This window comes from Pseudomonas sp. GG8 (genome assembly GCF_052976945.1).
Map to the genome: position 1 here is coordinate 3402501 of NZ_JBRIIP010000001.1, position 57671 is coordinate 3460171.

Consider the following 57671-nt stretch of genomic DNA (forward strand, 5'->3'; position numbering starts at 1 on the left):
CTACCATACTCTAGCTCGACAGTTTTGAATGCAGTTCCCAGGTTGAGCCCGGGGATTTCACATCCAACTTAACGAACCACCTACGCGCGCTTTACGCCCAGTAATTCCGATTAACGCTTGCACCCTCTGTATTACCGCGGCTGCTGGCACAGAGTTAGCCGGTGCTTATTCTGTCGGTAACGTCAAAACACTAACGTATTAGGTTAATGCCCTTCCTCCCAACTTAAAGTGCTTTACAATCCGAAGACCTTCTTCACACACGCGGCATGGCTGGATCAGGCTTTCGCCCATTGTCCAATATTCCCCACTGCTGCCTCCCGTAGGAGTCTGGACCGTGTCTCAGTTCCAGTGTGACTGATCATCCTCTCAGACCAGTTACGGATCGTAGCCTTGGTGAGCCATTACCTCACCAACTAGCTAATCCGACCTAGGCTCATCTGATAGCGCAAGGCCCGAAGGTCCCCTGCTTTCTCCCGTAGGACGTATGCGGTATTAGCGTCCGTTTCCGAACGTTATCCCCCACTACCAGGCAGATTCCTAGGTATTACTCACCCGTCCGCCGCTCGCCACCAGGTACAAGTACCCGTGCTGCCGCTCGACTTGCATGTGTTAGGCCTGCCGCCAGCGTTCAATCTGAGCCATGATCAAACTCTTCAGTTCAAACATCTTTGGGTTTTGACAAAACCCTAAACTTAGCTCAGCAATCGTTGGTTACATCTTTGATTTCTCGCGGAGTAACTTGTGATGCTGATAATCAGTTGACTTCAGTCTTACAACACAAGCACCCACACGAATTGCTTGATTCAGTTGTTAAAGAGCGGGTGGTTGAGATCTTTCGTCTCAGCCGAGGCGCGCATTCTACAGCAGCCCTTGTTGCTGTCAAGCGGTTATTTTAACAAGTTTCAAAGTTTCCTTTGCAACTTCAACCACTTGCGCTTCGATCAACTTCACGTCTCTCGTTAGCGGGAGGCGAATTCTACAGGATTAAAATCAGCGGTCAACCACCTTTCCCATTTTTTTCTACACAGATACAACATATTAGGATGACGCTATCAGAAGCCCTTCCCCACGCTATCAAGCACACCCAGCAGTACCTCCCTGACAAGCATCATTACGAAGCGCATACCTGCATCAAGGCAGTCTGCATGCCGCAGACAACATCCTGCGGTGATTGAACTGGCGGACGATGCGGCAGAACTGCATGACAAGGCCTTTCAACGATTACCGGGGGCGGCCTCCAGAACGTGTACATATAAAGAGTACCAGTGACTCTCGCTACAGATGACAGGCCTGAGCGTCCTCCCCGCTCCTCGCACCACACGAATGACTAGAGGACGCCCCGTTACTGAACGTCTTTCAAGTAGTCCTTGAGCGCAGCCAACGGGGCATCAAGCGCGCCCATCGTCTCGGCGCAACTAAAGCAAGCTGTCAGCTTTTGAAGCTCGCGCCCTAGCGGCGTGGCGGTGCCGCCTAAAGCTTTCAATGCCAACCCCAGACACTCATCGATTTTAAGCCGGATAGCTTCGATATCACCTTTGCACACAAGCAAGCCGAACTCGTCCCTCTGATACCCACTCATTATCGTGTCTTGACGCAAAATCGGACTATCCCCTTCCTTCTCGTAAGCCAGCTTGAGGGAGAAAAGGGCGACCGTTTCCAGTGACAACTCCATAACGCGAATCCTTGTAATGTCTTACCGGACCTGGGCAGGTTTGGGCAGGCAGTCTGCAGCCTGCTTGAGGGCAAGCTAATTCACGAGTTAATACATCGACAAAGAGGACGGGGCACCTCACTGACCGCAGACGCCTGCTCGGAAATCTCACGCACGTTGAGCGCGCTCCGAGCGATCTCATCGGAGACTGCACTACGGATCAGAGACCACGGATGAGCTAGCACTCACGCAGCGCGCGGGAAAAACACAAAACGCAGAATGCAAAAAGGCCCCGGAATACGGGGCCTTTAGGTACAAATATGGCGGAGGCGATGGGATTCGAACCCTTATCTAAGGTAGCCCCCCTATTTCTCGCTTGGGCGGCTCGTTCAACCCTTCCTCACTCCGCTTGAAGCATAACAAATTCGGGCCTTTTATCAAACTCTCGAACGCCTCCTAAGCATGCAACCAGTTGCACACTTGGGAGCGAATTGTAGTGGTCAACTAATCCCGGACACGACGTTAAGTTTTTCTTCGGCCCGCGCTGGCGCCAGCCCACCGTTGAATTGATGGGGTCGAATCCAGCTGTACCGATGCATCAAGAAAAGGCTGATATCACGCTGGGCTTCTTGGGCGGTTCTGTAACCCAGAGTCGGTATCCATTCGGTTTTCAAACTGCGGAACTGAGAGCCCCAGCAATTTCCCCGGCGACTCATGCTCTGGCGTATTCGATAGCCTCGTCGCAAGGAACCAGTGTTACTGCCTGATACGAATATCCGGTTGAGCTGGCGAGGATCTAGGCATTGAATACACGCACCATCATCAACCGGACATGCCCCATGACCAACCGCATAAAAGCTTTCGGGCACGCCCTGCACAATCCTAACTGTCGGGAGCAGGTGCTTATCGGGTATCTGCTCGTAGTAATGTGCATAGCCGCTGTCTGCCAAACGCCGCAAATCATCGAGCCTTTTGTCGCTTTAGGAATGCCTACAAACCTCGCTTTCATTTTGGTGATCGTACTCGGAGCCCCCCTACTGTCTTGGCCGTTTCGCAACCTGCGCAGATTACATCTCAAGCTGCGGGGCAAGACCCTGATGACCGATGAAGGTTACGAGGGTATGGAAAGGCTCGGCAGACGATTAGCTTTTGCAGCGGGTGTGGGGTGGACTTACTTGAAGCAGAATGGAGTGCATGTCTTAGGCCTGGTATCTATGCTGCTAGCTGCATGGCTTGCTAACTAAGAAATCACATAGGTACGGGCACTGGGGTGAGCTGTCAAGGCCTACTGCCATCGCCTGCGGTGACTGGCTCCTAGAGCAAGGGCCTGGAATTCCACTGAGTGATCATCATGGTCGTTGAGCAACGATCTCTGCACAGATGCAAGAGCAGCGACCGCCCCGAGGCCGGTTCAAAACACAGCGCCTAGGTTCCTCATCGAACAGCCACGGGCTTTCATCTGCATTTCCCCAATCGCCATGCTCATTCCGGCAATGGATGGTACTCAAACCGCGTATCACTGACTCGCCGAAGGGTGCCTTGTATACTGGGATTACGGGCCTGTAATTCCGCCAGCGAGTTTTCAATGTAACGTCGAACGCAGTCGAAGCTGTTATGCCCAAACTGGTCTTTATCAATCTTACGCAACCTCAGGTTGCTAGATCGAACCTGGTCGAAAGTCGCTGCGCCAGCCGAGAAAGCGTCCGTAACATCAGGTTGTGTGGCAGACGCCGGATGCACAGACAATGAGAACTGATGGCTACGAGATGGCTGCTGAATAAGCGCTCGGATTTGACGCACCACATCGGTGTACGAAGCGTTGCGCGTTTTACCCGTCGCGGGACGGTGCGTCACCAAACGCCGACAGACCTCCCTGTAATCACCCGATGAAATTACTGCCCCACGTCGGCACCAGCCTGCCCCACGCCCGAGCGCTGCTTCACTAGTGACTGAAGATTCATCCTAATGCCTTTGACGTCCATGAAATGCCCCTCAGCAAAACCAACGAAGTGAGCGCAGAGAAACTCAGTGAATCGCTGGTTGGGGCCACTTTTCAATGCCATATACATCATTGCCACCGCCAGTCTGGACTCAATAGTGCCTGGGTTACCGGAGTCCAGGTAAAGACTTATGCCATGATTGAAAGCGTGGGCGCTAAAGGGCGTCCAAGGGGTGTAGAGTGGCCGTAGTGCATCAGGGCTCCTCCCTGACTGAAACCAGCTTTTGAGATTTACAACGATGGTATCAAGCAAGAAGAGCTGTCTTTCGTCTCCCGCAAAAATATGGCGACCTTGATTCTGAATGATCTTGAACAGAATAAATCCTGCCAGCGCGTTTGGGGTGGCGGCCAGATAATGGATGTCACTGAAAGTGAGCGGTAACGGAAGAGCGCCGAGGGCGTAGAGCAAAAAACCATGCCGTTTGTGCTCAAAATCGAACGGTGAACTGGCCATCGCCCGCACTATGATAGCTTGGACATTTGCCGTCTCATGCCCGCTGGAGTGGTGAAGCGAAGCAAACGCCCCATCCATACAGAACCATGGCACCTTATTGGCCACTGACAGCTGCATTGCGTCGTAAACAGTAAGATCAACACCCTCTTTGACCGAATACAAATCAAGTAAGGCGTCATGCACAACCGGATGGACAACAACAGCAGTGCCTAGGATCAGGCGCAGCGCCTTGAGCGTATGTCCGTCACGAGCCCGGAGATCTGACGCAGTCGTCCGAGAGAGATTGCCACTGGACGTCAGGCCCAGCAGCATGAAGCTCTCGTCAGAAATTTCCGCAAGAAACAGGGTGAGCGCCTCCTTGGTAGCCGCTGGCAGGACAAAAGACATCCCTATATCCAGTAACCGCTGTGCAAGATCTGTGACTGCCAGATAGCCAATACCGTAGGCGTCGAGCACAACGGAACTCGGCTGCGCATCGCCCAGAGCGAAGAGCGGCGATTTGGGGAAGTTCACGTCAGTCCAGCAATTGAGTGCGCCCTTAAAGGCGCTGTCCGGATACAGAGCATGCCCCCGCATGGACAGCGGTATGGCGTAAACCATGCCTAGCTGCGCACGCGTCTCGGCGCTTTGATTTAGCTTTTTTTCCAAGTACGGTATCAATTGCGCTTTGTCGGATGGCATCTGCAACATCGCGAAGCAATCACTGCCGTCATTGTGGTCATGCCTAAGCCTAAGAGCGATTCGCACGCATGCGACATAGGGCGCCAAATGCTCCTTAACCTTATAGCTCGTCATACCCAAATCGGCGCTTTCATCAATAGGCAACCTCAGAAGCAACTTCGCCAATTGGCTGGAGGCCTTCAGGGTGCACTCGCTCGAACCATGCTGGTCATCGACAATCAGCCTGATCATCGTGCTTGCGTCCTGCTCGAATTGAATGGCCGCCGTGCATTGCTCCAAAGTGAGCGAAACGTCGAACTGATACTGGCGACCACTGCTCAGCCCAAAATGGAAGTTCACGAGCTCAATCGCATGTCCTCTCGGGTCTTGGATAAACCATTCCACCCACCGCGACTCTGCGCGCTTGAAATTTCCCGATCTGGTCAGGAAATAGAGAATGGCCACCACTTCCGACGAAGGGTTTTGCAGCAGTGAGTCTGGAATCCGCCGCTGAAACTCTCGCTGCTCTGCCTCACTTAGATAGCGGTCACGTAGAAAGCAGCCTCGGTACCAACAATGCGGTACCTCCGGTGCCTGTAAAATCATCTGATCACTGATCTTGATGGCCGCGTCAATCTCCCCCATTCGCTCTGCTTTCAGTGACTGGAAGCTCATCAGCGTGAGGGAAGTCTCTGCTCCCACGACCCGGCTAACGACCTCATCAAAGGTCTTGTACTGCTGGGTTTCCAAGAGGAACTTCAGGTGTTCCAGGACGAAGGGTGATGGCCACAGTGCGTGATCAGGTACCAGCCGCGTAGTGATGCTAAGCGCCTTGTGCGGCAGCTTTGCAGAGAACAGTTTCTCCGCCAATTCAAACGCCCGCTCAGCCGCAATATTTTGGATGTCGTCCGCCCACTCGATCACGAAGGCGTCGACCTCCTCAGCCAATTGATTTCGCTGAACGAGATCCTCGGGCTGCTCAGCACCCCGGAACGAAGAAGCAAAAAGCCTTATAAAGGCCACCTCCATCGCCGATGTATCGTCAATCAATGTCTCCAGGGATAACCACTCGCTGATCTCGCCGGGAGTCGCAAGGTGGATGAAAGGAATCACTTCTTCGAGCGAGCTTTTGCTCGATGTCAGAAAATTGCGGCACCAAGCAGTTCGCTTCTTCGGGCTTTCCTTGGCAGCGCAGAGGTCACGCTGCCGCTGGGTAAGATCCGTATCATCTCCTGCAATGGCTTTGAATCTGGCAGCCGTTTTGGAGTGATTGGGCCCTAGATACAACAGATATTTCTTCAGCGTCTCGTACAGAGCGGGCGGTGCCAAGCCCTGATAGGTCTCGAAAATAGGACATGCCATGTTATAGAGGCGTAGATCAGTACCATGCGAGAGCTCAAGAAGCCTAACAACCTGAGCGGCGAGTTCATCCAAGCGCTGTTTAACCTCCGGCAAGTTCAGCCAGAAGTGTGGCTGAGCCAGATCCGGATTGATTTCACAGGCATTTGCCATTACCTGAAGCACCTTGGCATTGTCGGACTCGAAATCCTCGTTCAGCCGCTTGGCCATAAGGACTGCTCGGCCCGTCAGCTCCAAGCGAAGAGCCCCTTCAACAACGCCAGTCAGTTCTCCTTCTGAAAGAATGAATTGCCTCCCAGCCGCCTCAATTTCGCCCTGATCTGCATAGGAACGCAGGAAAGTTTCTCTGGCATACAGTCCTGGGGCAGGCTCTGCGAGGTAATGCTCTTTCGCTGCTTCTTCGCGCTCGGTGTTGCGGGACAGGCGCAAGAGTGCAGCCAAACAAACGTCTTTGATGATGTCGTTCTGAGCGGACGCGGTGATCTTTGAAACCGTTCCCCAGGCGGCGCTGTGATCTTCAGCCTCGACGAGTCCGCCGTAGATGGAGATAACCTCAACCAATGCAGCAGCTTCAGGATCTCTCTGCGCTATCGATTTCAGCACGGCCATCTGGATCTTGGCCTTAGCACGATCATTTTTGCGCAGGCTCTCGAAAACCATCTCCATGGGGACAACGAGATCGGCCGGGGCCAACGACTTGATCTCGACGTAGATCTTGTCACGTCCGACGTTATCCCCGCTGCCGCTGTGATGCTGGTCGACAGAGCTCAAGCGCGCTACCTCGGATGGGTTACTGAATGATTTTGTTGCCAGCAACATTATCACCGCCGCCAGTATGGGTTTGCGTGACGTTGGTGATCGTGGATGGCGCAACCAAGACTGCCTGCGCATTGATGTCACGAATCAAGCGGGTGATTTCGGGCGATTGCTCAAGACGTCGAGTAATGGCCACCTCACTCATCTCGTCGCTGATCCCAAGCCTAGTCAGCTCTGAAGCTACCGCGTCAGCGACAATCTCGTCTTTGAGCCATTGACCCAAGCGCTCCTTAAGTCCTTGCGCGCTGATTTTGACTCCTGCTTTGAAGATGTCATAAGCCGAGCTCGCGATGATTCCAGCGGTGATGAAGTCCATGTTGGACACTCCTTCGAATGGGATAAGTACAGGCCTATCCGATTAACTAGACCAGGGTCAGCTATGGCCTGTTCGATATCAGGGCGTGGCAAGCCGGCAGTAGGTGCCTGGCCATCCTGCTGCGCTGAATCCAAAACTCCGGAGCGGCTGTCGGCTCAGCTTTACTGAAGGTGGCTAGAGAGACAAGCGCATACGGGAACTCTGGATGACGATCAAAAAACGTCTTGATAACGCTGCTCTTATCTGCGCCATATCCACCAGCGATTGCGATGTTGAGGATTTCCTCACTGCCGAGCATGTCCACCAGTTCGCGCTCGTAACGGGTGAACCGACCGTCCTCAAGCAACGCTGGGGTCAACTGTTCAAATGACCCTTCTTTCTCCCGCTGTGATCGCACGGCTTTGAAAGCCTTCCGAGCAGCAGAAAGCCCGACAGTGAGTGCGAGCCAATCCCGCCTAAAAGTCCCTTTAATGCCTTCAAACATCTATCTTGATCCTGACTTCTGGCCATCCATGCTGTCCGACTAGACAAGCATCCGCCATGCTAATACGTGCGAAGACACTATGAATCCAAGCGCGCCGCTGCGTAGCGGCTATATGCCACAGATTGCCTCAAACTGCTACTGTGAACGAAGAATAGAAGACCGCTCCAGCTGGGGCTGAATGAATATCATCGTCGCCTAGCATTAACTCCAGAGGAGCCTCGAAGCCCTCACAATGAATTGAAGCCTAACCACCGTTTTCGCAATACTGCCACGCACGACGGGCCTTACGATTTCAACTGTTCTCAAAAAACACTTCCAGAATCAGGTATCCCGAGGTTCCAGATGCAAAACAGCTATACCATCATCGAGCATCGTCATCGGTTCGCCCTTTGGGCTGCAGGCAGAGCTTATTCCAGGCAAGGGCCTGGTCACACGATGGACGTAGCCAAAAAACTTTTGCGCGAGTCGGGCGTAGACAGAATCTCGACCCCAGATGACCTGCCACCCAGTGAAGAAATGGATGCGTTTCTCGATGGAGATTTCAGAAAGTGATTACGCTAGCATCGGGGATGACATACACACACCTACGGGAGGACAAACCAACGGAAAAACCACTCTGAAGTCCGCAGCCTTCAATGCTCGTACGGCCGAGGGCAGAAACTTGTGAACGTATATTTGAAATCAAAGCTCGTGTGCGCGGGCAACGGTTATGAAGACGCCATCGAGGCCCTGCACCCGCCCCTTGATCGGCAACTTATCGAAGCGATTTGACCTTTTGTGCTAGTAAACAGGTAGTACCTGTTGATTGCTTGCCATGACCCCCAGCACGTATCATCGCGGCCCTACCAACCGGATGCTCTACACTAGGGCATGCAAGACAGTCCTGAATAGTCACCTCTATGAAAAACCCTCGCTCTGACCCGCATACCGTGATCTCAAAGGTCATCCGTGCCACATCGGATATCATTACAGAAAATGGGATAGGTTCGGCGACCGTACGCGCCATTTGCAAAAGAGCTGGAGTTCTGCCTCCGCAAATTTATCGGCAACTGGGAAACATCGCCGAAGTACTAGATATCGTAGTGATATACCAATGGCAAATGCATATTCTGACTCAGAGTGAAGCTAACAGCTCTGTATCTAACCTTCACAACGCGATCGACACTCTGATTGCCTTTGGGTTGGAGAACTCTGGGTTGTACCTGCATGCTAGCACGCCCCGAGACGGCGTCGTTTCAGAGCTTTGGGGCGTGCAGCAAGTGTATCTAATGGAGCGAGTACGGGCCGTAGCGCTGACTGGGCGCCTGCGAGTGAGCGAGGAGCAAGCAGTTGACCTTATCCAGCCTTTTTGTACCGGTATGATTTTTACTTGCCTTCATGAAACCAGTCGCTTTTCCGATGTCAGCTGGCTTTCCCTCCAGGTATTACGTCCTCTGCTTCGAGGTGAGGAACCTGACACGGATGCCAATCAAAACGCCCCGGCATTCGCATCGGGGTTGAAGGCCAACCTCGTAGGGGTATCTGTGCTCAGCCCCGGAGAGCAGGCTCTTCTAAGAGAGCTCTTGCAGCGGATCGCATCGTCCTGAGGGTGAGATGGCGTCCCGAGGACTTATAAGGACAACGCATTGGGAACTATGTGCTAACCCCAAAAGCATCCTGCCAGCCCACGGTAGGTCTAAGGGTGAGAATCACACGCCCCCCCCTGCTACACCCTCTAAATGAGAGTTAGCAACGTCCGGTGCCGAAGCGTTTAGGCAAAAAAATATTTATTTTTTACCATATTGACAAATCAGTTACTACCTGTCGCCACCCTGATTATTTGTTATTCAGCAGCGCTGAATCAATATACGTCATAATCGAGTTCCTAGTAAAAATCCGCCGCTCGCAACGAATAATGCGGCGCGCCACACAATTAACGCACAGCCGTCAACGATAACGCCGTTAATTAAAAACAATAACTACGATAACAGATATAGAAAGCAGACTTTAATTCACGACAAAGCATGCATTAGCACGCAGTTGCACACCTGCATTCTCTCGTGCAAGTATTTGGCTACCCCAGCAGTATCGGAAGCCGTTATGAAACTTCGCTCGCTCGAAAAAGAGATAGCCCTACCCTCACCACTCATACTTATTCCCATTGTTCGAAACGGGAGAGAGAGCTTTAGACTTGTCTCCAACGATAAAATCCAAGATGAGTTTTTTGACAGCTGGTCTCATCAGCTAAGCAAGAAAAAATCGAAAAGAACCACGAAAAGCTACTCCCAATACAACAAAGTATTCCTTGAGTATATCCAAGAGATCGCCTATCACGAGAAAGGGCTGACCCCCGTTGCTCTCATACAGGCCGTTGAGAACTACGAGAGCTTTTTGGTGTTCGGCACATCCAGCGACATTCCAATTGTGCGGAAAGTGGCGCGAGTATTGGGGGATCGAAATCTCTCAGGTAGTTCAGTAGGTGTAGCGTTGGCAGCACTTAACAGTTTCGTCGACGCAAGCGAACGCCTTCGCTTGGGTCTAATGGAGCTGGAAGGCCTAGGTTATATCGCGTCTAAATCGTTGTCTGGATTCTCCTTGGCCCAAACCGTGAGAGTCGAGTCGCCAAAAAGTGTCCGCGCAGCAATAAAGAGGAACAGCTGGCTTGCCGGATGCTTGGCCGGTGGTGCACGCAGGGTTAAGCGCAAAGGTCTTTCCGCCATATCCAAGACATCGTCACTGGCTCATACAGACATGTATGGGGGCGACGAATTCGCCTTCCCTATCGACAAATGCATGGAGCTTATCCACAGCGCAACCTGTAGCCGAGACAAAATGCTATGGAGTTTGCTCGCCGCTTCAGGAGCTCGCATTTCAGAAGTCATGACCATGCTTGACGTGGACATCAAGCCCGAAATGGAATCAGACTTTAATCGTGTTCTGATCATCGATCCGGACACTCGACGCACTGTGCTAATAAAATATCTAACTGAGAGCGAGATTAACTCACTCCCACATAAAGGCCGGGCGCATTCTGAAACCTTCCTGATCGAACCATTCGCGTCTATGTTCTGGATTGCACTTGAAGAATACAAAGCTGAGCTGCGCGGACAGCATTATCTCGCCCCCGTTACACATGGTTTCCTGCTGCGAAATTTGAAAAACGGCAATCCGATGCATAAAAGCTACCAGACGCTTTATGAGCGCTTCAATGAGGCTGCACGCCGTGTAAGCGGCAGAGCATACGGGTTCCATAGTCTGCGACACATGTATGGATATTATCTGCTTAACCATTGCCCGAATCCCAATCCGCACAGTACTCGGAAATTCGGATTGGACTTGGAGACCGTCCAGAAGCTGATGGGTCACAAGCTCAGTAAAACCACTAAACGCTATGCTCGCCAAGATGCCCATTTACTTCAGGCAACCTTGGCAGCCGCAAATCTTGCCCGCATTTCTGGCGGCCCAAAAACTGTGATTGAAGCGCGAATTGCGTTTCATCAACAAGAAATCAAACAGCTTCAGCAGCTCGCCCTGGAGGCCGCATGATAAATACATCCCATACCGATCCCATCTGGCTTATAAAGAAGAAAAAAGTAGGAGCAGCTTTCGACATGGCAATGATCGACGTGAGGCACCGTTTCTGGAAATCACACCAGAACACTAGCGGCGGCCGGCAGCGTGAAACCCTGGACGCTCTTAACAACCTCGGCCCTCGCCCCTTTTCCGCATTGCACAGACTGCAGATAGAACAACTACTCACTTGTTGCTTTTCCGCGAACGGCCAGAGAGAGGCCATCATCCAGGAAATCATTCCAAACTTCCCCGAAGCCCGCATTCCCCAATTTTGCTCGATGTTGAAACTCGCTTTTATGCGCCTATGGATAGAGAAGCAGGTGATTCTTCCGCTTGCATGGTCGTGCCCGATACACTGCGACGACATTCTAGACGAAGTTATCGAGGAACAAGCGAAGCTCTCAAAGTGCGACCTACTGTTTAAGGTCAGAGCTATAAACCCAGTCTCATCGCTTGGCTACACCGGTGCCATGACTGAGAAAAATCGAAGCCTGCGGGCGACCGGCTGGCTTAGGCTAGTGCTGGCATCAAACGTGACGAGCACCAATAACTTTACCATTGAAACTGCCAGAGACCTGAAGCTTAGAAGCTTTGGCTCGAAATCCGAGCTCGCTCGGTATTACACTGATGACTTCTCCCTTTTTATCGCAGACGCCTCTAATGACCCATCGCTTCGAGCTGACATTGACAAGGTTCTTGCAGAGAGTCGTGCGCAAATGGTGCAACTGCGCAAATTAAAAGAACCAGCTATCCAGAAGAAAAGAGTATCTAAATCCCGTGAAAAAATGATTACCATCACGCGTGAATTTTTAGATGGCAACTCCACCAGCATCGTAAGCTTCGCGAATATATTCAGCGAGTCACGGGACATGAATACCGCATTCAGGATCGACACTGATGATGAGTTACCCGGTGGACTTGAGCTTATGCCAGAAAAAGTTGTTAACTTCTGTAAGATGTTAACAATCACCTACCAGGGTTATTTAAAATCGAGACGCTTGGAGCGGGTGAAGAATCAACAGTCATCGCTCTACTTCCTGATCGCATATTGCGGGCCGTATCTATATAAGTTCTTCATGACCCGAGATGGGAACCTCGACCAATACCCCACCACGTTCAACGAATTTACCTGCGCACTCTATGTCACTGCAGACCACGACCTGTTGAAAGATTTGGCCGTTTTTGAACAGGATCCGCCGGAGACACTTCTTTATCTAATCGAAACCCTTGCCGACTTGAACCAGTGGACGCCTGATACGCACTATCAAAAAGTCTATCCTTTAGAAGCTTTTATTGATTTCGTTGTCTCCCAGGCGGACTTGATCCCTGACGCTGACAAAATGCGTAATAGCTTCTCCCCAGATTGTTATCCAAAGTTACGCAAACGATGGGGCACAATTAAAAAGCCTATTCCACGAGTCTACTTTTCAACCTTTGTGAGCATGCTTGATTCGCTTGAATATCTGACCATGCACCTGAACGAGATGGCTGACGGAACCATGAACGGCGTGGTTGCAGGTGTCTTGAAGTGTCCAAATATCAGCGAACTTATCCACAGTTCCGACTGGGCAGGCTTATGGGGTTATGAAGGCATGAGCTGTGCCTGCCTGGATTTCTCTGCCTTGAACTACACACCTATTTTCTACTATGGGGGTAAACCGAGGCCATTCGAATACATCCCGCGATTCTATCGAATCTCCGAAATGCACATTGGGGGCAACTTGGAGCCACGGATCATCATGAACGACATTCGGGTAACACAGCTTATGTGCGAAACCGGAATCCGGCAGCAGCACCTGCTCTGGTTAGACTTAGATCGCTATGCATCCTACATAGACCGCTCAGTCAGCAGGCCACTTGCCCCATTACTTGTCAGCAGCGATAAAGCCCATGGAGAATGGACAGCCATCGTGTCGAACAAGGTCATAGCACTACTGGATAGGCAAAGTGCGTGGTACCGCCGCTGCACCTTGCCTGACTATCGGCAAAAGATTTGGTATAACCTCACTAGTGGCTCGCAGTTTGGACAGTTCAAGCCCCTCTTCAGGCTCCCGCTTAGACCGAACGGTTGGTCAAACTACGACTCCTACAGGATGCTGTTGCTGTGCCTACAGTACTTCATCAAGGAGGAGTGCAACGACCATAAAGTGCCTGATATTGTCTGGAGAAAATCGCCAGCCGCTGAGCGAAATGACGAAACCCCTTTCTATATTACTGATCACACAATTACCGCGCTCGCTTCAATTCCTGCAAGTGCGCTGACTAGTGATTATACCCCTCATGGTTTGCGCGCAGGGTTTGTCTCGGAAGCCATCAAATTTCTTCCGCCTAGCATCGTCGGCCAGTGGTTGACCGGGCAGACTGAGCCGTTGGTCTCCTACTACTCTGTTTTCGACGAAAGTGATCTGGGCATGACCCACCAACAGATGCTGTGTATGGCGCTTGTGAGCAATCAGGACAGGCTAACCGCTGGTGACTTTCCTGACTTGGCAGAAGCCATATCAAGGATCAATCGTACGCTGCATGATGACATTGCTAAGGATCCGCATGCAGCGATTACCAAACATCGCCTCATGAGCCTGTCGAACAGTAAACGAGAGATGGACACCGGTCTGGATCGCATCATTGCCAAGGAGGTCAGCGAACTCGCCTTCAACCCCACGCACATTTGTCCGTTCGACAACATTTGTCCGCAAGAGGTGATTGATCTATTTGGTGAGTCGAATTGTTGCTCGGCTTGTCCATACGCGATTAGAGGGGTTGCTCATCTTCCCGCTGTTTCTGCCAGAAAGGATAAGTACAAGGAAATGATGGTAGGAAGCCTGAAACTGATTGATCAATACCTGAGCCGCAAACCCGGCGCGCAGGTCAGATCCGAGCTTGAGCATCTGGAACATGAAAATGACCGTTTTGCTCGTGAAGCCTGCCTTTTGGAAGCCATAGAGCATCAGCTCGTCCAGATGTACGAAAACGGCTTCGAGCAGGCGATGATGGCTAAGAATCGGGAAGAGATTATCAGGCACTATCAGAAGTTGGATTTACCCGAGGAGTCGCTACTATTGAAGCGGCTGATCGATGTTCAGAATTTTCCAGATACCAGCAGCGAAGACTTGAACATCCGGCTGTCTCACCTACGCCACGCACTGCTTATGAGGGAGGGAAATCTTTCAGCTCTTTTGGGCATCGGTGAGGACAACTCAGTGCCATTAGCGACGAAGCTTGCCCTTCAGGTTTCCACCATGGTGAAGTCAGGGGCGATTGATGTATTCGAGCTATACGCAGCCAGCACGGGTGACCACACTGCGATGAAGCGACTCGCAACCATTGCCAATGATGCGCCCAAATTGATCCATATGGTGGCCTGATGGTGGGCCGATAAATGAAAAATAAAATCGACGTGCCTCGATCAAGGAAACCTTCGACATTCGATCAGTATATTGCTGAGCGGTCTGCGCAAATCGAAAAGATCATCGAGCACACGTTACGTGTAGTCGATGCTAAGAATTACAGTAATCTTACAGATTACTGTAAGGCACTGGCGGCCATCATTTCCGAGATTCGTGCTGCGAAAGCAGGAGACCCCTCCACACCGTTTTACAACAAGGTCGTGCGCCCTTTCAGCTATGTCACACTGCTTCGTAATGAGGGCTATAGGCGTCTTGTCAGCGCAATGTTTGAGCACAGCCGAGGGACTCTTGAACAGCCTGAGGCCGTTTCCGAGAGCGCCATCCTCAAAATAGCCAGCCTCAATGCTCAGCTCAATCTCCTAAAAGACAGGCTTAGTGGCACCAAGACAGGGACAGGTTCCAATGCGCTGGCCGATGCTGGGGCGCATGAAAATATTGCCAAGCTCCGGGAATATCTGGCTATCACCCTTCAGGTCTACACCAAGTTGCGTGGAGACTTTAAAGACATAACTAAGGTTGTCACCACACCCACTGAAAAATACACGATCACGGGTTTATATAGCTCCTACGGACTTGTCACAGAAATTGAAACGCTACAGAAGATTGATGAGGGTCGAAAATTTCTGGAATACTTATCAAAGTCTGTGGCGCCGGTCGATTGACCAATAAGCAATTGACCTCCAACAACGCGGATTGCTAGGTCTTTCATGACGTCGAGCTCAACATGCCACCCTTCTCACGAATGCCTCACCTACTCACCTCCAAAAGGCTATATGAACGAGCATCCACCCCGCCAACCCTCTCGCCCCTGGCCCCGATCGCATGGACAGGAACCCGGGGATGAAGACTCTCAATGCTCGCAGCCAGGCGATTTTGAGGTCGAAGATGTAGAGCTGATATGGTGGACGCTCGCCTCGCGAATGAGCAAAAAGGAGATTAGGGCCTGGGCGAAAAGCATCGTGAGCGGGAGCCTTGCTCGATTCGACGGATTTTTATTTGTACCGCTGAGCGATAGCAGCGGACGAGGTCGCTATCCTCGCGGAGTGGTGAAGGTACTCAGGCAGGTATTGAGACCGCTACGACTCATGCCCGGTTTTTCTGGTGAGGGCGCGCAATACATCGAACAACAGGTCTGGCACCTTTTGACCTTGGCGGCCCTGCGACGCTGCCCTCCAGACTGGCTTCCTGAGTATCTATGGGAAAGCAAACTGGGAGGCGAACTCGGCTTGTAAGCGTGCCGTTTGGGGAGACGATGACATTCACTAATGGCATGAACGTCATTGCTCCAAGAATGATGCTGAATCAGTAACGTCGATCGAAAGATGAGCTGAACCCGTACCCGCCCACAACAAGAGCAATCAATATCGGCCACAACGTGTACCACTCTGCCCACCATGCGAGTCCAGCAAATTCACTGCCATGGAGAACAGGAATCTTCTCACCCCACTCCTTGATCGCTGGCCAGAAACCTCGAAAGATCATTCCAAGCGCAATTGGCCAAGTAAGCTCCAGAGGTATAACTCCAAAACCAGCGCTGAAATAGATCACTAATAAAAATACGGCAGCAGCAACCGTCCAACCGAAAATTGCTGACCCGGCGTCAAAGGACACATGCAATGCCTCTGAAAACTGCCAGACTTCATAAGTAATAAAGGCCGCAGCAGCAAAAATAATTACCAGCCCGATTGGAATTCCGTCATTTCTACTGCGCATTGATCACCGGTTTTTTGAATTTATCGAAGCTCGGGAATGTAACTCAGCAAATTCCCCAAGAGCATCGCTCAAGACTCTACGCAATCTGCTCCTGCCAGGCTCAATGGCTGACACCAAGAAAACTCTTTTGGACTCAATAACAGCCTCCGACTGATTTTTCGGATTGCTTTTGCGGAGGTGCCTCACATCTTGAGTGAGCTCATCCATGGGACAGCATCAAAAACACGCCCTTCCCCGCCCCACTCTATTCGACCGGGGATTCAGGACTACTTGAGTTCCTCATCCTCCATATCAACCACCTGCTCAACCAGCTCACCTCGGGTGATGAGGATTTCCTTGGGCATACCTGAACGACTGGCAGAAGGCTCGTCAGAGATCAATATCGGCAGGTAGTAGATGCAACGCCCCCCGATCATCACAAAATCGAGGCCGTCTCGCTGATCAAGCTCCAGTGCAATTCGATTGGACGTCGCAATGAAGGTGACCAGGAAGCCCGAGGGTTCCGAGAAATCGTTGCAATAACGTGCGACTTGATGTAATCCAGAGGCGATCTTGCGTACCACTGAGCTTCTGGTTGAGCTCGCCGCAATGTATTTGGCATCAATAACCAGCTTACGGCCGTCACTGTTAATCAACACCAGGTCAACCTCGCCGCTAGCAGAGGCCTGCTCTACGACAAAATCGACGCCTTGTCCAAGGATGTAGTCGTAGAGGTCAATGGCAAGCCCCCGCTCACCGGTCTTCCCTTCCAATCCGTTTTCCGCATAGTCCCTCAGACGCCGATTGTAGAACCACTCGCAGCGCTGCTTGTACTTGAGCAACACTGCGTATATTGCGGAGTCGGAGTCCAGTCGCTCATCCAGATACTCAAATAAACCGTCCAGTGCTACGTTCCGAATAGCCTCGATGGAATCGTCGATGTTGTGGACTTGCTCGCGGAGCATAAAACCTGCAAGGAGACCAAGTCCTCGCTGAATCGCCCGATAATCTAATTCAGCTAACGCTGCTACCGCCTGCACGATGTGAAGGCATATGGCGGCGTGCCCCTCGAACGTCGTGGCATCATAGCTACGCGTGACTTCCTCGACTTGTTCTCGGCGCAAGATTTTAAATATCTCATCGACCTCATCGCTGGCAGTTGTCTCGATGTCCCGCAACCTACTCAGGTGCATCGAGGTAAGAGTATGAGTTTGCAACCAGCCAAGCAGCTGATGACAAGCCTCAGGAATGAGGTTGGCCGGGCAGGTCTGAGGCCAACGAAATCGACTTTTGAGCACGTAGCGGGTTCTTTGAACGAGTAGAGGATCCATCTCAGCGCTCCAGGCTCTTAAGCATACGGATGATTTTCTTCTGAGCCCTATGAACGGAGCTCATGTGATCCAAAAGATGGATAGTGCAGTAGCACCCACGACAGACGACATAGTCCCTGCGACGGATTTCACCGAGCTTCACGGTGGTATGCAAGTGGCAACGCGGGCACGGAATGGACGTCCTGATTTGATCAAGATTGGGTATGTTCACCTTGATGGAAATCGTCATCATACTCAGCACATTCCATCATCGTTCATGAAAAGCAGCTCCGACGAACAGCCTCCTTTCCCGACGGGTAAGGCGGTCAAAACAGAGCGCACTGAACTCACTGAGAGGGCCTTAGCAAGGCAGGCTCGCCAACAGAGCCCTCGGGCTCTCTTGTCTCATATCTGATATGCAAATCCACCACCTCCCCGACAACCCGCTCGCCAGACAAAAAATTCTTTTCTTGGTAATCGGATGGCCCGTACTGCAGAAAATGTTTTTCCGGCAAAAGGAGTGGCGCATAAACGAAATCCTTTTTTTGCCCGCTCTCCTCACTCAAGGGGATGACGAGCTGATATTGAAAGTTTCCATACTGGAAGATCAATTGGTACTGGAATACGGCTTCCCGATAGCGCTCCTTTGCTCGCGCGAGTAAGCACATGATCCTGTTTGGGTTGACGGGCCCGCTGATCATCCACTCGATGACGGGTACAGCACCGCTAAACGCCGGAGCGTGGTCTTTGCTCAGCAACCATTCTTTCAGCCCTGCAAATTTGGCATGGTCGGCAGCAGGCATCACCGCCAAGGCTATTTTCACCAAGGACTTATGAATCGCGGTTGGGTAATACGGCTGTCGCGCCAAGGGTAATTTAAGCCGATTTTCTCCCTCTACCTTCAGGGCGTTCAAACCCTCCTTGCCCTGCGACCAGATTTTTAAGTTGGACTGGTCGGAAGCGGAAACCCGGAAATCTTTGTCTTTATAAACTGGAATCCCGCTCCTCCCCCTCGTTCTCTGGAATGAACGGTGAGGATGCGTGTAGTTTGCAAAGCTGTTTTCAAAATGGTCACCAAAATGGTGATTACAGCGATCGCATTCCAGCAAATCTATGACGGTTTTGTTCCCGAGAAATATCGGGATAGCATGCGACTGCTCCTTGAAGGTCGTTGAGGACGCGTCTTCCCCACAGTACCTGCAGATCCTAGGCTGCCCCTGCCCCAAGTAAATTTTGTCCTGTGTAGGCGAGACTATGCTGACCACCCGGAACTCATACCTTTGCGAAAACGCCTGTAATCTATTCCTGTTGAGGCCTAAAAACTTTTCTATCATCCGCCAACCCCACGCTTGCAATCGCTATTCAATATTTTAACCTCCCCGAGGCGCATCCCTCTGGAATTTAAAAGTCACGAACCTCGCTCTAGTACTGCGCTCGATTGGAGCTCGAACGGTCTCAACCAAGCCCTAGATCTCTCATACAGGTTTAGTAGGAGACGGTGACCAAGCGAATCGCCTGGAGCTCAAACGGCTTTCACTGCACGATCGACTTCGGCACCTGACGTAGGCTCGACCGCCCGTTGATTTGTGATACCGAAAGGGATGTGAACGGAGGGTGCAACTGCGCTCGCAGACTTGAGATGGCCTGACTGGTCATCAAAGAAAATGTGTGGCTTCAGCACACCAAGAATCTTGCCTTTGTCGATGCCTCCGAGGAAAAACGCATCGTTGGCCATGACACCCCAACTCTTCAAGGTGTTCAACGCGCGTTCGTGCGAGGGGGCATTGCGGGCAGTGACGATGGAGACACGGATCCGGTTCTTGTAATCGGGATTTAGTTTCTTATGCGCCTCCTCCACAGATTGAATTTTCGACATGCGCACCATGAACTCTTTCAGCGGCCCGGGGTTATGAGGCTCCATGACGTTCTTTACTTCGTAGGCGTGAAACTCCGTCAACCCGGAAGATTGCATGACGGTCTCAGCCTCATCGCCTGCGAGCACGCCGTCAAAGTCGAACGCGATCCGAAGTGTCTTGTCCGCTTCGTCATCGTTGAACTTCGAGTCCAACACCTGGCCGGCTGGATGTCCCGCTTTTATAGCGGCCTCAACATCGGATTTGTTACCCGACAAAAATAACGCGATGTTCAGAGCGGGGATGTACTCATGCGGCGATTTGCCCTGCATGAAAATGGCGCGCGTCATCCCAAGTCCATAGTGCTCGATGGTCTTCATCACCCGCATCCCGGTGTCGGGGTCATTTCTGGAAAGAAGCACCACCTCAACAAGTGGATCGGATGGGTCTGCGCTTAGATCATTGAGTGAGAGCAAGCGCTTAATGAATGGATAGGCGATTCCCTTGGCAAGCGGATTATCAAGGTTCTTCTCTTGAAATTTTCGGTATTCTTCTTCCCCTTGGCTCTTGAAAACAGCGTCCGATTCGAGCAGATCAAAAACGGCGCTGGAAGCGACGCCGATTACCAAGCGGTTGTCTAACTCATACGGCATTCAACATATCCTTTAATATCCGGCGGGCGTGAATGAGACCCCAAGCATCCTGCGCGAGGAAAGGCCTTTTCACAACTATGCGATAGTCGTCATTGCTACCCTGCCCCATGATGCCTTCTGACTGGCATGACGGTATGGTGCGGTATCTAATCAAGGATGAACCATGGCCACTCCCATCACCAATCACATTCAGAAACATCTGGCGGTACTGATCGATGCAGATAACGCGCCTGCAGCGATCGTCGAAGGCTTGTTCGAGGAGATTGCCAAATACGGTGTAGCCAGCGTCAAGAGAATCTATGGTGACTGGACTGTAGTGGTTTTTGGTGTATACGGTTGGGTAATTACGCTGTTCAACGACTGCGACTCTCTTGACTACTGCGCAGCGCCGGATGGACGCAGTGGGAGCTTTGAGAGCTGGAGTAGATTCGGCACAGATCCAGTCAGCTCTCTGAGTGTTTGAGAGTATCAGCAGCTACAAGGGTTAGTCGCGACGCTCTAAACACCACTAGGCAGGCAGCTAACCGCGTCTAAAGTACCAGCGCCCTATACTATGTCGGAAACACAATCATGGAGGATTAAAGCGCCGGAGGCTCCCAGCCATTGAAGTGCTTCAACGCGTCCAAGTCCCCGATCAACTCCTTCGCTTGAGTCAACCGCTCCATGACGACAATCCGCTCCTCACAGCCGAGCTTTTGCGCGGATCGCTCAATATCGTCAAAGAAGGCCCGAATGCTGTTCACCTTTGCCCAAGTCTGAATCACAGTCTCTAGCAGATCTCGGCTATCCTGGATCGTATGCGTCCGGGCATCCCGTCTTGCGTAACTAAACGGGTTGCCATTTATGCGGCAGCAACTCGGAAATCTCACTCGCCCGCTGCGTCGGCAGGCGCGTGAGAACGTCCTTCAAATAGGTATACGGATCATGCCCGTTTAGCCGTGCTGATTGGATCAAACTCATGATCGCCGCCGCACGTTTTCCGCTACGCAGGGAGCCTGCAAAGAGCCAGTTTTTTCGACCCAGAGCCCATGGTCGGATTTGGTTTTCGGCCCAATTATTGTCTATGGGTACGGCCCCGTCATCGAGGTAACGCGACAGCGCCGCCCAGCGTTTTAGGCTGTAATCTAAAGCTCTGGCGATAGCCGAACCATCGTGCACGATCTGACGCTGGGCGATCATCCAGGCATGCAGGGCATCCATCACCGGCACGGCTTTTTCTTGCCGTCTCAGGCGGCGAAAATCAGGCTCTAGATCACGGACTTCACGCTCGACTTCATACAGCAGCTGGATGTATCGCAAGGCTTGTTCTGCCAGTTGGCTTTTGTGCGTGGCGTGCAATTCGAAAAACTTGCGCCGCGCATGGGCCATACAGCCGATCTCGGTCACGCCGAGTTCAAAACTGGCCTTGTAGCCGCCAAAATCGTCGCAGACCAACTTGCCTTTCCAGCCTTCCAGGAAGTTGCGGGCGTGTTCGCCTGCGCGGCTGGGGCTGAAGTCGTAAACGACCGCCGCCAAGTCCGAAAACTGGCTGGTAGCGTAGGCCCAGACATAGGAGCGATGGGTTTTCTTTGCGCCGGGCGTGAGCATCTGTACCGGCGTTTCGTCGGCGTGGATCACGCCGTGTGCAAGAACGGCATCACGCAAGGCATCCACCAGCGGCTGCAACTGCACACCACAGTTGCCAACCCATTGCGCCAAGGTTGAGCGAGCGATGACCAGGCCAGCTCGACCAAAAATCGATTCCTGACGATAGAGCGGTAGATGGTCGGCGAACTTCGCAATCATGACATGGGCCAGCAGCCCTGCGGTCGGGATGCCCTTGTCGATAACGTGCGCCGGAACCGGTGCCTGGATCAGCGTTTCGCAGTCATCACAAACCCACTTGCCTCGGATGTGGCGTTCGACAGTGAACACGCCCGGCGTGTAGTCGAGTTTTTCGCTGACATCCTCGCCAATACGCTTGAGGGCGCAGCCACACTGGCAATGGCTATTGTCGGGTTCGTGATGGATCAGGGTGCGCTGGAACTCCGGCGGTAACGCTGTGCGCTTAGGCTTTTGCTTTGTTTCGGTAGGAACGGAAGGTGTTTGCAGTGCCTGAAGCTCAGCTTCAATCGCAGCGATATCGGTATCGATCAGATCGTCCAGCAAGCTGGCTTGTTGCGGATTTAACTGCTCGCTGCGCTTGGCAAACTTGAAACGTTTGAGCTGTGCAATCTCGTGGGTCAGCTTCTCGATCACCGTTTGGTTACGATGAATCTTTTTGCCCATTGCCTCGACTGCCTGATCGAGACTTTCGACACGCTGCATCAACTGCGCCGCCAAAGCACGCAGTTGTTCAGGGTTTAGTTGGTCGAGATTGGGGAGCGAATTCATACCGCCGATTTTGCCAGAACAGGCTAATACCGACGATAGATCCATCGGACAATTGCACGGCCCGACTGGCTATGGCGGGCGTTATAGGATGGAAATTGCGCCACTTGGCCCGACTCTTTGCCAAGGCAAACCCAGCACCAAAGCTTGCAACTGTTCCGCACCCAACTCCACCTGAGTACCGTGTCGAGAACCCGGCCAGACGAACTTGCCCTGGTGCAGACGGCGGGCCGCCAGCCAGATACCCAACCCGTCATGCACCAGCACTTTCATGCGATTGGCGCGGCGATTGGCAAACAAATAAGCACAGTGCGGCTGCGCCGCACCGAACACTGCCACCACTCGTGCCAGAGCAGTTTCGGTGCCGGCACGCATGTCCATGGGTTCGGTGGCGAGCCAGATTGAATCGATGCGGATCATCGCAACAGATCTCGAAGAAAAGTTGCACAGGCCGCTGCGTTTTCGGTTGGCCAGCTCACTTTGACGGTGCCACGCGGGTGTGGGATTTCGAGGCAAATAGTGGCTGGATTGATATCTGAGCGAGAGACGGGCGATTGTAGAGCCAGCGGAATGAAGGCTGGTTGCTTGGCAACACTTGTCTGCGATTGCAGTCGAATCCACTTATGGACGAGGTTTGCGTTGATGCCGTGGCTCAGTGCGACGCTGGCAATCGAAGCGCCGGGTTGCAGGCATTCCTGGATGACCTGGGCCTTGAAGGATTTGGAGTAAGAACGACGTGGTGGTTGCATGCGATACCCGCTTAAAAGGCTAGAACTGGTGTCCACTTCAATTTAGGTGGACACCATCGCCTTTGGCTCTGGGGTCAGGAAGATGTGTTGGCCGGACGCATACCCTGGATCAACTTGAGTCGACGTTTTTCCTCTTCTTGTCTCTGCCTCGCCTCCATTTCCAGCTTGTGCCTCTGCCACTCGAGCGCCCTCCTCTCCCGCTCAATTTCGACTTTATTGGCAAGTACGGGGGTCTCGGCAATCAAGAGCTTTACGATTCCGGGAATTTTGCTGACCAAATCGCCAGGCTGGTCTTCGCTCCAGCGGTGAATCCACTCCGCTCGGTAGTAAGGGGAATAAACCTGAAGGCAGAGGCGGCCGCTGGGCATGTCAGCACTCATTACCCACCCTTTGGGATAGGGAGAGCGACGTTGGCTGGCTGGAAGCGAACTCAGCCGAACGTACTCCTTGTCTGCATGCTTGACCTGCACGTACTCACTGATCTCGTAGATGGTCAATCCAAAAACTATGGTTCCAATGTAAACCACCGTGGGACGTTGCGGCTGCCAGAGTGCGGGGTGAATGTACCTCGTTGAAGCCTTTTCGCGATTATCAACTGACTCGCGATTCATATGTGTGGCAGGATCAGACAGCGCCACAGCAAGCCCTTCTTTCATCAGCGCCAAATACAACTGATTGGCAAAGTCGACGGCATGGTCGAGACCCGTGCGACTGACAATCACATCAGCCATGGCGCGCTTTGTCGGCCTTAGATAGCCGTTCTCACTTTCCCGTACTTTCCTAAAATGTTCCTCGACGCTCAGTAGCAGTGGGTGTCGGCGAGGCAGTGCCGCACTGGTCAAAGCCACCTTACGGCTCGTTTTCTGAGGTTCCTTTGGCAAAGACCGGAAACCCTTAATGGGCGCGCCATTGCGACTCCAGGCAATGAGCGCACCGGGTCGAGTTTCAGGCAACACCGGGGGAGTTTTACCCTTTCCTACCGCGACCTGAGCCCAGTACCCCACCGGCGGACGAGGGATATCCAAGTGAGTAAACACTCGAGCAAGGTAGCTCGAAGACACCCCATATCGCTCCGCAATTTTGGTCATGGGTTTCGACCAGGCTTGCTCGTACAGCGACTCTCTTGTCACGACGTCTTCGGACGAATCATCGGGGTGGGTGTCTGGTATATATTCCATGGGTTAGCGCTTAAAGAAAGGTGGCTTTGACTAAACATCCTAGCTCAAGCGGTATGACGATCCAGGGTTGAGACCGTGCTGGATCATCATGGATGACCGTACCCCACTGGCCATTTATCTCATCCAACACCGTCACGACCTTTTCCGTAGCTGGCAAAGGTTAAGCAGGAGCACCTCGGCCTTGCTGTATTTGAGTCCTAACCGGAAAACCCGACCCACCTCACCCACGCTGTTTTTGTCATCAAACCCATGTCATCCCTTGGGTGCAAGCAACTGGCGTTACATCGACGCTAGAATGCGAGCATCAAGCAAAGCGCGTACACCCACGCACCCCACGAGAGCCAGGCATGAATTACATAGAGCTGATACAGCATCAAGCCGAGCAGATCTTTGGCAACAAAAATAAAGCAAACGCATGGCTGAATCAGCCGAAAACAACTCTGGGTGGCCGAGCACCGTTGGAACTCGCTCACGATGGTAGTGATCTATAAGGTTGCAAGCATTTTGGAAGGAGCGAGGTCATTACCGACTACAGCGCCGGTGGCGTAAATCACTACAGAGTTTGCGCCGGCTAACGCGTGGGCTAATACCAACCGCCAGATGTTGCCGCGTTGAGTTTGCTCCTACAGCACGAGAGTCGCTTCGTTCATATGAGAGATCCTTTGGGTATCCGTGTGGAATGACCGAGTCCGCCGAGCGCGATCAGCTCTGTTTTTGGAGCATCAGGCGGACGCCTAATGCAGCTGCTTCGATGGCGCCTGCGATGTACCCCGGAAACTGCGGTGACCATTCACTGCCAATTCCAATCAACCGCCCCGCCCAAGGGGAGGAATCAACTGTTGCTTCCAGGCTGATTGAGTGTTGCCCTCCGTCGAGCAAATCTTGAGCAACAGAGGTGAGAGGATCCTGCGCCCAGTCTTTGAGGAATTCAGCCACAGGCTTACCCGCCTCCGGCCCGAAAAGCCGCACCAACTGAGCGCGACACATTGTCTGCAACTGTTCTTTAGGCATTACGTTGCGCATCTGAGCCGGGATGCCTATAAAGCCGAACAGCGCGGCATGTCCACCAGGCGACGACGCGTCATGAATCTCCACCATAGGGCCTACTGCGCTCCGTGCTTGTCCGGACAATCCGGTTTTGTTCCAGAATGCGGAGTCGAATACGGCGAGGTATTTGGCGTGAGGAGCCATCCAGGTTGGGGTACTTCGCCATAGCTGCGCAACCGAAGGGGGAAGTCCTGGTAAAAAGTCTATGTCTTGGGCCAGCAATCGCGGTGGAGCGGCTAACAGAATATGCTCGACCGCCCATGATTCTCGGCGGCCATCCCCGCTCTCACTCTCTATTTCCAAGTGCTGCTCGCAGGCATGGATACGACGTACTGCCCGTCCCATGCGCACTTTGTCGGGATTTACGTTGGCAGCAAGCGCATCGACTAAAGCCGCCATGCCTCCCAGTAAGCGTACCGAAGGCGCCGAAGTAGAGTAGCCCTGCGTGCGTATAGGCCTCGCTCCGGCAATGCGCTCGATCACGCTGTCGCCTTGTACGTTCTGCACAAACCGCTCTAGGCCGAGATCGGCTACCAGGCGGTCAAGCTGCGGCTGGAAATCGGGCCAAAACCAAGACGGGCCTAGGTCAAAGCGTTCGGAGGGATCTGATAGGCCTGCGACTGTGCCCTCAAGGGCAACGGATAGAGCTCGTCCTCCGAGTCTCTCGCGGGCTTCAAGTAAGACATAATCATAGATACCTTGGGATTCGAGTAAATAAGCCGCGTATAGCCCGCTGATGCCGCCGCCGATGATCGCGATGCGAATCCGGTTCATGGTAATGCCTTGCTTGAGAGCCCGATCAGGCGTCCACGCCTAAAATAGATCGTGCACCCCTCTATTGCGGTATACAGCTGCGGGTGTTCTCCCGATGGAAAACGTAGCCAGCTGCCAGACTCGTAATGCCGTTCGGCTTCCACCAAACTTCCAGCCAAGACCAAAAGCTCGGAGTTCTCGACGGGAGCATCGAATAACATTGCACCCGCAGGTAAGCGCACCAGACACACAGCCTCGGATTCACTGGCATGTAAGGGGCAGACCTCGCGGTCGCTTTCTTGTTGCCATGCATCTCGCCGTCGCGTGTCGATCCGTACCTTGACCTGCTCATCCGCAGACATCTGCCAAAGCTTCACGAAAATGACCGTGCCTTCAGGGCTGGAAGGCGCATGACTGGAACCCGGAGGGTTGCGCAGATACCAGCCTGCGGGATAGCTGTCGTCATCGTCTACAAACGTACCGGAAAGGACGAGGATTTCCTCTCCACCTGGGTGTTGATGAGGGGCAAAACTGGAACCGGCTGAGTAGCGAACAATACTCGTTGCACGAGCTCTTTCGCCGCCGACTCGATCAAGCATGACTCGCTCAACGCCTGACTGTGGCGATGCCACCCAGTTGTAGTCATTAGCAGCGACAGCAGCGCGCTGGGTAAAGTCAGCATTGATAAGCACGGCTGTTCTCCAGGGAATTAAATGCAGGTATTGGGCTACGGTGATCACCGCCGCCGCGTATCGATTCTCAAGCAGCAGGCAGTTGAGCGTGTGCTTCCAGGTCTCTTGCCGAATACACCAATGTAGCGCCTGCATTGAGCGCGATGGCAACACCTAGTGCCTCGGCAATCTCGCCCCGGGTTGCGCCATGTTCGACAACCTTCTTGGTGTGGATGCTGATACAGCCATCACAGCGGGTAGTCACCGCCACAGCCAATGCGATCAACTCATGCGTCTTGGCATCCAGATGGCGAGTCTTGGCAGCTGCGCCGTCCACCGTCGTCAAACCACGCACAACATCGGGACTTTGTTTCGCGTATTCGCCAACGCGATCAAGAAGAGCGTCGCGATAGGCATTCCAGTCTTACATCATTGCAGTGTCTCCAGGCGATTCAAGTGATAGCAATCGCGCATGCCTGCCTCTGAAGGCATGCTTGGATCTAAATTAATTACGCCCGGCCATTACACCGCCATCGACGTCCCAGATAGCACCTGTGACCCAACTGGCTTTTTCGGACAACAGGAAGGCAACCACCTCTGCTACCTCCTCAGGAGTCCCCACTCGTCCGATTGGGTGGAAGCTGTTGAAGCCCTGCAGCGCTGAATGAACCTCAGCCTTGGGAATGAAACCTTCGTAGATAGGGGTCTGCACCACCGCAGGCGATACGGCATTGACGCGGATATGCTTGGATGCGAGTTCCATCGCCAAGTGCTGAGTCAGCGAATGCAAGCCGGCTTTTGCCATTGAATAGGCGGAGGACGGAGTGGCGGCGATAGCCTGCTTGCCCCACATGGAACCAATATTGACGATTGCGCCGGGACGCCCCTTGGCGACGAGGTTGGCAGCGACTTTTTGGGTGATGAAGAAGGAGGCCTTGTTCAGCTGCATATACTGATCGTAGTCGGCGTCCTGGTGCTCCAGAAAAGGCTTAGGGAAAAATACGCCCGCCGCGTTGACCAGAAGGTCGAAGTCAGCGTGATGCTGATCAATTTCCTGGAGCAGCGCTGCCAGGCCCTGTGCGTCGGTCAGATTTGCAGTCAGCGCGCTCACCTGGCCGAATGCTGCCAGCTCCTGACGAGCCTGCTCGGTTTTCTCTGCACGGCTGCCCACGATGACTACGTTACCGCCTTGCTGTAATACGAGTCGCGCGGTTTCCAGGCCCATTCCACTGGTGCCGCCGACGACTAATAATTTCTTGCCGGTGAATTGATTGCTCATTTAAATACTCCAGATAGTGAGTGAGGCTATGCGGGAAACCGAGAACCGGTCATCAGCCTTTAAAACGTGGCCCTTAATCATCCGCCCCTACGATGTGCTGCTTAGGTACGAGCGAATTATTGAGCTCTATCGATGGCGGTACAAACGAGATAAAGTGTCAGGTCGATAAAGAAAAGGTTTACCGCTATGGCAGCGCCCGTCCATCTCAATGCACTGCGGGCTTTTGAAGCCAGTGCTCGTCATCAAAGCTTTTCTGTTGCTGCCGAAGAGTTGAACGTCACCCCGGCAGCCGTTGGGCAGCTAGTGCGCACCCTTGAGCAGTGGTTAGGCACGCCCCTGTTCCATCGAGGCTCCAGTGGCAAGGCACGGTTGGTCGCTACGGAGGCTGCTGAGCGTGCGCTCCCTGACATTCGGGCTGGATTCGAGCGGCTTACGTTGGGCATGGAACGGATGAGGGAGAATTCACCCAGCGGGGTTCTGACGGTCACGGTCAGTCCCGCATTTGCCGCCAAATGGTTATTGCCGCGAATTGAACGCTTCCACGCCGCTTGGCCAGATACTGACGTCCGGCTTGATACGCAGCTCAAAGCAGTAGACTTCCTGACTCAAAGAATCGATATCGGAGTGCGATATGGTGCCGGTCACTGGCCTGGACTGATCGCAGAAAAACTTATGGACGAGGAAATCTACCCTGTTTGCTCACCTCTACTGAAAAATACGCCGGACTGTTTGCAAACGCTGGCTGAATTGGCAAATGAAACCCTGATTCATGACCTGTCGATGGACGGACACGCCGGATTCACGACTTGGGCTACCTGGTTGCAAACGGTTGGGATGAAAGACCTATCGACGCAGCGGGGGATGAAGATCAACAACTCTGCAGCGGTGCTTCAAGCGGCAATAGATGGGCAAGGGATTGCGCTTGCGCGCAGCGTCATGGCCCAAGATGATCTGGCTGCTGGTAGGTTGATCCGCTTGTTTCCGGACATTCAGTTTGTCTCTCCATTGGCCTATTACGTTGTCTATCGCTCGGAATGTGTAAGCCTACCGAGATTAAAGGCCTTTCGAGACTGGTTGTTTGAGGAGGCTCGCACCCTATCAAAAGATCGCTGGCTCGCTTTTGGTGCGGCTATCGCCAAATAGTATTCGAGCGCTTTAGATACTTTGTTCCCTGAGCGCTATCAACATTGGAATGATTTGGCACGACGTCGCGTGAATGCATTGCACGGTTCAGTCAGGACAACCGCAGGGCTCGGGGAGGAGACAGTATGCGCCCCGGGCAACCCGCCTGGCGCGATCAAGCTGGCTGCCACTTGTGCGGCAGCAACTGATCGATTTCACTCGCCCGCTGCGTCGGCAGACGCATGAGAACGTCCTTCAAATAGGCATACGGATCATGCCCATTCAGCCGCGCCGACTGGATCAAACTCATGATCGCCGCCGCCCGTTTTCCACTGCGTAGCGATCCTGCAAAGAGCCAGTTCTTGCGTCCAAGAGCCCATGGCCGGATCTGGTTGTCGGGTAGTCAGACGCGGTTACCCGCGTCCAACCCCCTAAGAAGGGGCTCTCCTTTTTTTGCACTCCGCGCGTCAGGAACCTCTTTTACGACGGGAGGGGCGCTGAGTTATGCCTGAGACGAGTTTCGGTATACGGAGCAAACCGACATATTGTCAGATACCCCATTCCACAACGGCCCGCTTGATAAAGCTCGTTTATTGGCCCACCGCCCAGCCTGCAAACCACCTACGCACTTAATGGTCATGTCGGTGGTGCGCGTCGGGGAAGTGCGGATGATCATGGGCCATGGGCTGGTGCTGATGCCAATGTCGGTGTTTGGTGCCCGGTGTGACGGGTTCATCATGTGCATGTTGGTGGTGCTCGTCGTGTACATGCTCGTGCTCGTGCTCCATTGCCTCGTGCTGGTGTTTATGTTCATGGCGTTCGGTCAGGTGCAACCAAATGCCAACGGCCATTAGCGATCCGGCGATTAGCAGCGGCAGCGTGACGGGATCGCCCATCGCCACAGCAAGCAATGTTCCTAGGAACGGAGCCACAGAGAAGTAAGCCCCCGTGCGGGCGGTGCCTAGGTGACGCAGGCCTATGACGAACAGCGCCAAGCTCACGCCATAGGCAAAAAAGCCTACCGCCAGCGCTCCTACCAAGTTGGGCAGCGGCGGCAACGTCGTCCCTACAACAAAAGCCAAGACTAGATTGACCGTTCCAGCGACCAAGCCTTTAACCGACGCAATCCAGGTTGCGTCTGTCAGCGACACCTTGCGGGTCAGGTTATTATCAATTCCCCAGGCAAAGCAGGCGCCTAAGATTGCCAGCGCTGGCCATAAGCCGGAAAAATGCGCTTCACCTGGCCAACTCAGAACGAGCGCGCCAGCCACGATGGCGATCATGCCCAAGGCAATATGCCGGTCAAAGTTCTCCTTGAAGGCAAACCACGCGAGCAGGGCGGTAAATACACCCTCGGCGTTGAGCAACAGTGACGCGCCGGATGCGGGCATGCCGGCTAGTCCCACCATCAACAATACCGGCCCAACAATGCCACCCGCTGCAATCGCTCCTGCGAACCAGAGCGCTTCGTTGCGTGGCAGACTTACGCTGGGTGCGCGGCTCAGCAAGCGATATAGCGTTAGCCCCAGCCCTGAACCAAGATAAAGCAGGCCCGCTAGCAACCAGGGACTGACACTGTTCAACAGCATTTTCGCCAGCGGTGTACCCGCGCCGAACAGCACGGCTGCACCGAGAGCGGCCAATACGCCCGATTGACTCAGTCCATTCTTCCAGCTCATGTGTTCAATTCCCCGCTCACCCAACTGAGCCTTATGCGTTCAGGCCGATCCAGCCATGGATCCCCATGTACAGACCTACGCCAATAATGAGCACACTCGAGAAGTAAGGCGCACGTCGAGCGACACTACCCAGCCAAGGCCACCGATTGGATGCCTGTCGAGCCCCGACCGCAGCGGCAACACCAACAGTAACCAAGGTCAACGCCAATCCGATACTGAAGCAAAGAACCAGTACTGCCCCCAACGCCACCTCTTTGACTTGCAGGCAAAGCAGCAAAACCGTGATGGCAGCCGGGCAAGGAATCAATCCACCGGTCAGGCCGAACATAATGATTTGACCGGTGCTTACCTCACGATTTGTGAAACGCTTACGTATATCGCTGGCGTGCGCTCGCTCATGAGCGTCCTGGTAGCCCTCAATTGAGAGCTCCAGCCCCTCCAACTCAGAGTGCTGATGTTCATGGCCGTGCTCATGAAAGTCCAGGTCATAATCATGACTATGGCCTGCATGACCAAGACAAAGTTTGGCGGTAAATTCGTGAGGTTCGGGAATGGCCTCCAAAGACTCCAGATATTCGCCCTGGTTAGCAAAACTGAATGTCTGAACTTGTCCATCGGGGCGAGTGGTCAACAGACTCACGTCCGCAGCAGACCAGGCATGACCACTCAACGCTTTCATCCGCCACCTTGGTAGCACACCGGTTTCGAAGATCGAGAGTTCTATTCTGCCGTGGCCTGTGTCGATGCGTTTGGTTTCATCATCATGGCTATGATGTTCATGCCCATGATGATCGTCGCCCTCTTCAAACGTCCACATTTGCTCGCCACGCCAAGTGCGCCAGAGCATCCATAGAGCAATGGTGATGATGATTGCAGCCGAGGCAAGCTGAAAATAGGGCTCGGTGGTGGCCGCGTCCAGATTCTGTCCCAGATACATACCACCCACGGCGACGAGCCACACGACCAGCGTATGCGAAAGCGTAGCCGCCAACCCCAGCAAAATGGCCTGTTTCACAGAACCACGGACGGCAACGATGAATGCCGCCATCATCGTTTTTGAATGCCCAGGCTCAAGCCCATGCAAAGCGCCCAATAGAATCGCACTGGGGAAATAAAGCCAAGCATGAGCTGGGCCCTGTTGCAGAATCTCTGCGAAGGTCGACATGGATAATCCTAGAGGTGCGTGGTCATTTGTTTGGGTATTTCCAGTGGCTATGGCCCGCGTAGTAACGTCCGGCAGCACGTACCCAGCGGAGCCTCCCGATCTCAGGAAAGATTCATCTGAGTCAAACCCTGGCATCGATAGGATTTACTCGCCCCCATCCGCTTGAACTCCCCATCAGCAATCGTCACTGGCGGTGCGACGACCACTATTAACGGCCCTTTCGTTCAGGTGGATATGGCGAGTGACATTTGCTACCGTCCCCCTATACAGGCACGAAATATACTATACCCCAGTATACCTCCATGAAAGAGAGAAATCCCATGGGCCATACCATTCACGAAAAAAAGAAGTTATTAGCACGCGTTCGCCGTATCAAAGGACAAGCAGAGGCGCTGGAGAAGGCGCTGGATAAAGAGGCTGAATGCGTAGCGGTGCTTCAACAGATCGCTGCGATCAGAGGTGCGGTGAACGGCTTGATGACAGAAGTGCTCGAAGGACATATTCGTGAGCACCTAGGGCCTGATGCTGTCTCCCCAGAAAGCAGGCAGGAAGATGTCGAACAGGTGGTTTCCGCTCTGCGCTCCTACCTCAAATAACCATCAGAATTCAGATACGAGAATGGTGCAGTTGATGCCAGAGCGACAAACAAAGTGGCTGGGCAGCCCTAATCAAGCAGCACCAATTGAAGGGGCCGGCCCTGATGAGCTTATCGCACTGCGCCTTTTAGAGAGCGCTTTCTACCCAGCGTATTTTTCCGATTGAAACGGAAAAACAACCTGAACCCGCAGCCCCAAGCCATTTGGTGCAGTATCGAGTACGACCTGAGCCCCGTGTTGCTCCGCAATCGTTTTAACAATTGCAAGCCCCAGCCCGCTGCCAGAGCCCGTTTGATTGTTGCCTCGGTAGAATCGCTCAAGCACTCGCTCACGCTCCGCTGCACTTATTCCTGGGCCGTTGTCGCAGACCTCAAGCACGACCCCTTGGTCGGTATCGCGTACTGCCACGTCAATCTTTGCGTGGGCACCTGCGTAGCGAATGGCGTTGTCGACCAGGTTATTGAGCAGGATTCGCAGCGTTTCGGGATCCCCAAAAATGCTAGATGCGGCATGCTCGGTCAGCCCGAGATCAATACCAGAGGCTTCAGCCCTACGAACCTGATCAGTGATCACCGATTTGCAGAGAGCAGATAACTCAACGCTCTGCATGACTGGCGACTGCGCGTCAGGCTCCAGGCGAGCCAAGGTCAATAACTGTTGTGTCAGGTGAGTAAGGCGCATGACACCCGACTGCACCTCAGAAAGTGATACCTGCCTGTCTACTTCCTGAGTGGCACGTTGCGCCAATTCAACCTGGATACAGAGCGCTGCTACCGGGGTGCGTAACTCATGCGCGGCATCAGCGATGAAGTGCTTTTGCATGGCGAAGGCATTTGCCAGGCGTTCCAGCAGATCGTTGAGAGCATCAACCAAGGGCTTAACTTCGCCTGGCAACTCTTTCGAAGCGATAGGCTTCAGGCTATTCACGTTACGCTCAGACAGTTCTGTCGCCACTGCCCGCAATGGCTTTAGCCCATAGGTGATACCAAACCACAAAAACAGGGCTAGCAAGGGGATCAGTGACACCACTGGCCACAGTAGATGCACGGCTAAACCGGCGAGCGCTTCCCAGCGTTTATTTTGTGCTTGAGCCACCCGGATAAACTTATCGCCGCGCTGGCTCACAAACGTGTGCCAGATTTGATCTCCGACCTGAACATCACTGAAGCCTGTTTGCTGCGGCGGTGGCAGCGTGAGTGCGGGGTCAGTCGTAAAACTCAAGGCTCCTGCGCTCCAAACCTGAAGCAGCACTTCGTCCGCATTATCATCACTGAGTGGACTGGGTTTCCTGCCAGTATCCGTCAGTACCACATGCTCACCAGGATCCACATTGATGTGTTCTGCGAGGTAACGCATTTGGTCGTTGAGCAGATCATCCAATTCAAGGACAGCCCCCCAATAGGTACCGATACTTGCCAGCAGCCCAGCCAGAAAAGTGGCTGGCAGCAGCCATAACAGCAGACGTCGACGGAGCGAACTCATGCCTCCTCTCCAATGTGATATCCGACACCTCGGACAGTACGGATTACCTCGGCCCCAAGCTTTTTACGAAGATTATGGATATGAACCTCCACTGCATTGCTACCGACCTCGTCTCCCCAACCGTACAGGCGATCCTCTAGCTGCTCACGGGATATCACCGTATCCGGCTCCTTCATGAGCTCGTGCAGCAACGCATATTCTTTGGCCGACAGGCTGACAGGCTCGTTGCGTAACCACAGCAGGTGTCGTACAGGATCAAGTCGCAGGGGGCCGCCTCGAAGCTCGGTCTGCACACGGCCTGATTGACGGCGGCTGACGGCACGGATGCGTGCAACCAGTTCCTCGATCGCGAACGGTTTAACCAGGTAATCGTCAGCGCCGTGATCAAGGCCAGCAACTCGATCTGGTAGCGAATCGCGGGCGGTGATTATGATTACCGGCAAGCGCTCATCGTGTTTACGCAGTACCCTGAGAACATCCATTCCATCTTGGCGCGGAAGTCCCAGATCGAGCAGCAGCAGCGCATAAGGGGTGGTTTCCAAAGCGAGTACGGCAGCCTTGCCGTCCGTGACCCAATCCACTATGTACCCTTCCTGGCGCAAGCCTTTTTGCAAGCCGCTGCCAATCATCGGGTCATCTTCTGCAAGTAATATTCGCATCGCCTGATCCCTCTCCTCACATCAGTCTGTAGTGGTCTAATGAAACCGGACACCCATTTAGGCGAGAATGCTCGCCAGATCGAGGTGTCAAATGACCAAACAACGCCGTACCTTTTCTGCTGAATTCAAACGCGAGGCTGCCGACCTCGTGCTCAAACAAGACTACAGCTACATCGAAGCCAGCCGTTCACTCGGCGTCGGCGAGTCGGCACTACGCCGCTGGGTCACGCAGGTTCAGCAGGAGCGCCAAGGCGTTACCCCGCAGAGCAAAGCGCTGACACCGGAACAGCAAAAAATCCAGGAGCTTGAAGCCCGGATCGCCCGCCTTGAACGGGAAAAATCGATATTAAAAAAGGCTACCGCGCTCTTGATGTCGGAAGATCACGAGCGTACGCGCTGATCACTCAGCTGAGCGTCCATGAGCCGGTTGATTGGCTGTGTAAAGTGTTTGAAATCAACCGCTCAAGCTACTACGCCCACCGTCTCAAGCGCCGAACGCCTGATGTCGAACGGCTTCGATTGCGCAGCCGAGTGAGCGAGTTGTTTTCACAAAGTCGCAGTGCTGCGGGCAGCCGTAGCATCCTCACCTTGATGCGTGACGATGGTGAGCAACTCGGCCGGTTCAAAGTGCGCAGCTTGATGCGTGAGCTTGACCTCGTGAGCAAACAGCCAGGTTCACATGCCTACAAACGAGCGACGGTTGAACGGTTAGATATTCCGAACATCTTGAATCGGGAGTTCGATGTCCCGGCACCCAACCAGGTGTGGTGCGGCGACATCACCTACATTTGGGCCCAGGGGAAATGGCACTATCTGGCTGTCGTGCTGGATCTTTGCGCACGCCGAGTGGTGGGCTGGGCGTTGTCAGAAAAGCCGGACGCCGATCTGGTTATCAAGGCGCTGGATATGGCTTACGAGCAACGAGGAAGGCCTCAGGGCCTGCTGTTTCACTCGGATCAAGGGTCGCAGTATGCGAGTCGTTTATTTCGCCAGCGTCTGTGGCGTTATCGAATACGCCAGAGCATGAGTCGCCGGGGAAATTGCTGGGACAACGCGCCAATGGAGCGCGTGTTCCGCAGCTTGAAAACTGAATGGATACCGACTCTGGGTTACAGAACCGCCCAAGAAGCCCAGCGTGATATCAGCCTTTTCTTGATGCATCGGTACAACTGGATTCGACCCCATCAATTCAACGGTGGGATGGCGCCAGCTCGGGCCGAAGAAAAACTTAACGTCGTGTCCGGGATTAGTTGACCACTACAGTCAGCGCTTCGCTGGAACACCGCGCAGTGTGCCGAACTCTTGACTCCAAGCATATGGCGCCCTAACCATAGATAATTCTGACCCCACTCGGGCTCTCAATATTCGGAACTTAGCCCTGCGACCTGTGCCTTGAAAGCAACACTTTGGAGCAACGGCCTCTCAGGCCTATAAAGACGATAAGACTGCCAGCGTCAGCCTTAAGGTGGACTTAAGGAAGCAACCATTACGGTGCGTATCACTCGCACCGCGATCGCAACGTGGTGCTTCCTAGCCTCCTGAACGGGTCTCCCCATGGAAGAGTTCAATCACGCCCTGTTTTTGGCTATCAACGCCAGCGTGCACGCCTCGGCGGAAATGCAGCTATTTGCGACTTTTCTGGCGCAGTGGCTCATCACCGGCGTACCACTGTTGCTGATCGGATTGTGGCTGTGGGGGACACGCCAGCATCGAGCAGCTGCGGTAACAGCCACGCTGAGCATCGTGTTCGCGCTTGGGTGCAATCTGCTGATCAGTAGCCTTTGGTTACATCCACGACCCTTCATGCTGGGGCTAGGACAAAACCTCCTGGCACACACCCCGGAGTCCTCTTTCCCCAGCGATCACGCCACTGTGATGTTCACGCTGGCCTTTGCTCTGATGCTGGCATCGCTGCGCAAACTTGGTGTGTTGATTCTGCTGCTGGGCGTGTTGGTTGGCTGGGCGCGTATCTATTTAGGCGTGCATTTTCCATTCGATATTGCCGGGTCGCTGCTGATCTCGTTGATAAGCGCGTGGCTGGTACCACAGGTGCTGAGTTGGAGGCATCTCGACGACCGTTTGCTCGACGCTCTTGAGCGTCTATATCAACGAGTTTTTCCAGACACCGCTCGACGCAACGCTCAGCTGTAGGAGGAGATGCGTGCTTTATTCACGAAGTTCAGCGTGCTCCACCATTTTGGCCTCAAAGAAAATTCTAATGCGCAAACCCTACCTTTTCATCGTGATGGCGCTGCTTACCGGCTGCGCCAGTTATCAACCGCAACCACTGGCGCCTCTGAAAATGATGGCTGCTTATGAAGAGCGCTCTCTGACTAAACCAGAGCTTCAGCGCTTCATAACAGCGAGCCTCCCCAAAACCACTAGCGCCTGGGGGCTGAGCAAATTAACTCTGGCGGCCTATTACTACAGCCCTGAGCTGGACGCGGTACGCGCCAAATTAACTAGCGGTGAAGCGGCGACAGAAACGGCGAATCAACGACCCAATCCGTCCTTGTCGTTGCCACTGCAATACGCCGATCAGCCGATAAAACCGTGGACGTACGGACTGGCCCTCGACATCCCGATTGAGACTGCCGGTAAACGTGGGTATCGAGTGGCACAAGCGCAACAACTCTCAGACGCTGCCCGACTCAATATTGGTCAAACCGCCTGGCAGATCAGGAGTCGTCTCCGCAGCGCATTGCTTGACCTTTACGCCGCCACCCAGCACCACTCGATTATCGAGCGTCAGGTCGACATCCAGCAGAACATAGTCACCATGTTGGAGAGGCAGCTTTTGTTGGGGTCGGCCTCTAGGTTCGAGTTGAGCCAGGAACAGATCATTCTGGAGCGTGATCGTAGCGACTTGTCTAATAACGAAAAGCTTATGCTGGACGCCAAAGCACTGATTGCTCAGACCATAGGCATTCCTCTCAGGGCTCTTGAGCCCATCAAGATAAATCTGAGTGACTTTGAGAGCCTGACTCCGCAGATCCCTGATAACGCTGCCCGTCGTCAAACCATTCTGAACCGCACTGACATTCTTGGGGCTCTGGCCGAGTACGACGCGAGCCAAACCGCTCTCCAGCTAGAGGTTGCACGGCAGTATCCGAACCTGTCACTTGGGCTCGGATACTCGTTCGACCAAGGGGTGAACAAATACAGCGTTACACCGGCAGGCATCACCCTCCCCCTGTTCAACCGTAATGAAGGGCCTATCGCGGAAGCCGAGGCGCACCGTAAGGAAGCTGCCACCCACGTCGAAGCACTTCAAGACCAAGCGATCAATCAGACCGACAGCGCCCTGCAGCACTATCACCTGGCCACGCAGAACCTTGTGCTCATCGACACTCAGGGGGCGACCCGAACAGCCGCCTTTCAAGCTGATCAACGTTCCTTTGATTTAGGCGCGATAGACCGACTGGCGTTATCACGCTCACGCCGTGCGGTGAATGTCGATGCAATGACCCACGTTGATGCAGTGGTTCAAGTCCAGCAAGCCATCACCCAACTTGAAAATGCCATCCAGCAACCGCTCGATGGAATCCCATTGCACGCCCAGTCAACCGAAGCGGTCATTCGAAAATGAACACTCCATTTCGTAGCAAAATCCCACTGATCGCCCTGGCGATGTTAGCCGCTGTCGGGTTAGGCGCTTTAGGTTCCTTCTTTTATCAAACCCTGCAGGCTGTGCCTGTAACTGCGGTAGCGGCCCCTACAAGGGTCACCATCGAAGGAGGTTTGACCATTGTCACGCTAGATGAAACGACCCAGACAATCAGTGGTATTCAAGGTGAGCCGATAACTGCGTCCAAGCATCAAGTGGAACATCTTGCTTACGGCAGTGTGCTTGATGTGCAAGGGCTTAATGATCTGAGCACTCGTTACGCTATGGCTCAAGCAGACTCAGCGGCAGCACACTCTGCAGCTTCGGCTTCTGGCCAGGAATATGAGCGCAACCTCGCGCTTTTCAAGGCGAACCAGAGCGTGTCCTTGAAGGTGCTGCAAGCCTCGCAAGCAACATGGAATACAGACAAGACTAAGCTACAGGCAGCGAGTGCCAACATACAGTCAGTACGTAATAGCGCACTCCAACAGTTTGGTGCGCCCTTGGCCGGCATGATTGGAGCACCAGACGCCACGCTTTTGCACAGGCTGTTGAGCCGCGAGGACATGCTGTTGCGCATTGTCCTCCCCCTTGGTGTTGATTTGGCCGCTCCTGAACTGATTGCGGTCGAGTCCAGTGAACATCATCGAGAACCGGCTCACCTCATTTCAGTATCGCCTCAAATCGACCCCTCGACTGAAGGTCGTGCCTACCTTTACCGAGCGGCGGCTACTCTTCCAGTCGGTAGCAAAGTGGCAGCCTATTTGCCATTACCCACACCCACCAGCACCCGTCTCGTCATACCTGAGGCCGCCATCCTATGGTTTGGCGGTCAGGCGTGGGCGTATGTACAAATTGCCAAAGACCGGTTTACCCGCCGTCCTGTCGCAGACCAAACTCCCTACGACAATGGATACCTTGTCAGCACAGGATTTGAGTCCGGTGATCGTGTCGTGGTGCATGGCGCACAACTGCTGCTGTCCGAAGAACAGCGCCCGCCAATCACCGCATCGGCTTGCAAAGACCCCGAATGTGACGACTAACCAGACGGCAGCGAATACATCATGTTGAATTCAATTATCCGCTTCGCTGTGCGCTTCCGAGGCGTGGTTATCGCCCTCGCGTGTCTGCTGGCAGGTTATGGCATCTACACCCTGACTCAGGCCCGGCAAGATGTCTTCCCCGAGTTTGCTCCACCGCTGGCGGTGATTCAGACCGAAGCTCCAGGGCTATCGTCCGAGCAGGTTGAAATGCTTGTTACCCAGCCGGTCGAAAATGCCATGGGTGGCACCCTGGGACTTGCGAGCATGCGATCCAAATCGTTGCCGGGGCTGTCAATGGTTACGCTGACCTTCAAGGATGGGGCTGACCTATACCGAGCCAGACAACTGGCTGCGGAGCGACTCAGTACGCTCACCGGTATTCTCCCGCACGGGGTTAAAACACCTGCGCTATTGCCATTAACGTCATCGACCAGCGTCACTCTGGTCGCAGGTATTACCTCTGGCACCCGCTCGCTGATGGAGATGCGCACACTGGCGGAGTGGACGATCAAACCGCAACTATTACGCGTGCCAGGCGTGGCTGATGTAATCGTATTTGGCGGTGATCTAAAGCAGTTTCAGATTCAGGCAGATCCCAAAAAGCTGGTGCAATACGGTTTCGCTCTTCAAGACGTGTTGAGCGCTGCACAACGCGCAACGGGGGTTAGAGGCGCAGGTTTTCTGGAGACCGCTAACCAGCGCATCGTCTTGAATACCGAAGGTCAAACCGTTACACCGGAGCAGTTGGCGCAAACGGTGCTCAACTACCAGAATGGAGTCGCCGTACGCTTGGGCGATGTCGCCACAGTGACCTATGGGCCAGCTCCCGCAGTCGGTGCGGCGGCAATCGAGGGTAAGCCAGCGGTGTCGCTGATAGTGGAAAGCCAATACGGCGCCGACATGATGAGCGTTTCCAGTAGTGTGGAAAGCGCCCTGGACAGCTTGAAACCTGCGCTAGAAGCAGAACAGGTGAGCCTGCACCCGGACATCTTCCGCCCAGCTAGGTTTATCGAAACCGCGATTGGTCACTTGCAGATGGCACTGCTATTGGGCGGCGTGTTAGTTGTCCTGGTGCTGTTTCTGTTCTTGTTCAATATCCGCACTGCAATCATTTCGGCTACGGCGATTCCGCTGTCCTTGTTGACGGCGGTGATCGTGCTCCATCACTTCGGTGTGAGCCTCAACACCATGACCTTGGGCGGTCTGGCCATCGCCTTGGGAGAGGTGGTGGACGATGCTGTGGTAGACGTGGAAAACATTTTCCGTCGGCTGCGCCAAAATCAAGCGCTGGAGCATCCCCTATCACCAGCCTTGGTGGTATTGCGCGCCTCGTTCGAAGTCCGTAGTGCAGTGGTGTACGCCACCTTGGTTGTCGCGCTGATTTTCCTGCCCGTTCTAGCACTGTCAGGGATCGCCGGGAAACTCTTCGCCCCCTTGGGGCTCGCTTATATCCTGGCGATTTTGGCGTCCCTTGTGGTGGCCCTGACGGTCACGCCAGCGCTGGCGTTTATGTTGTTGACCACCAAGCCACTTCAATCGGAAGAACCAAGATTGGTGCTGCGACTGAAGACCCGCTACCTGAAATTACTCGCCAGTATCGAGTCGCACTCTCGCTCAATCGTCTGGATGATCGTCATTCTCTGCACCGTGGCGGCCAGCGCACTGCCGTTTTTTGGCGGCAACTTCATACCGGAACTGAAGGAGGGACATTACCTCATCCATATGGCGTTGGCCCCAGGCTCCTCTTTGACCGAATCCATGCGCGTGGGCGACCGTGTAGCGCAGGAGCTGAGTACAGTCTCCGGCGTGCGACTGGTAGCGCAACGCGCAGGGCGAGCCAGTGAAGTAGTCGACCCGACTGGCGTCCATGTCAGTGAGTTCGAAGTGGATTTAAATAGCTTGTCCGCCGCAGAGGAAACCCAGGCCGTAGCGCGTATTCAACAAGTGCTGGCCAGCTTCCCAGGGCTGACGACGTCGGTGAACACGTTCCTGACTGAACGGGTGGACGAAAGCATCTCCGGCGTCACCGCGCCGGTCGTTATCAATGTTTTTGGCCCTGATCTGGATGTGTTGGACAGCAAAGCCCAGGAAATTGCACAGGTGATCAGTCGAATCCCCGGCACCATCGGCTTGAGAGTCGAGTCCGCCCAGCATGTGCCGCAATTAACCATCAGGCTGCGGCCTGAGCAATTGACACACTGGGGATTCGAGCCGGTTGATGTGATGGACGCGATCCAGGTGGCCTATGACGGATTGACCGCCAGCCAAATCTATCAGGGGAACCAGATTTATGATGTCACCGTCTCGTTGACTCCCTCGGCCCACCACAGCATCGCGACTGTCGGTTCACTGCTGCTACGCAACAAAGCCGGAACAACGGTGCCTCTCGATCAATTGGCCCTGTTCACTCAAACCACCAGCCGTTACCAAATCATGCACAGCGGTGGTCAACGCCTGCAAACAGTCTCGACCGCAGTACATGGCCGCGCGGTGAGTGACTTCGTTCAGGAGGCTCAACGGCGTATTAACAAGGAGGTCACTTTACCCAAGGGAACCTACGTCTTGTTTGCTGGAGAGGAACAAGCACGTGTGCAATCGCAACAGGACTTAATGGTTTACACAGCGGTTGCCATCATTGGGATCATGCTGCTTCTGTTCCTCGCCCTCAAAAGCATGCGTGCGTTGGTATTAGTCCTCGTGAACCTGCCCTTCGCCTTGGTAGGCGGTGTATTGACTGTGTTGGTGTGCGGTGGAAACTTGTCATTGGGATCACTGGTCGGGTTTGTCACCCTGTTTGGTATCACGCTGCGCAACTCCATCATGCTCATCTCCCATTACTCACACCTGGTGAATGAGGAAGGTATGACATGGGGCCCGGAAATAGCTCGAAGGGGTGCCGCCGAGCGACTTGTACCGATTCTGATGACAGCCGTGGTGACCGCGTTGGGACTGCTACCTTTGGCGCTCGCCAGTGGCGCTGCCGGCAATGAAATTGAAGGGCCTATGGCTATCGTTATCCTGGGTGGGTTAGTCACCTCGACAGCTCTCAATCTACTGGTGCTACCAACCTTAGCTTTGCATTTTGGACGCTTTGAAAAGCGCGTCGAAGAGTTTCCAGCTCAGTTAACACCCGTTGAGTCCGCAACCTAGTGCGAGCAATGGAGATTCACGACTCAGATTACCTTGCGACAAAAACAGTAAACAAACTTCTGCTCATTGCCCCCTGGCGTATGGTGAGACTCTTTTTCATGTCCAAGCATGATAAACGGCTCACCGAATTCAGCATGAAGCTCATTGGCATCGTAACGCATGACAGACAAGCCACTGCACTTGCTTGGCCCATCCTCTGCAAAGGTTGCCACGATGACCTGACCGCCTGGTTTAACCGCCCTAAGCACAGCTTGGACATATGCATGCCGCTCTTCTGCAGTGGTTAACAAATTAAATACGGCCCTGTCATGCCACACGTCGTAGGCGTTCGAATCGTGATTAAACGGGCACCCACCGTGTGGCAATAACTCGGAAAACGCGTTAGGGCATCCTTCAAATACGCGTACGGATCATGGCCATTTAACCGTACTGACGCGATCAAACTCATGATTCGTACTGATCGGTTCACTTCCGTAGCCTTGATGAATAGGGCTCACACTCTATTACGGCTTGCGGTGGATATTATTTGCCCTGCACCACTCGAACATGTGCATGGCTTATGGCTTTGTAGACGCGAATCAATCTTAAAAGTGGCCACCAGTCATATAAAAAAATCTGCAGTGGTCGCCACATTGCCACCCAACCAACGATCATCAGACTTTCGCGCACTATGCCGACTACAGCGCCAGGACTAAGTTGGCCAATAACATCGACTACGATCAGGCAAAGGGTAACAAAGGCGATGCCGATCAACAGGCTAATGCGGCCCTCTCGAAGGAGATGTTTCAACTCACTGCGTACGAGACCTGCTTTATGATCAAAGTAATTGTGGATTGCCTCGATAATGATCGCACTTGGATCGCCTTCTGCTGGCAGATGCTCAAGGTGGATTGTGATACGAAGCCGGCTGTCCGACGAAAATTCTGCCGCCCAGGTCTCGATGAACGCTTCAGCTTCGCGATCAAGATCCTTGTTAAAAAAAGGTGTCGGATCCATCGAATTAAACAACTGTCCAACTTCGCGTACCCGGAGTTGAAGGTGATGCTCTGATGATGTTTTTTTTCTCATGGCACTACTCGATTATCATGCATTGGCAGTTTCGAGTCGCGCGACTCGCTTTCGCTGCTCCTCTGTCCTTGCACAGCGCACTGACCGCCGCTGGCATCACCGTCAAACCTTAACCCCAATTTACCCTACAGCCTGCCGGTGAGCGGCGGGCAAGAATGACCTGTATCCAAGAGTCCAAGAGTCCAAGAAAGCTGAGTTTAGTTTGGCCGAAATCAATCGACTCGCAAAGATTGCACTCTCGGAACCATGGCCACAGCGACCTCTGCTTGCAGCGAGACGGTTATCCCGAGCAAGCGTAGCGAACCACTTGTTTGGTTGAAGTCGGCTCAGCTATTGCGTTGGTGCCTACACTGGAACAAGTTGGGTTTAACAGGCAAATGTACGGCTAAACGGCTTGTGGAGCAGTGCGGCACCGTCGAGTTGGCGTTTGGCAGCCTTTTGTGTGAGCCCGACATCCTATTTCGCATGTGCATTTTCCGCGTACGGCGTTCATCGTCACTGATGACTACGTTGTATGGTCGGCCTCCCCTTGAAATGGGCTTGATCTAAAATGAAAAATGCTCGGCACGACACTTACTCTGAAACCAATTGGGTGCTTTGAAAAACTCACCGAGGAATTTCCCGCTGCCGTGGCACCTGCGTAATAACGATTGTGCGATTTATCGGGAAGACACGTAGATTGATCGCCTTATCACCGACATTACATGGGCTGCCCACGAATGATGACGTCCCTGGTCTCATCGATCATCGAGTTCCTCACGGTGCATCCGCATGTTGCCTATCTGGCGGTGTTTCTTCTGGCACTTTCCGAGTCAATCCCGATTATCGGTGCTGTCGTTCCCGGCACCGCCGTGATCCTCGCGCTCAGCGCCTTGGTGCCGAGTGGCGTGTTATTGCTCTGGCCGTTGCTGGTCGCCGCCACTTTAGGTGCCGTCGCTGGTGATGGTCTTTCGTTCTGGCTCGGGCATCGATACCACCGCGAGATTCTTGGTTTCTGGCCATTTAACCGCCACCCTGAACTGATTCAGCGCAGCGAGGATTTTTTCAAGCGTCACGGCGCCAAAAGTGTGTTTCTCGCGCGTTTCATACCGGGCGTCCGCGCCTTTATTCCGCTCTTTGCAGGCATTCTGGGAATGGCGGTCAGTCGGTTCTACGCCATCAATGTTATCTCGGCGCTCGCGTGGGCTCCGTCGCATATCTTGTCCGGTGTGCTCCTCGGCGCAACGTTCAGCATTCTCGGTGCGACCGCAAAGCCGCTCTCGATCCTGCTGGTCGTTCTACTTGCAACGGGCTGGGCGCTCCTACATATCGTGCGTTTGACGTTGCGGCGTGGCGTCCCTTACTTCATTGACGTACTCGGGCGGCTACAGCGCTGGGCGGGTACTCACGACACCCGGCTGAGCCGCAGCCTCACCCATTTACTTGATCCTTCGCGGCCCGAAGCACGGACTCTCGCATTGTCGGCTGTACTTCTCGTCGGTGCAGCATGGCTCTTCCTTGGCATCCTTGAAGATGTAGTCACCGGTGACCCCTTGCTGCTCGCAGACAGCGCGATATACCGCGCGCTTCAGGATCTTCGTACAGCGCCAGGCGATGCGGTGATGATCGCTATTACAGAACTCGGCGACACCAAGGTCGTGATGGCGGTCACGATTGTTGTCTTGCTGTGGCTAATGTGGAAACGTGCCTGGCGTACAGCTGCCTATTGGCTGGTTGCGATTACCGGTGCTTCGGTTCTTAACACGGTCATCAAAGTTGCGCTGCATCGAACTCGACCTGGTGAGCTTCTCTACTCAGGGTGGAGCGCGTTTTCCTTCCCCAGCGGCCATAGCACCGTCAATGTCGTGCTCTACGGGTTCCTCGCTTTTCTCATCGCGCGTGAGATCCGCCCGGCATGGCGCCTCGTGGTCGCTCTCGGCGCAGCAACCCTGATATTTCTGATTGCATTCTCGCGCCTCTACCTCGGTGCACATTGGCTTTCCGACGTGCTCGGGGGGCTGGCATTTGGATCCGCGTGGCTGGCGCTGCTCGGTCTGTCCTACCTGGGGCGCCAAGCCGGACGCATTGAGCCAAAGGGCTTACTCGCCGCCGGATGTTCGGCACTGATTCTCGCCGGAGGACTCAATATTTATCGTAGCCATGCGACCGACAGCGACCGATATTCTGTCAAGGTAAGAACTCCGTCCATGGCCGCCAGCGATTGGTGGGCGTCGGATTGGCAGCAACTGCCGGTGCGGCGTATTGATCTCACTGGCGAGACAAATGAGCCCCTGACGTTCCAGTGGGCCGGTGACATGAAGGACTTGCAAGATATCCTGGAGCGCAACGGGTGGCGCAACTCGGCGGACTGGACACCGCTGAATGCCCTGAATTGGCTTTCCGTCCAGACCGACTCGGCAGTTCTTCCGGTAATTCCACTTTTCGCCAGTGGTCGCCTCCCCAGTCTGACGCTCGTTCGACCGAATAGTGGTGGTGCACTTACCAGCTCGCGCCTCGTACTACGAATGTGGGTCGTCGATTTCGAGCTCACGAACGGGCGTACTTCACCGCTGTGGATGGGCTCGGTTGTCGAGGAGCGTTTTTATCATCCCCTATCCCTCGTCACGTTGACGTCGACACAGCCCGATGTGAATGCACCACGCAGCACGCTAGCTACCGCTTTTGACGATGCGCGGCAGCTATCTCGAATCGAAGGAACGGCAGATATGGATTGGGATGGCCAAGTCCTGTTAGCTCGTCACGGTAAGGCACAGAAATCGATGTCCGATTGATCGCGACGAACTATTAATTGTCTGGATAACGTCACTGTGACCACTTTGCACTCAATGCCCCCTTAATACATATGGACGATGAAAGCGTTGCGCCCAAAAACTGATAGCAAGGAACGGCAAAGAGGGGTAAAAATTCGAAGGGTCGACGTTGACTTTACGATTTGGCCACAGCACAAGAACCGACATCCGGTTGCATACGTTGATGTGGATCAATCGCGGCGCCTTGAGGTGCTGATATTTTTAAAAGATCAACACCCGTCAATCAGTGCTGGAGACGCTGTATGTTCTCGTTTCGCCACCACCAACCAGCGTTCATACGCCTCGCCATCGTGCTGTGGGTGTTAGCGTTTGGTATGGCCGCGACACAGGGATGCCTGACACAGCCCAGCCACACTCCCGCGACAACCCATGCCTCGCTCAACACCGCGCAAGATGACGATAGCCACGACGCCCACACCCTTGGCTGTATCCAACACTGCGCCGATGCGGCGATTGCCGTGAGTCCCTCGCCGCATCTTCAACTGTCTGACCTGTCCATTTGGACGTTCCTGTTACTGATCCCTGCGTTGCTGATTTTTTACCCCGCCCCCCCTTCTGCTTTTGCCTTTCTTGCATTGCGGCACCCTGCGCCCGCCAGACCGCCCGCTCGCCTGATTTTCGTCCGCTTCAACATTTAGACCGACCTTCTGCGCGCCGAATTCCGGCCGCACTTCTTGGCTGCGCCACTCTGGCGCGGCTTTGTATTACCTGTGTTGCCCTCACCCTTTGGAGATTGTCATGCATATGTCATTGAAATTGATCCTCGCTGCCCTGCTCGTTAGCAGCCCACTCATGGCCTCGGCCGCCGATGAACCACAGCCAGAGCCGTCGTCGACCACGCCAGCTCAAACAAGTGAAATGCCCATGCAGAACAAAGCCATGACCGAGCAAATGCACAAAATGCAGGCGGCACACGACAAAGCAGCGGCCGCCAAAACCCCTGCCGAGCGACAGGCCGCCATGCAGGAGAACATGAAGACGATGAAAGACAGCATGGGCATGATGCAGAAAAACTGTAATGGCATGGGCATGTCCGGCAACAAAGACGGCATGGGCATGATGAACATGATGATGAAAATGATGGATCAGCAGTCGAGCATGATGGCGATGCCCATGAACAAGTGATCCCGAGGTAGCGTTGTAAATGCAACGGCGGTTTCACCCTGGCCAACGTGGCAAGGATGAAACCGTCGTGCATCGAACCTGTAAGACAAGACGTCCCAAGGAATACCACTCCCTCAGGAGTTCAAGACCATGATGAGTTCACCGCACTCAGCTAATACTCCTCCAACATTTTGGAGGAGCAAAACCGGCGTAGCGTTGGGCATGCTGCTGGTGATCGCCCTGTTCTATCTGGCCAGAGAACACTACGGTCATATGTTGGGCCTGCTGCCTTACATGATTTTGCTGTTGTGCCCACTGATGCATGTGTTCGGGCACCACCACGGTGGTCACAGCCATCACGGAGAAACTGCAGACTCAACCAAGGACGCGAACAGGAATTAGGTCATGCGCAACCCTGAGCTTCGCCAAGAGAACAACCCAATACAGCAGTCCGAGCCCTCCCCCGTCGGCTCGCATGACCCTGTATGTGGCATGGCCGTCAGTAACGACAGCCCGTTCAGCACGCAATATGAGGGGCAAACCTACCGGTTCTGCAGCCAGAAATGCCAAGCAACGTTCAAGGCCGAGCCCGGGCGCTATCAAGCATCTGCACCTGAAATCGAACAGGCGTCAACAGCACCGCTAGCAGCGACCACTGAATACACGTGTCCCATGCATCCGGAGATCCGCCAGATCGGCCCCGGCACCTGCCCCAAGTGCGGCATGACCCTGGAGCCGGTGATTCCCGAACTCGAGGAAGAAGAGAACCCCGAACTCAAGAACTTCACCCGGCGCTTCTGGTGGACATTGCCACTGACAGTGATCGTCACCGTGCTGGCCATGGGCGGCCATGCCTTGGCGCTGTTCCACGGCCCCACACAAAACTGGCTTGAGCTGGGACTGGCCACACCCGTCGTGCTGTGGGCTGGCTGGCCGTTTTATGTGCGCGGCGTGCGTTCGGTGGTTCAGCGCAGTCCGAATATGTGGACACTGATCGGCCTCGGCACGGCGGCGGCCTTCCTTTACAGCCTCGTCGCCACCCTGGCCCCCGGCGCATTCCCCAGCACCTTCATGATGGATGGCCGCATCGGCGTGTACTTCGAGGCGGCGGCGGTGATCATCTCACTGACCCTGCTCGGCCAGATGCTCGAGCTCAAGGCTCGCTCGCAAACCTCGGCCGCCATCAAGTCGCTGCTCGGACTGGCACCCAAAACGGCCCGACGGATCAATGCCGATGGCACGGAAGAAGACATCCCGCTGACACACGTACACAGCGGTGACACATTACGTGTGCGTCCGGGCGAAAAAGTGCCTGTCGACGGCCAGGTACTGCAAGGCGAAAGCGCTGTGGACGAGTCAATGCTCACCGGTGAGCCAATACCGATAATGAAGAGGCCTGGCGACGCGTTGATCGGCGCGACCCTCAACACCCACGGCAGCCTGGTGATGCAGGCACAGAAAATTGGGTCGGCCACCCTGCTCGCACAGATCGTGCAGATGGTTGTGCAGGCACAACGCTCAAAAGCACCGATGCAACGTCTGGCAGACGTGATTGCCGGCTACTTCGTGATCGTGGTGATTAGCATTGCCGCGCTGACTCTACTCGGCTGGGGGCTATGGGGGCCCGAGCCAAGCTGGGTGTTCGGCCTGATCAACGCTGTAGCGGTAATGATCATCGCCTGCCCCTGTGCCCTGGGCCTGGCGACGCCGATGTCGGTCATGGTTGCCACCGGCAAGGCCGCTGGCAGCGGCGTCTTGTTTCGCGATGCCGCCGCCATCGAGAACCTGCGCAAGATCGACACCTTGATTGTCGACAAGACGGGCACTCTCACTGAGGGGCGGCCAGCGTTCCATAGCGTCGAGGCTGTACCTGGATTTACTCAGAATGAAGTGCTGCGCCTGGCCGCGAGCCTCGATCAGGGCAGCGAGCATCCGTTGGCCCACGCTATCGTCGAACAGGCACGCGCTGCAGGCCTGACCCTGAGCCCGCCTGAAACCTTTGAGTCAGCCTCCGGCATTGGTGTCAGCGGTCAGGTCGAGGGTCGCCGCCTGACATTGGGCAATACCGCACTGATGCAGGAGGCCGGCGTCTCCACCGAGAGTTTGCAGGCACAGGCCGAGACGCTGCGCGGCGACGGCGCGAGCATCATGTACCTGGCAGTCAATGGCGCCCTGGCGGGTTTACTGGCCGTTGCCGACCCCATCAAACCCACCACGAAGCTGGCAGTCGAGCGTCTGCAGGCGGACGGCGTCAAGGTCATCATGGCCACTGGAGACGGCCTTACCACTGCGCGTTCGGTAGCTCGCCAGCTAGGTATCGAGGAGGTGCATGGAGAGGTCAAACCGCAAGACAAAGAACGCCTGGTCGCGGCTCTGCAACACGCCGGACACCGCGTGGCGATGGCCGGCGACGGCATTAACGATGCCCCCGCACTGGCTCGCGCCGACGTCGGTATCGCGATGGGCACTGGCACTGACGTCGCGATGAACAGCGCGCAGGTCACCCTGGTCAAGGGTGATCTGCTCGGCATCCTGCGTGCTCGTAGCCTGTCAGTAGCAACGGTGAGAAACATGCACCAGAACCTGACATTCGCCTTCCTTTACAACGCCATGGGCATCCCGCTGGCCGCCGGTTTGTTCTACCCGCTTACCGGTCACCTTCTGTCGCCACTGATAGCCGCACTGGCCATGAGCGTGAGTTCGGCGTCGGTGGTACTCAACGCTTTGCGCCTGCGCCAGGTGTCGATTGATTGAGTGACAAGGGCCGCTTGACCTTGCCATAGCAGTAAGGTTGAGGATAAGCCAAGGCCAAAGAAAAGCCTCATGCATCAGTCTTTCCATGATCAATTTTGTTGTGAGGAGTCACCAATGAAAACTGTTGAACTGCAAGTCCAGGGCATGAGCTGTGGTTCATGCGTCAAACATGTCACCGAAGCGCTGCGCCCACTTGAAGGCGTCAGTGACGTGGCAGTGGATCTACAATCCGGACGGGTGAAGGTCAGCGGCGATTCGGACAGCCATGCGCTACTCGCAGCCCTGCAGGACGCTGGCTATCCGGCACACCTGGCGACAGCCGAAAGCGTAGCCAGTAAAAAAACCTCAGGTTGTGGCGGGAACGGCGGTGGTTGCTGCTGCCGGTAATCGCTCTTTTTTGAACAGGAGAATGCCTATGAATACCAGACTGCGCATCGCTGCGCTCGCAACCCTACTCATGACCGGAGCAGCACAAGCTGCTGACGTCATCGACGTCTACCGCGACCCTAACTGTGGCTGCTGCGAGGAGTGGATCAAGTACCTTGAAGCCAATGGCTTTAGCGTGCGCGACCATGTCGAACCCAACATGAGCGAAGTCAAACAGCGTCTCGGCGTGGCTCCGCGCCTGGCCTCCTGTCATACCGCGATGATTGGCGGAAAGTTCGTCGAAGGGCATGTGCCAGTGGCACAGATCCTCGATCTGAAGAATCAGCCCGACCTCGTTGGGGTCGCGGTGCCCGGTATGGTATCGGGTTCGCCCGGCATGGAGTATGACTCGACCAGACAGCCGTATCAGGTGATAGGTCTGACTGACAGCGGCACTGATCGGGTGATCGCGGATTACCCCGGCAATTGACGATACCCCTTGGGGCGGAACACATGGCGCCCGTCGGAGCTGCCAAATAACAAACGCTGTTCAATCGCCGCGCAAGCTAGGTTGCCTTTTTGCCAACCTGACGGAAATGTAATCACTCGCAACGCTGGCCTATGGCATCTTGATCAGCAATTGGCGGTTGGCAACGTACTCTTGAGGCACGTCCAAGCCGCCCTATGGCAGCGCATTCACCTGCCCGGATTCTGACAGTTGGATACCTTCGATGCATTCCAGAACATCAAGACGCACGTTCGTGAAAGCCTTGGCGGCAGGTGGAATTCTCGCCGGCTTCGGGCTGTGGCGCAGCCCGGTGTGGGCGATTACGAGTCCCGGACAGCCCAATGTTCTTGCTGGCACCGATTTCGATCTATCCATCGGTGAGATGGGGGTGAACTTCACGGGGACGCCCAGCACCGCCATGACCATTAACGGCAGCCTCCCCGGCCCGCTATTGCGCTGGCGCGAAGGTGATACGGTGACGTTGCGGGTCAGGAACCGGCTGAAAGAAAACACCTCGATCCATTGGCACGGCATCATTCTGCCGGTGAATATGGACGGTGTGCCAGGCCTGAGCTTTGACGGCATCGAACCCGGCGGCTTGTACGTTTACTCGTTCAAGGTCAAACAGAACGGCACGTACTGGTATCACAGTCACTCCGGTTTTCAGGAGCAGGTCGGTGTATACGGGCCGATTGTCATTGATGCCAAAGACCCCGACCCCTTCAGCTACGACCGCGACTATGTGGTGATGCTGTCCGACTGGACTGATGAAGACCCCGAGCGGGTCATGAAAAAACTCAAGAAGCAATCCAGTTACTACAACCTGCACAAACGCACCGTCGGCGACTTCATTGATGATGTCAGTAAGAACGGTTGGCCTGCCACCGTCGCGGATCGGAAAATGTGGGCTGAAATGAAGATGAACCCCACGGATCTTGCCGACGTTAGCGGCGCCACCTACACCTACTTGCTCAACGGGCAGGCTCCCGACAGCAACTGGACGGGCATTTTCCGGCCTGGCGAACGGCTGCGCCTGAGGTTCATCAATGGCTCGGCGATGAGCTACTTTGACGTGCGCATTCCAGGCCTGAAGATGACTGTCGTCGCAGCAGACGGGCAGTACGTGAAACCGGTCAGCGTTGATGAGTTCCGCATCGCCGTGGCTGAAACCTTTGATGTGATCGTCGAACCTACCGAAAACGCGTACACCTTGTTCGCCCAGTCGATAGATCGCACAGGTTTCGCGAGAGGAACATTGGCCGTACATGAAGGGCTTTCAGCCCCTATACCGCCCCTAGATCCACGTCCGTTGATCACGATGAGCGACATGGGCATGGGTGATATGGCCGGCATGGATCACGGCGATATGAATGGCATGACCCAGAATTCGATGCAAGGCATGGAGGGCATGGATCACAGCCAGATATCAGATACCGCAGACATGTCTGGCCACTCGATGCAGGGCATGAGCGGCATGAGCGGCATGGGAGCCATGGAGCCTCACCCGACCTCCGAAACCAATAATCCACTGGTTGATATGCAAACGATGAGCCCCACGCCGAAACTTAACGATCCCGGCATGGGCCTGAGAAACAATGGTCGCAGGGTACTGACCTACTCAGACCTGAAGAGCACCTTTCAGGATCCCGATGGCCGAGAACCGAGCCGCACCATCACTCTGCATCTGACCGGACACATGGAAAAGTTCTCGTGGTCTTTTGACGGCGTCAAGTTCGCGGATGCCGAGCCGCTTCGCCTCAAGTATGGAGAGCGTATTCGAGTGGTTCTAGTGAACGACACAATGATGATGCACCCCATTCACCTGCATGGCATGTGGAGTGATCTGGAGGACGAAAACGGTGATTTCATGGTGCGTAAACACACCATCGACATGCCGCCAGGAACCAAACGCAGTTACCGCGTGACCGCCGATGCCTTGGGGCGATGGGCGTACCACTGCCATTTGATGTACCACATGGAAATGGGCATGTTCCGCGAAGTCCGTGTGCAAGAGTAGGAGCCAGACATGAACTTCGAAAAATCCGCTAAACCGGTACTCGCGGGCTTGGCCATCCTAGGGATGGGTATCATGCCGCTTGCGCTTGCCTATGGGCAGACCGAGCCGATGCAAGGCATGGACGGCAGCCAGATGCAGGGTATGGATCATTCCCAGATGCAGGGCATGGATGACGGCGAAATGCAGGGCATGAAACCCACTGCGCCCCAGCAAAGCCGTACACTGATCCCAGTACTCACCGACGCGGATCGCGCAGCAGTGTTTGAAAGCCATGCTGGCCACCAGATGCGCGAGCGCTCGATCAACTCGTTCTTCCTGATCGATCAGCTCGAATGGCAAGACGCCGACAAGGGCAGCGCACTGCGTTGGGAAGCCAATGGCTGGATTGGCGGCGACACGGATCGTCTCTGGCTGCGCTCTGAGGGCGAGCGAACCAACGGCGTCACTGAGCGCGCTGAACTCCAGGCTCTTTGGGGACATGCGGTTAGCCCTTGGTGGGATGTTGTAAGCGGCGTGCGGCAAGATTTCAAACCCGGCGCCCCCCAGACTTGGGCGGCGCTGGGACTGCAAGGCATGGCGCTTTACGACTTCGAAACGCAGGCCACCGCCTACCTGGGCGAGGCTGGCCAGACTGCGCTACGGCTCAAGGGCGACTACGATATTTTGCTGACCAACCGTTTGATATTGCAGCCCACCGCTGAAATGAACCTCTATGGCAAAAACGACCCTCAACGGGCCACCGGCTCCGGGCTGTCGGACACCGAGGTCGGTCTGAGATTGCGTTATGAAATACGCCGCGAGCTCGCACCTTATATCGGCGTGACCTGGAATCGCTCGTATGGCAAAACCGCAGATTACGTCCTTGAAGAAGGCGAAAACCGTAGTGATACCCGTTTTGTTGTCGGTTTGCGGATGTGGTTCTAAACCTGACCGATACGTACACCCCAAATCCATTCAAACAATAACCCCATCATCCACGGCTCAGGCCGTCAGGAGCCTTGCATGTCATCTCTTAAAACTCTCAGCGTTGTCGCAGCACTCAGCGCCGGTTTGTTGTTGAGCGCTGTTGTCCAGGCGCATCCAAAGCTGCTGTCCTCTACCCCAGCCGAGGGCGCCACAGTGGCGCCGCCGGCAAAAATCGAACTGATTTTTTCGGAAAAGCTCACCACCCAGTTTTCTGGCGCGAAACTGATCATGACCGAGATGCCGGGCATGTCTGCCCACTCCCCTATGGGCGTCAAAACCAGCGTCGCGGGCAGCGCCGATCCGAAAATGATGGTCATCACCCCGGCTGTACCGCTCACACCAGGCACATACAAAGTTGAGTGGCGGGCTGTGTCTTCTGATACCCACCCGATCACAGGCGCCGTGACCTTTAAAGTCAAATGATCCATGGACGACTCAATCTACATTAGCCTTCGCTTCGCACTCTATATCGACTTGATGCTGCTCTTCGGGCTGGCACTGTTCGGCCTGTACAGCCTCAAAGGAAAGGAGCGCACGGGCGGTACCGTATTGAACTTTGGGTCGTTGCTGGTGGGAACTGCCGTTATCGGAATACTGCTGTCGATGGCGGCCATGCTGCACATGGCCAAGACGATGAGCGGTATGTCCAGCGTCATGGAACTTCACCACCACATTCTGCAGATGATGCTGATGGACACTGACGTAGGGTTGACCTGGATGGTTCGAATAGCCTCGTTGACGGTGGCGGTCATTGCAGCGACCCTCAATCAACGGGCCCCGGCATTGAGCCTCCGGTTGGTCACACTGTGTGGGGCCATCGCCCTGGCGACGCTGGCCTGGACAGGACATGGCGCTATGGATGAAGGCTCTCGTCGCTACCTGCATTTCACAAGCGATATTGTTCATCTTCTGGCTGCAGGCAGCTGGTTGGGTGCTCTCGCCGCGTTCGCGCTTTTATTGCGCTCAAACAACCTTACGGGAGATCTGCAGATCCGGTTGTTGGCTCGAATGCTGACTGGTTTCGAATCAGCGGGGGCGCTCATCGTCGCAACCCTGGCTATCACCGGAGTAGTCAACTATCTGCTGGTTGTTGGCCCGGTATTGGAGACGTTGACAACCAGCACTTACGGAGCACTGCTGTCTTTGAAGGTCTTCTTGTTTGCGGGGATGCTGGTATTTGCAGCGGTGAACCGTTTTCACCTGAGTCCACTGCTTGAGCGATCCATTCAGACAGGCACTCCTAACGTCGCCATTAATGCCTTACGACGTAGCATGATCCTAGAGTTGTCGGTCGCGGTGATCATTATGGGCCTGGTTGCCTGGCTAGGCACCCTCAGCCCAGAGATGGAGATGTCAGCTGAGTAGACTGTAAAGCGAATGCGGGCAGTGCTTTGCAAGTTTGTAAGTTGAGCCAGTGCGCCCCCGCTGAGTCGGCCGTAGAAATTACATCAGCTTGTATTGGGGCATCGGTTTTGGCCGCAAACTGCTGCAATACAAATCGTGGAACCTGCCAACATGAAACTCTTGGTAGCTGAAGATGAACCAAAGACCGGAATTTACCTGCAGAAAGGCCTCACTGAGGCCGGCTTCAGTGTTGACCGTGTCATAACCGGGATCGACGCTCTTCAACACGTTCTGGACAGATCCTACGATCTACTCATCCTGGATGTGATGATGCCTGGTCTCAACGGTTGGGACGTCCTGACAAAGATCCGGGCCGCAGGCGTAAGTATGCCAGTGTTGCTCCTCTCAGCTCGGGATGGTGTAGAAGACCGAGTTAAAGGGTTGGAGCTGGGTGCTGATGACTACATGGTCAAGCCTTTTGCGTTCTCCGAACTGCTTGCTAGAGTTCGAACCTTGCTGCGCAGAGCAACCCCTCCTTCCAGTCAGACCCATCTAAAAATCGGAGATCTTGAGCTTGACCTACTAAAGCATCAGGCGTTTCGAGGAGGGAAACGGATTGACCTAACGGCGAAAGAGTTTTCGTTATTGGAATTTATGCTACAGCACCGTGGTGAAGTTCTTCCGAAATCACTCATTGCATCACAGGTTTGGAATATCCACCTTGAGAGTGGCACCAATGTCATCGAAGTTGCCGTGCGTAGACTGCGAGCGAAAATTGATGACCGTTTTGAATCCAAATTGATTCACACCTCACGCGGCATGGGTTATGTCATCGACGTATCGTAGATCAAATGACTCATTTGTCGGTGAGGGCCTGTCAGAGGAGTGTGAGCCACCTCCGTTTTCTTCGACAGGTTTGAGCGGTAGCTTTTGACCGTTTCTGCCCGGCACGACTGCTGCTTCACGCCCTGACGATGTCAGTTAACCTTAATCAAGTTTTTAACCTCGCTGACCGCTGAATCATTTTACTGGCATTCATGTGCCTGCTGACAGTTTGTCTGCCCCCTCCTTCGGCAAAATTGGCTCCGCTAGTTTGCTGCCGAGACGGGTTCTGATACCTCGACAAGCACACCGTCCTTCAATTTGAAGTGAAAGTGGGCGTTTACCGGTTTCGACCACAGGTCTTTGTCCTTCATTTCACGAGCGAACGTTGGAACACCAACAGTGACCGTGGCGGCGTAAACACCATCACCAGCCAAGGGACTGTTTTCAGAGTAATGCAAACCACTGCCGCCCCACATTGGTGGTAGAACCGTTTCTACGCTCTTTCCATTGGCTTTGTTCGTCGCAGCGAAGGTAACCGTGGAGTACGGGAGTCGCGTCTTGGTTGCATTGTCCGTCACCTTGATCTCGATATGATACCGCTCGTTCTTTGCGGGAACATGCTCACTCCACTGAGCAGGTGTTCCCATCTGCATCCACATAGCTTCGGCGCCCTCAAGCTCCAACTGGATTGTCAGCCCGTCGTTGATGACTCTACCTATTAGAACTGCGCTTTCCGTTGGATCTTTCGGTGAGGTGAGCGTCTTGATCTGCGGCTCTGCCGCTTGTGCAAGGCATGTGGCAACTGGCAGTGCGATTGCGGATCCTAAAGCGAACAGCAACTTTTGGGTGTTTGTCATTTCAAGTGCTCCTGGCTGAGTGAAGCTATCGCGGATGCAATTTCCAACGCCAATTAGATCTCACTGTCGTTTCCACCAATCACGTTTGAAATAGCATCAATGGCTAAGCGCATCTGTAAGCCCTTTGAATAGCTACGTTCGTTCTTCACTCTAGCCCATAGACTACCTACCGCCGGCTAGCTGTCAGAAATGTAATATTTCACACAGCGAATCAACTCTGCTCTCGCATAGGCTTTCGATTGCCGACTTCTGGCCCAGGCTGTGTGTAAAAGCGGGGGCACCTTCTTGAAGACGTC

48 protein-coding genes, 1 rRNA gene and 4 pseudogenes (1 of these 53 only partly in view) are annotated in these 57671 nt (G+C 54.3%); 27 read left to right on the forward strand and 26 right to left on the reverse strand.

Translation table 11 applies throughout. The annotated features are described in order from the left end of the window. From ACVBEG_RS16465 to ACVBEG_RS16475, 3 genes and pseudogenes are all read right to left on the reverse strand, one after another. Positions 1-660 (reverse strand): 16S ribosomal RNA (locus ACVBEG_RS16465); it reaches 879 nt to the left of the window's first position. Between the two features lie 682 nt (positions 661-1342). Next, positions 1343-1672 carry a hypothetical protein gene (locus tag ACVBEG_RS16470; RefSeq protein WP_322178524.1) on the reverse strand — a complete coding sequence of 110 codons (330 nt, stop codon included), beginning with the start codon at positions 1670-1672 and terminating at the stop codon, positions 1343-1345. A 479-nt stretch (positions 1673-2151) separates the two neighbouring features. Continuing rightward, positions 2152-2385: pseudogene (locus ACVBEG_RS16475) on the reverse strand (IS3 family transposase); the annotation flags it as partial. Positions 2386-2490: 105 nt separating this feature from the next. On the opposite strand from ACVBEG_RS16475, the gene ACVBEG_RS16480 reads away from it, so the two are divergent. Further along, complete coding sequence (locus ACVBEG_RS16480; protein ID WP_447108060.1) at positions 2491-2895, forward strand: hypothetical protein; 405 nt, start codon at positions 2491-2493, stop codon at positions 2893-2895. Between the two features lie 648 nt (positions 2896-3543). Here the strand turns inward: ACVBEG_RS16480 and gapS6b are convergent. The 3 genes from gapS6b to ACVBEG_RS16495 all read right to left on the reverse strand — a co-directional run bounded on the left by gapS6b (position 3544) and on the right by ACVBEG_RS16495 (position 7739). Next, a complete protein-coding gene (gapS6b, locus tag ACVBEG_RS16485; RefSeq protein ID WP_447108061.1) occupies positions 3544-6894 on the reverse strand; it encodes a GapS6b family protein in 3351 nt (1116 codons plus the stop codon). A 19-nt stretch (positions 6895-6913) separates the two neighbouring features. Continuing rightward, a complete protein-coding gene (gene gapS6a, locus ACVBEG_RS16490; RefSeq protein WP_447108062.1) occupies positions 6914-7255 on the reverse strand; it encodes a GapS6a family protein in 342 nt (113 codons plus the stop codon). 61 nt (positions 7256-7316) lie between these two features. Continuing rightward, positions 7317-7739 carry a YobI family P-loop NTPase gene (locus tag ACVBEG_RS16495; protein WP_447108063.1) on the reverse strand — a complete coding sequence of 141 codons (423 nt, stop codon included), beginning with the start codon at positions 7737-7739 and terminating at the stop codon, positions 7317-7319. A gap of 342 nt (positions 7740-8081) precedes the next feature. On the opposite strand from ACVBEG_RS16495, the gene ACVBEG_RS16500 reads away from it, so the two are divergent. The 5 genes from ACVBEG_RS16500 to ACVBEG_RS16520 all read left to right on the forward strand — a co-directional run bounded on the left by ACVBEG_RS16500 (position 8082) and on the right by ACVBEG_RS16520 (position 15360). Continuing rightward, entirely contained in the window at positions 8082-8291 is a 210-nt protein-coding gene (locus ACVBEG_RS16500) for a hypothetical protein (RefSeq protein ID WP_447108064.1), read from the forward strand. A 347-nt stretch (positions 8292-8638) separates the two neighbouring features. Beyond that, complete coding sequence (locus ACVBEG_RS16505) at positions 8639-9325, forward strand: TetR/AcrR family transcriptional regulator (protein WP_447108065.1); 687 nt, start codon at positions 8639-8641, stop codon at positions 9323-9325. 493 nt (positions 9326-9818) lie between these two features. Continuing rightward, positions 9819-11264, forward strand: coding sequence for a tyrosine-type recombinase/integrase (locus tag ACVBEG_RS16510; RefSeq protein WP_447108066.1), 1446 nt, complete (start codon positions 9819-9821; stop codon positions 11262-11264). Further along, positions 11261-14656: a hypothetical protein gene (locus tag ACVBEG_RS16515; protein ID WP_447108067.1), complete on the forward strand. Its 3396-nt coding sequence runs from the start codon at positions 11261-11263 to the stop codon at positions 14654-14656. The genes ACVBEG_RS16510 and ACVBEG_RS16515 overlap by 4 nt, the downstream gene beginning before the upstream one ends. Before the next feature lie 14 nt (positions 14657-14670). Continuing rightward, positions 14671-15360 carry a hypothetical protein gene (locus tag ACVBEG_RS16520; RefSeq protein ID WP_447108068.1) on the forward strand — a complete coding sequence of 230 codons (690 nt, stop codon included), beginning with the start codon at positions 14671-14673 and terminating at the stop codon, positions 15358-15360. Between the two features lie 640 nt (positions 15361-16000). Here the strand turns inward: ACVBEG_RS16520 and ACVBEG_RS16525 are convergent. From ACVBEG_RS16525 to ACVBEG_RS16540, 4 genes are all read right to left on the reverse strand, one after another. Next, a complete protein-coding gene (locus ACVBEG_RS16525) occupies positions 16001-16411 on the reverse strand; it encodes a hypothetical protein (RefSeq protein ID WP_447108069.1) in 411 nt (136 codons plus the stop codon). 266 nt (positions 16412-16677) lie between these two features. Beyond that, the gene (locus ACVBEG_RS16530) at positions 16678-17721 is read right to left on the reverse strand and encodes a hypothetical protein (protein ID WP_447108070.1); all 1044 of its coding nucleotides are present in this window, start codon (positions 17719-17721) and stop codon (positions 16678-16680) included. Positions 17722-18047: 326 nt separating this feature from the next. Next, the gene (locus tag ACVBEG_RS16535) at positions 18048-19034 is read right to left on the reverse strand and encodes an HNH endonuclease (RefSeq protein WP_447108071.1); all 987 of its coding nucleotides are present in this window, start codon (positions 19032-19034) and stop codon (positions 18048-18050) included. A gap of 188 nt (positions 19035-19222) precedes the next feature. Then, entirely contained in the window at positions 19223-20206 is a 984-nt protein-coding gene (locus tag ACVBEG_RS16540) for a 5'-nucleotidase (protein WP_447108072.1), read from the reverse strand. Positions 20207-20369: 163 nt separating this feature from the next. Between ACVBEG_RS16540 and ACVBEG_RS16545 the strand changes: the two genes are divergently transcribed. Beyond that, on the forward strand, positions 20370-20669 hold the full coding sequence (locus ACVBEG_RS16545; protein ID WP_447108073.1) for a DUF7693 family protein: 300 nt from the start codon (positions 20370-20372) through the stop codon (positions 20667-20669). A gap of 362 nt (positions 20670-21031) precedes the next feature. Here the strand turns inward: ACVBEG_RS16545 and tnpC are convergent, their stop codons facing one another. The 4 genes from tnpC to ACVBEG_RS16565 all read right to left on the reverse strand — a co-directional run bounded on the left by tnpC (position 21032) and on the right by ACVBEG_RS16565 (position 24056). Further along, complete coding sequence (tnpC, locus tag ACVBEG_RS16550) at positions 21032-22579, reverse strand: IS66 family transposase (RefSeq protein WP_447108074.1); 1548 nt, start codon at positions 22577-22579, stop codon at positions 21032-21034. Positions 22580-22660: 81 nt separating this feature from the next. Then, on the reverse strand, positions 22661-22996 hold the full coding sequence (tnpB, locus tag ACVBEG_RS16555) for an IS66 family insertion sequence element accessory protein TnpB (protein WP_236255050.1): 336 nt from the start codon (positions 22994-22996) through the stop codon (positions 22661-22663). Beyond that, positions 22993-23325, reverse strand: a complete 333-nt coding sequence (gene tnpA, locus ACVBEG_RS16560) for an IS66-like element accessory protein TnpA (protein ID WP_447108075.1) — start codon at positions 23323-23325, stop codon at positions 22993-22995. The genes tnpB and tnpA overlap by 4 nt, the downstream gene beginning before the upstream one ends. 74 nt (positions 23326-23399) lie before the next feature. Further along, positions 23400-24056, reverse strand: coding sequence for a hypothetical protein (locus ACVBEG_RS16565; protein ID WP_447108076.1), 657 nt, complete (start codon positions 24054-24056; stop codon positions 23400-23402). 794 nt (positions 24057-24850) lie between these two features. Between ACVBEG_RS16565 and ACVBEG_RS16570 the strand changes: the two genes are divergently transcribed. Further along, complete coding sequence (locus ACVBEG_RS16570; RefSeq protein WP_447108077.1) at positions 24851-24994, forward strand: antitoxin Xre/MbcA/ParS toxin-binding domain-containing protein; 144 nt, start codon at positions 24851-24853, stop codon at positions 24992-24994. Positions 24995-25205: 211 nt separating this feature from the next. On the opposite strand, the gene ACVBEG_RS16575 is transcribed toward ACVBEG_RS16570, so the two are convergent. The 4 genes and pseudogenes from ACVBEG_RS16575 to ACVBEG_RS16590 all read right to left on the reverse strand — a co-directional run bounded on the left by ACVBEG_RS16575 (position 25206) and on the right by ACVBEG_RS16590 (position 28253). Continuing rightward, on the reverse strand, positions 25206-26324 hold the full coding sequence (locus ACVBEG_RS16575) for a flavin monoamine oxidase family protein (RefSeq protein ID WP_447108078.1): 1119 nt from the start codon (positions 26322-26324) through the stop codon (positions 25206-25208). Next, complete coding sequence (locus tag ACVBEG_RS16580; RefSeq protein WP_447108079.1) at positions 26321-26995, reverse strand: cupin domain-containing protein; 675 nt, start codon at positions 26993-26995, stop codon at positions 26321-26323. The genes ACVBEG_RS16575 and ACVBEG_RS16580 overlap by 4 nt, the downstream gene beginning before the upstream one ends. 67 nt (positions 26996-27062) lie before the next feature. After that, positions 27063-27398: pseudogene (locus tag ACVBEG_RS16585) on the reverse strand (carboxymuconolactone decarboxylase family protein); the annotation flags it as partial. 81 nt (positions 27399-27479) lie between these two features. Next, complete coding sequence (locus tag ACVBEG_RS16590; RefSeq protein WP_330201430.1) at positions 27480-28253, reverse strand: SDR family NAD(P)-dependent oxidoreductase; 774 nt, start codon at positions 28251-28253, stop codon at positions 27480-27482. A gap of 186 nt (positions 28254-28439) precedes the next feature. Between ACVBEG_RS16590 and gcvA the strand changes: the two genes are divergently transcribed. Continuing rightward, a complete protein-coding gene (gcvA, locus tag ACVBEG_RS16595) occupies positions 28440-29396 on the forward strand; it encodes a transcriptional regulator GcvA (RefSeq protein WP_323566172.1) in 957 nt (318 codons plus the stop codon). Between the two features lie 154 nt (positions 29397-29550). On the opposite strand, the pseudogene ACVBEG_RS16600 reads toward gcvA, so the two are convergent. The 3 genes and pseudogenes from ACVBEG_RS16600 to ACVBEG_RS16610 form a co-directional block, all read right to left on the reverse strand. Then, positions 29551-29772, reverse strand: a pseudogene (locus ACVBEG_RS16600) (transposase domain-containing protein); the annotation flags it as partial. Positions 29773-30004: 232 nt separating this feature from the next. After that, positions 30005-31054 (reverse strand): DMT family transporter, encoded by a 1050-nt coding sequence (locus ACVBEG_RS16605; protein ID WP_322178498.1) that lies wholly within the window; start codon positions 31052-31054, stop codon positions 30005-30007. Between the two features lie 31 nt (positions 31055-31085). Beyond that, positions 31086-32219, reverse strand: coding sequence for a nickel/cobalt efflux protein RcnA (locus tag ACVBEG_RS16610; protein WP_323566137.1), 1134 nt, complete (start codon positions 32217-32219; stop codon positions 31086-31088). Positions 32220-32539: 320 nt separating this feature from the next. Between ACVBEG_RS16610 and ACVBEG_RS16615 the strand changes: the two genes are divergently transcribed. Beyond that, on the forward strand, positions 32540-32815 hold the full coding sequence (locus ACVBEG_RS16615) for a metal/formaldehyde-sensitive transcriptional repressor (RefSeq protein ID WP_322216359.1): 276 nt from the start codon (positions 32540-32542) through the stop codon (positions 32813-32815). Positions 32816-32956: 141 nt separating this feature from the next. On the opposite strand, the gene ACVBEG_RS16620 is transcribed toward ACVBEG_RS16615, so the two are convergent. Together ACVBEG_RS16620 and ACVBEG_RS16625 are read right to left on the reverse strand one after the other, a co-directional pair. Beyond that, positions 32957-34195: an ATP-binding protein gene (locus ACVBEG_RS16620; RefSeq protein ID WP_447108080.1), complete on the reverse strand. Its 1239-nt coding sequence runs from the start codon at positions 34193-34195 to the stop codon at positions 32957-32959. Positions 34196-34293: 98 nt separating this feature from the next. Further along, positions 34294-34956 carry a response regulator gene (locus tag ACVBEG_RS16625; RefSeq protein ID WP_447108081.1) on the reverse strand — a complete coding sequence of 221 codons (663 nt, stop codon included), beginning with the start codon at positions 34954-34956 and terminating at the stop codon, positions 34294-34296. Between the two features lie 91 nt (positions 34957-35047). Here ACVBEG_RS16625 and ACVBEG_RS16630 point away from each other — a divergent pair. The 5 genes from ACVBEG_RS16630 to ACVBEG_RS16650 all read left to right on the forward strand — a co-directional run bounded on the left by ACVBEG_RS16630 (position 35048) and on the right by ACVBEG_RS16650 (position 42756). Further along, positions 35048-36210, forward strand: a protein-coding gene (locus ACVBEG_RS16630) for an IS3 family transposase (protein ID WP_447107390.1) whose coding sequence is annotated in 2 segments (ribosomal slippage) — positions 35048-35303 and positions 35303-36210 — 1164 coding nt in all. Because the reading frame shifts where the segments join, the coding sequence is not laid out codon by codon here. Positions 36211-36510: 300 nt separating this feature from the next. Beyond that, positions 36511-37107: an undecaprenyl-diphosphatase gene (locus tag ACVBEG_RS16635; RefSeq protein WP_447108082.1), complete on the forward strand. Its 597-nt coding sequence runs from the start codon at positions 36511-36513 to the stop codon at positions 37105-37107. Next, complete coding sequence (locus tag ACVBEG_RS16640; RefSeq protein ID WP_447108083.1) at positions 37049-38545, forward strand: TolC family protein; 1497 nt, start codon at positions 37049-37051, stop codon at positions 38543-38545. The genes ACVBEG_RS16635 and ACVBEG_RS16640 overlap by 59 nt, the downstream gene beginning before the upstream one ends. Continuing rightward, positions 38542-39606, forward strand: a complete 1065-nt coding sequence (locus tag ACVBEG_RS16645; protein WP_447108084.1) for an efflux RND transporter periplasmic adaptor subunit — start codon at positions 38542-38544, stop codon at positions 39604-39606. Before ACVBEG_RS16640 ends, ACVBEG_RS16645 begins: the two co-directional genes overlap by 4 nt. 21 nt (positions 39607-39627) lie before the next feature. Further along, positions 39628-42756 carry an efflux RND transporter permease subunit gene (locus ACVBEG_RS16650; protein ID WP_447108085.1) on the forward strand — a complete coding sequence of 1043 codons (3129 nt, stop codon included), beginning with the start codon at positions 39628-39630 and terminating at the stop codon, positions 42754-42756. A 283-nt stretch (positions 42757-43039) separates the two neighbouring features. Here the strand turns inward: ACVBEG_RS16650 and ACVBEG_RS16655 are convergent. Both ACVBEG_RS16655 and ACVBEG_RS16660 read right to left on the reverse strand, forming a co-directional pair. Next, positions 43040-43219, reverse strand: a pseudogene (locus tag ACVBEG_RS16655) (transposase domain-containing protein); the annotation flags it as partial. A 59-nt stretch (positions 43220-43278) separates the two neighbouring features. After that, a complete protein-coding gene (locus ACVBEG_RS16660) occupies positions 43279-43824 on the reverse strand; it encodes a hypothetical protein (protein ID WP_447108086.1) in 546 nt (181 codons plus the stop codon). 719 nt (positions 43825-44543) lie between these two features. Here ACVBEG_RS16660 and ACVBEG_RS16665 point away from each other — a divergent pair. The 12 genes from ACVBEG_RS16665 to ACVBEG_RS16720 all read left to right on the forward strand — a co-directional run bounded on the left by ACVBEG_RS16665 (position 44544) and on the right by ACVBEG_RS16720 (position 56539). Beyond that, the gene (locus ACVBEG_RS16665; protein ID WP_447108087.1) at positions 44544-46595 is read left to right on the forward strand and encodes a VTT domain-containing protein; all 2052 of its coding nucleotides are present in this window, start codon (positions 44544-44546) and stop codon (positions 46593-46595) included. A 281-nt stretch (positions 46596-46876) separates the two neighbouring features. Next, positions 46877-47272, forward strand: coding sequence for a hypothetical protein (locus tag ACVBEG_RS16670; protein WP_447108088.1), 396 nt, complete (start codon positions 46877-46879; stop codon positions 47270-47272). Between the two features lie 100 nt (positions 47273-47372). Next, positions 47373-47759, forward strand: coding sequence for a hypothetical protein (locus ACVBEG_RS16675; protein WP_323566130.1), 387 nt, complete (start codon positions 47373-47375; stop codon positions 47757-47759). Between the two features lie 129 nt (positions 47760-47888). Next, positions 47889-48140, forward strand: a complete 252-nt coding sequence (locus tag ACVBEG_RS16680) for a DUF2933 domain-containing protein (protein ID WP_322216312.1) — start codon at positions 47889-47891, stop codon at positions 48138-48140. A 3-nt stretch (positions 48141-48143) separates the two neighbouring features. Next, positions 48144-50492, forward strand: coding sequence for a heavy metal translocating P-type ATPase (locus ACVBEG_RS16685; protein WP_447108089.1), 2349 nt, complete (start codon positions 48144-48146; stop codon positions 50490-50492). A 114-nt stretch (positions 50493-50606) separates the two neighbouring features. Next, positions 50607-50879 (forward strand): heavy-metal-associated domain-containing protein, encoded by a 273-nt coding sequence (locus ACVBEG_RS16690; protein ID WP_447108090.1) that lies wholly within the window; start codon positions 50607-50609, stop codon positions 50877-50879. Between the two features lie 28 nt (positions 50880-50907). Further along, on the forward strand, positions 50908-51348 hold the full coding sequence (locus ACVBEG_RS16695) for a DUF411 domain-containing protein (protein ID WP_447108091.1): 441 nt from the start codon (positions 50908-50910) through the stop codon (positions 51346-51348). A 241-nt stretch (positions 51349-51589) separates the two neighbouring features. Then, positions 51590-53383, forward strand: coding sequence for a copper resistance system multicopper oxidase (locus tag ACVBEG_RS16700; RefSeq protein WP_447108092.1), 1794 nt, complete (start codon positions 51590-51592; stop codon positions 53381-53383). A gap of 63 nt (positions 53384-53446) precedes the next feature. Beyond that, positions 53447-54307 (forward strand): copper resistance protein B, encoded by an 861-nt coding sequence (locus tag ACVBEG_RS16705; protein WP_447108471.1) that lies wholly within the window; start codon positions 53447-53449, stop codon positions 54305-54307. Between the two features lie 78 nt (positions 54308-54385). Continuing rightward, a complete protein-coding gene (gene copC / locus ACVBEG_RS16710) occupies positions 54386-54772 on the forward strand; it encodes a copper homeostasis periplasmic binding protein CopC (RefSeq protein ID WP_322216298.1) in 387 nt (128 codons plus the stop codon). Positions 54773-54775: 3 nt separating this feature from the next. Beyond that, the gene (gene copD / locus ACVBEG_RS16715) at positions 54776-55714 is read left to right on the forward strand and encodes a copper homeostasis membrane protein CopD (protein ID WP_447108093.1); all 939 of its coding nucleotides are present in this window, start codon (positions 54776-54778) and stop codon (positions 55712-55714) included. 150 nt (positions 55715-55864) lie between these two features. Continuing rightward, positions 55865-56539 carry a heavy metal response regulator transcription factor gene (locus tag ACVBEG_RS16720; RefSeq protein ID WP_323566133.1) on the forward strand — a complete coding sequence of 225 codons (675 nt, stop codon included), beginning with the start codon at positions 55865-55867 and terminating at the stop codon, positions 56537-56539. 242 nt (positions 56540-56781) lie between these two features. On the opposite strand, the gene ACVBEG_RS16725 is transcribed toward ACVBEG_RS16720, so the two are convergent. Then, positions 56782-57375 carry an iron transporter gene (locus tag ACVBEG_RS16725; protein WP_322216289.1) on the reverse strand — a complete coding sequence of 198 codons (594 nt, stop codon included), beginning with the start codon at positions 57373-57375 and terminating at the stop codon, positions 56782-56784. Positions 57376-57671 lie beyond the last annotated feature (296 nt).

Excerpts from the sequence above, each read along its gene's own strand:
- ACVBEG_RS16470 (WP_322178524.1), bottom strand. The coding sequence starts at position 1,672 with ATGGAGTTGTCACTGGAAACGGTCGCCCTTTTCTCCCTCAAGCTGGCT.
- ACVBEG_RS16480 (WP_447108060.1), top strand. The coding sequence starts at position 2,491 with ATGACCAACCGCATAAAAGCTTTCGGGCACGCCCTGCACAATCCTAAC.
- gapS6a (WP_447108062.1), bottom strand. The coding sequence starts at position 7,255 with ATGGACTTCATCACCGCTGGAATCATCGCGAGCTCGGCTTATGACATC.
- ACVBEG_RS16495 (WP_447108063.1), bottom strand. The coding sequence starts at position 7,739 with ATGTTTGAAGGCATTAAAGGGACTTTTAGGCGGGATTGGCTCGCACTC.
- ACVBEG_RS16500 (WP_447108064.1), top strand. The coding sequence starts at position 8,082 with ATGCAAAACAGCTATACCATCATCGAGCATCGTCATCGGTTCGCCCTT.
- ACVBEG_RS16505 (WP_447108065.1), top strand. The coding sequence starts at position 8,639 with ATGAAAAACCCTCGCTCTGACCCGCATACCGTGATCTCAAAGGTCATC.
- ACVBEG_RS16510 (WP_447108066.1), top strand. The coding sequence starts at position 9,819 with ATGAAACTTCGCTCGCTCGAAAAAGAGATAGCCCTACCCTCACCACTC.
- ACVBEG_RS16515 (WP_447108067.1), top strand. The coding sequence starts at position 11,261 with ATGATAAATACATCCCATACCGATCCCATCTGGCTTATAAAGAAGAAA.
- ACVBEG_RS16520 (WP_447108068.1), top strand. The coding sequence starts at position 14,671 with ATGAAAAATAAAATCGACGTGCCTCGATCAAGGAAACCTTCGACATTC.
- ACVBEG_RS16525 (WP_447108069.1), bottom strand. The coding sequence starts at position 16,411 with ATGCGCAGTAGAAATGACGGAATTCCAATCGGGCTGGTAATTATTTTT.
- ACVBEG_RS16530 (WP_447108070.1), bottom strand. The coding sequence starts at position 17,721 with ATGGATCCTCTACTCGTTCAAAGAACCCGCTACGTGCTCAAAAGTCGA.
- ACVBEG_RS16535 (WP_447108071.1), bottom strand. The coding sequence starts at position 19,034 with ATGATAGAAAAGTTTTTAGGCCTCAACAGGAATAGATTACAGGCGTTT.
- ACVBEG_RS16540 (WP_447108072.1), bottom strand. The coding sequence starts at position 20,206 with ATGCCGTATGAGTTAGACAACCGCTTGGTAATCGGCGTCGCTTCCAGC.
- ACVBEG_RS16545 (WP_447108073.1), top strand. The coding sequence starts at position 20,370 with ATGGCCACTCCCATCACCAATCACATTCAGAAACATCTGGCGGTACTG.
- tnpC (WP_447108074.1), bottom strand. The coding sequence starts at position 22,579 with ATGAATTCGCTCCCCAATCTCGACCAACTAAACCCTGAACAACTGCGT.
- tnpB (WP_236255050.1), bottom strand. The coding sequence starts at position 22,996 with ATGATCCGCATCGATTCAATCTGGCTCGCCACCGAACCCATGGACATG.
- tnpA (WP_447108075.1), bottom strand. The coding sequence starts at position 23,325 with ATGCAACCACCACGTCGTTCTTACTCCAAATCCTTCAAGGCCCAGGTC.
- ACVBEG_RS16565 (WP_447108076.1), bottom strand. The coding sequence starts at position 24,056 with ATGGCTGATGTGATTGTCAGTCGCACGGGTCTCGACCATGCCGTCGAC.
- ACVBEG_RS16570 (WP_447108077.1), top strand. The coding sequence starts at position 24,851 with ATGAATTACATAGAGCTGATACAGCATCAAGCCGAGCAGATCTTTGGC.
- ACVBEG_RS16575 (WP_447108078.1), bottom strand. The coding sequence starts at position 26,324 with ATGAACCGGATTCGCATCGCGATCATCGGCGGCGGCATCAGCGGGCTA.
- ACVBEG_RS16590 (WP_330201430.1), bottom strand. The coding sequence starts at position 28,253 with ATGAGCAATCAATTCACCGGCAAGAAATTATTAGTCGTCGGCGGCACC.
- gcvA (WP_323566172.1), top strand. The coding sequence starts at position 28,440 with ATGGCAGCGCCCGTCCATCTCAATGCACTGCGGGCTTTTGAAGCCAGT.
- ACVBEG_RS16605 (WP_322178498.1), bottom strand. The coding sequence starts at position 31,054 with ATGAGCTGGAAGAATGGACTGAGTCAATCGGGCGTATTGGCCGCTCTC.
- ACVBEG_RS16610 (WP_323566137.1), bottom strand. The coding sequence starts at position 32,219 with ATGTCGACCTTCGCAGAGATTCTGCAACAGGGCCCAGCTCATGCTTGG.
- ACVBEG_RS16615 (WP_322216359.1), top strand. The coding sequence starts at position 32,540 with ATGGGCCATACCATTCACGAAAAAAAGAAGTTATTAGCACGCGTTCGC.
- ACVBEG_RS16625 (WP_447108081.1), bottom strand. The coding sequence starts at position 34,956 with ATGCGAATATTACTTGCAGAAGATGACCCGATGATTGGCAGCGGCTTG.
- ACVBEG_RS16635 (WP_447108082.1), top strand. The coding sequence starts at position 36,511 with ATGGAAGAGTTCAATCACGCCCTGTTTTTGGCTATCAACGCCAGCGTG.
- ACVBEG_RS16645 (WP_447108084.1), top strand. The coding sequence starts at position 38,542 with ATGAACACTCCATTTCGTAGCAAAATCCCACTGATCGCCCTGGCGATG.
- ACVBEG_RS16650 (WP_447108085.1), top strand. The coding sequence starts at position 39,628 with ATGTTGAATTCAATTATCCGCTTCGCTGTGCGCTTCCGAGGCGTGGTT.
- ACVBEG_RS16660 (WP_447108086.1), bottom strand. The coding sequence starts at position 43,824 with ATGAGAAAAAAAACATCATCAGAGCATCACCTTCAACTCCGGGTACGC.
- ACVBEG_RS16665 (WP_447108087.1), top strand. The coding sequence starts at position 44,544 with ATGATGACGTCCCTGGTCTCATCGATCATCGAGTTCCTCACGGTGCAT.
- ACVBEG_RS16670 (WP_447108088.1), top strand. The coding sequence starts at position 46,877 with ATGTTCTCGTTTCGCCACCACCAACCAGCGTTCATACGCCTCGCCATC.
- ACVBEG_RS16675 (WP_323566130.1), top strand. The coding sequence starts at position 47,373 with ATGCATATGTCATTGAAATTGATCCTCGCTGCCCTGCTCGTTAGCAGC.
- ACVBEG_RS16680 (WP_322216312.1), top strand. The coding sequence starts at position 47,889 with ATGATGAGTTCACCGCACTCAGCTAATACTCCTCCAACATTTTGGAGG.
- ACVBEG_RS16685 (WP_447108089.1), top strand. The coding sequence starts at position 48,144 with ATGCGCAACCCTGAGCTTCGCCAAGAGAACAACCCAATACAGCAGTCC.
- ACVBEG_RS16690 (WP_447108090.1), top strand. The coding sequence starts at position 50,607 with ATGAAAACTGTTGAACTGCAAGTCCAGGGCATGAGCTGTGGTTCATGC.
- ACVBEG_RS16695 (WP_447108091.1), top strand. The coding sequence starts at position 50,908 with ATGAATACCAGACTGCGCATCGCTGCGCTCGCAACCCTACTCATGACC.
- ACVBEG_RS16700 (WP_447108092.1), top strand. The coding sequence starts at position 51,590 with ATGCATTCCAGAACATCAAGACGCACGTTCGTGAAAGCCTTGGCGGCA.
- ACVBEG_RS16705 (WP_447108471.1), top strand. The coding sequence starts at position 53,447 with ATGGGTATCATGCCGCTTGCGCTTGCCTATGGGCAGACCGAGCCGATG.
- copC (WP_322216298.1), top strand. The coding sequence starts at position 54,386 with ATGTCATCTCTTAAAACTCTCAGCGTTGTCGCAGCACTCAGCGCCGGT.
- copD (WP_447108093.1), top strand. The coding sequence starts at position 54,776 with ATGGACGACTCAATCTACATTAGCCTTCGCTTCGCACTCTATATCGAC.
- ACVBEG_RS16720 (WP_323566133.1), top strand. The coding sequence starts at position 55,865 with ATGAAACTCTTGGTAGCTGAAGATGAACCAAAGACCGGAATTTACCTG.
- ACVBEG_RS16725 (WP_322216289.1), bottom strand. The coding sequence starts at position 57,375 with ATGACAAACACCCAAAAGTTGCTGTTCGCTTTAGGATCCGCAATCGCA.